This window comes from Pseudomonas sp. PDM13 (assembly GCF_025685765.1).
Classification (GTDB): Bacteria; Pseudomonadota; Gammaproteobacteria; order Pseudomonadales; family Pseudomonadaceae; genus Metapseudomonas; species Metapseudomonas solani.
In genome coordinates this window covers 1-55,901 of the sequence record NZ_JAOTQU010000032.1, presented here as the reverse complement: position 1 = coordinate 55,901, position 55,901 = coordinate 1, and the positions used below count along the sequence as shown (strand labels likewise).

Annotated in this window: 53 protein-coding genes (1 of these 53 running past the window's edge); 33 read left to right on the top strand and 20 right to left on the bottom strand. The window is 65.6% G+C overall.

The features are described 5' to 3' along the window. From mnmC to OEJ36_RS26530, 11 genes are all read left to right on the top strand, one after another. A protein-coding gene (mnmC, locus tag OEJ36_RS26580) for a bifunctional tRNA (5-methylaminomethyl-2-thiouridine)(34)-methyltransferase MnmD/FAD-dependent 5-carboxymethylaminomethyl-2-thiouridine(34) oxidoreductase MnmC (protein WP_263404063.1) crosses the window boundary here: on the top strand, window positions 1-1,491 show its 3' portion. The gene continues 486 nt to the left of window position 1, outside the view; the window shows 1,491 of its 1,977 coding nt (coding positions 487-1,977); its start codon lies off the left edge, out of view; the stop codon is at window positions 1,489-1,491. Between the two features lie 240 nt (window positions 1,492-1,731). After that, a complete protein-coding gene (locus OEJ36_RS26575; protein WP_263404062.1) occupies window positions 1,732-3,204 on the top strand; it encodes an NCS1 family nucleobase:cation symporter-1 in 1,473 nt (490 codons plus the stop codon). Between the two features lie 197 nt (window positions 3,205-3,401). Then, window positions 3,402-3,668 carry a metal-sensing transcriptional repressor gene (locus tag OEJ36_RS26570; RefSeq protein ID WP_263404061.1) on the top strand — a complete coding sequence of 89 codons (267 nt, stop codon included), beginning with the start codon at window positions 3,402-3,404 and terminating at the stop codon, window positions 3,666-3,668. A 25-nt stretch (window positions 3,669-3,693) separates the two neighbouring features. Further along, window positions 3,694-4,233: a rhodanese-like domain-containing protein gene (locus tag OEJ36_RS26565; RefSeq protein ID WP_263404060.1), complete on the top strand. Its 540-nt coding sequence runs from the start codon at window positions 3,694-3,696 to the stop codon at window positions 4,231-4,233. Further along, window positions 4,233-4,970, top strand: coding sequence for a sulfite exporter TauE/SafE family protein (locus tag OEJ36_RS26560; RefSeq protein WP_263404059.1), 738 nt, complete (start codon window positions 4,233-4,235; stop codon window positions 4,968-4,970). The genes OEJ36_RS26565 and OEJ36_RS26560 overlap by 1 nt, the downstream gene beginning before the upstream one ends. A 12-nt stretch (window positions 4,971-4,982) precedes the next feature. Continuing rightward, window positions 4,983-5,681 (top strand): MBL fold metallo-hydrolase, encoded by a 699-nt coding sequence (locus OEJ36_RS26555; protein ID WP_263404058.1) that lies wholly within the window; start codon window positions 4,983-4,985, stop codon window positions 5,679-5,681. A gap of 135 nt (window positions 5,682-5,816) precedes the next feature. Then, window positions 5,817-7,586: an N-acetylglutaminylglutamine amidotransferase gene (locus OEJ36_RS26550; protein WP_263404057.1), complete on the top strand. Its 1,770-nt coding sequence runs from the start codon at window positions 5,817-5,819 to the stop codon at window positions 7,584-7,586. Between the two features lie 13 nt (window positions 7,587-7,599). Further along, window positions 7,600-9,357 carry an N-acetylglutaminylglutamine synthetase gene (gene ngg, locus OEJ36_RS26545; RefSeq protein WP_263404056.1) on the top strand — a complete coding sequence of 586 codons (1,758 nt, stop codon included), beginning with the start codon at window positions 7,600-7,602 and terminating at the stop codon, window positions 9,355-9,357. A 41-nt stretch (window positions 9,358-9,398) separates the two neighbouring features. Beyond that, complete coding sequence (locus tag OEJ36_RS26540) at window positions 9,399-10,595, top strand: osmoprotectant NAGGN system M42 family peptidase (protein WP_021218418.1); 1,197 nt, start codon at window positions 9,399-9,401, stop codon at window positions 10,593-10,595. Window positions 10,596-10,657: 62 nt separating this feature from the next. After that, window positions 10,658-13,417, top strand: coding sequence for a hybrid sensor histidine kinase/response regulator (locus OEJ36_RS26535; RefSeq protein WP_263404055.1), 2,760 nt, complete (start codon window positions 10,658-10,660; stop codon window positions 13,415-13,417). A gap of 68 nt (window positions 13,418-13,485) precedes the next feature. After that, window positions 13,486-13,728 (top strand): YheU family protein, encoded by a 243-nt coding sequence (locus OEJ36_RS26530; RefSeq protein WP_021218416.1) that lies wholly within the window; start codon window positions 13,486-13,488, stop codon window positions 13,726-13,728. A gap of 51 nt (window positions 13,729-13,779) precedes the next feature. Here the strand turns inward: OEJ36_RS26530 and OEJ36_RS26525 are convergent, their stop codons facing one another. From OEJ36_RS26525 to OEJ36_RS26505, 5 genes are all read right to left on the bottom strand, one after another. Further along, window positions 13,780-14,190 (bottom strand): VOC family protein, encoded by a 411-nt coding sequence (locus OEJ36_RS26525; protein WP_263404054.1) that lies wholly within the window; start codon window positions 14,188-14,190, stop codon window positions 13,780-13,782. A 10-nt stretch (window positions 14,191-14,200) separates the two neighbouring features. Continuing rightward, window positions 14,201-14,632 carry a YciI family protein gene (locus OEJ36_RS26520; protein ID WP_263404053.1) on the bottom strand — a complete coding sequence of 144 codons (432 nt, stop codon included), beginning with the start codon at window positions 14,630-14,632 and terminating at the stop codon, window positions 14,201-14,203. 304 nt (window positions 14,633-14,936) lie between these two features. Then, window positions 14,937-16,253 (bottom strand): ATP-binding protein, encoded by a 1,317-nt coding sequence (locus OEJ36_RS26515; protein ID WP_263404087.1) that lies wholly within the window; start codon window positions 16,251-16,253, stop codon window positions 14,937-14,939. A 53-nt stretch (window positions 16,254-16,306) separates the two neighbouring features. Further along, entirely contained in the window at window positions 16,307-16,984 is a 678-nt protein-coding gene (locus tag OEJ36_RS26510; RefSeq protein WP_263404052.1) for a response regulator, read from the bottom strand. A 54-nt stretch (window positions 16,985-17,038) separates the two neighbouring features. Continuing rightward, on the bottom strand, window positions 17,039-17,644 hold the full coding sequence (locus OEJ36_RS26505) for an outer membrane protein (RefSeq protein WP_263404051.1): 606 nt from the start codon (window positions 17,642-17,644) through the stop codon (window positions 17,039-17,041). A gap of 392 nt (window positions 17,645-18,036) precedes the next feature. Between OEJ36_RS26505 and OEJ36_RS26500 the strand changes: the two genes are divergently transcribed. Then, window positions 18,037-18,756, top strand: a complete 720-nt coding sequence (locus OEJ36_RS26500) for a 4'-phosphopantetheinyl transferase (protein ID WP_263404050.1) — start codon at window positions 18,037-18,039, stop codon at window positions 18,754-18,756. Between the two features lie 237 nt (window positions 18,757-18,993). Here the strand turns inward: OEJ36_RS26500 and OEJ36_RS26495 are convergent, their stop codons facing one another. From OEJ36_RS26495 to OEJ36_RS26485, 3 genes are all read right to left on the bottom strand, one after another. Then, window positions 18,994-20,613: an ATP-binding protein gene (locus OEJ36_RS26495; protein WP_263404049.1), complete on the bottom strand. Its 1,620-nt coding sequence runs from the start codon at window positions 20,611-20,613 to the stop codon at window positions 18,994-18,996. Then, window positions 20,610-21,146, bottom strand: coding sequence for a GNAT family N-acetyltransferase (locus tag OEJ36_RS26490; RefSeq protein ID WP_263404048.1), 537 nt, complete (start codon window positions 21,144-21,146; stop codon window positions 20,610-20,612). The genes OEJ36_RS26495 and OEJ36_RS26490 overlap by 4 nt, the downstream gene beginning before the upstream one ends. A 63-nt stretch (window positions 21,147-21,209) precedes the next feature. Continuing rightward, a complete protein-coding gene (locus tag OEJ36_RS26485; RefSeq protein ID WP_021218407.1) occupies window positions 21,210-21,935 on the bottom strand; it encodes a response regulator in 726 nt (241 codons plus the stop codon). A gap of 714 nt (window positions 21,936-22,649) precedes the next feature. On the opposite strand from OEJ36_RS26485, the gene OEJ36_RS26480 reads away from it, so the two are divergent. From OEJ36_RS26480 to OEJ36_RS26460, 5 genes are all read left to right on the top strand, one after another. Continuing rightward, window positions 22,650-25,538, top strand: a complete 2,889-nt coding sequence (locus OEJ36_RS26480) for a ribonucleoside-diphosphate reductase subunit alpha (RefSeq protein ID WP_263404047.1) — start codon at window positions 22,650-22,652, stop codon at window positions 25,536-25,538. A gap of 454 nt (window positions 25,539-25,992) precedes the next feature. Next, entirely contained in the window at window positions 25,993-27,246 is a 1,254-nt protein-coding gene (locus tag OEJ36_RS26475) for a ribonucleotide-diphosphate reductase subunit beta (RefSeq protein ID WP_184487856.1), read from the top strand. A gap of 112 nt (window positions 27,247-27,358) precedes the next feature. Continuing rightward, complete coding sequence (locus OEJ36_RS26470; protein ID WP_263404046.1) at window positions 27,359-28,477, top strand: hypothetical protein; 1,119 nt, start codon at window positions 27,359-27,361, stop codon at window positions 28,475-28,477. Then, window positions 28,470-28,964: a hypothetical protein gene (locus OEJ36_RS26465; RefSeq protein WP_263404045.1), complete on the top strand. Its 495-nt coding sequence runs from the start codon at window positions 28,470-28,472 to the stop codon at window positions 28,962-28,964. The genes OEJ36_RS26470 and OEJ36_RS26465 overlap by 8 nt, the downstream gene beginning before the upstream one ends. A 435-nt stretch (window positions 28,965-29,399) precedes the next feature. Further along, window positions 29,400-29,897 carry a Bro-N domain-containing protein gene (locus OEJ36_RS26460; RefSeq protein ID WP_263404044.1) on the top strand — a complete coding sequence of 166 codons (498 nt, stop codon included), beginning with the start codon at window positions 29,400-29,402 and terminating at the stop codon, window positions 29,895-29,897. Between the two features lie 42 nt (window positions 29,898-29,939). On the opposite strand, the gene OEJ36_RS26455 is transcribed toward OEJ36_RS26460, so the two are convergent. Beyond that, window positions 29,940-30,344, bottom strand: coding sequence for a hypothetical protein (locus OEJ36_RS26455; RefSeq protein WP_263404043.1), 405 nt, complete (start codon window positions 30,342-30,344; stop codon window positions 29,940-29,942). 268 nt (window positions 30,345-30,612) lie between these two features. Between OEJ36_RS26455 and OEJ36_RS26450 the strand changes: the two genes are divergently transcribed. The 3 genes from OEJ36_RS26450 (at window position 30,613) to OEJ36_RS26440 (ending at window position 32,206) form a co-directional block, all read left to right on the top strand. After that, complete coding sequence (locus OEJ36_RS26450; RefSeq protein WP_317891605.1) at window positions 30,613-30,930, top strand: hypothetical protein; 318 nt, start codon at window positions 30,613-30,615, stop codon at window positions 30,928-30,930. Window positions 30,931-30,980: 50 nt separating this feature from the next. Continuing rightward, window positions 30,981-31,757: an ATP-grasp domain-containing protein gene (locus OEJ36_RS26445; protein WP_263404042.1), complete on the top strand. Its 777-nt coding sequence runs from the start codon at window positions 30,981-30,983 to the stop codon at window positions 31,755-31,757. 143 nt (window positions 31,758-31,900) lie between these two features. Continuing rightward, window positions 31,901-32,206, top strand: coding sequence for a hypothetical protein (locus tag OEJ36_RS26440; RefSeq protein ID WP_263404041.1), 306 nt, complete (start codon window positions 31,901-31,903; stop codon window positions 32,204-32,206). Between the two features lie 147 nt (window positions 32,207-32,353). Here OEJ36_RS26440 and OEJ36_RS26435 read toward each other — a convergent pair whose 3' ends face one another. Beyond that, the gene (locus tag OEJ36_RS26435) at window positions 32,354-32,836 is read right to left on the bottom strand and encodes a hypothetical protein (RefSeq protein WP_263404040.1); all 483 of its coding nucleotides are present in this window, start codon (window positions 32,834-32,836) and stop codon (window positions 32,354-32,356) included. 363 nt (window positions 32,837-33,199) lie between these two features. Between OEJ36_RS26435 and OEJ36_RS26430 the strand changes: the two genes are divergently transcribed. Next, window positions 33,200-33,877 carry a hypothetical protein gene (locus OEJ36_RS26430; RefSeq protein WP_263404039.1) on the top strand — a complete coding sequence of 226 codons (678 nt, stop codon included), beginning with the start codon at window positions 33,200-33,202 and terminating at the stop codon, window positions 33,875-33,877. Here OEJ36_RS26430 and OEJ36_RS26425 read toward each other — a convergent pair. The 3 genes from OEJ36_RS26425 to OEJ36_RS26415 all read right to left on the bottom strand — a co-directional run bounded on the left by OEJ36_RS26425 (window position 33,858) and on the right by OEJ36_RS26415 (window position 35,800). Then, entirely contained in the window at window positions 33,858-34,235 is a 378-nt protein-coding gene (locus OEJ36_RS26425; RefSeq protein ID WP_263404038.1) for a VOC family protein, read from the bottom strand. The two genes, OEJ36_RS26430 and OEJ36_RS26425, sit on opposite strands and share 20 nt — an antisense overlap. Window positions 34,236-34,238: 3 nt before the next feature. Further along, window positions 34,239-34,832 carry an RDD family protein gene (locus OEJ36_RS26420; RefSeq protein WP_263404037.1) on the bottom strand — a complete coding sequence of 198 codons (594 nt, stop codon included), beginning with the start codon at window positions 34,830-34,832 and terminating at the stop codon, window positions 34,239-34,241. Window positions 34,833-35,047: 215 nt separating this feature from the next. After that, window positions 35,048-35,800 (bottom strand): hypothetical protein, encoded by a 753-nt coding sequence (locus tag OEJ36_RS26415; RefSeq protein WP_263404036.1) that lies wholly within the window; start codon window positions 35,798-35,800, stop codon window positions 35,048-35,050. A 134-nt stretch (window positions 35,801-35,934) separates the two neighbouring features. Between OEJ36_RS26415 and OEJ36_RS26410 the strand changes: the two genes are divergently transcribed. Both OEJ36_RS26410 and OEJ36_RS26405 read left to right on the top strand, forming a co-directional pair. Continuing rightward, on the top strand, window positions 35,935-36,819 hold the full coding sequence (locus tag OEJ36_RS26410) for a LysR substrate-binding domain-containing protein (RefSeq protein ID WP_043245140.1): 885 nt from the start codon (window positions 35,935-35,937) through the stop codon (window positions 36,817-36,819). 187 nt (window positions 36,820-37,006) lie between these two features. Further along, the gene (locus OEJ36_RS26405; RefSeq protein ID WP_173172181.1) at window positions 37,007-37,843 is read left to right on the top strand and encodes a bifunctional allantoicase/(S)-ureidoglycine aminohydrolase; all 837 of its coding nucleotides are present in this window, start codon (window positions 37,007-37,009) and stop codon (window positions 37,841-37,843) included. Between the two features lie 154 nt (window positions 37,844-37,997). On the opposite strand, the gene OEJ36_RS26400 is transcribed toward OEJ36_RS26405, so the two are convergent. Further along, window positions 37,998-38,777: an NAD(P)H-dependent oxidoreductase gene (locus OEJ36_RS26400; protein WP_263404035.1), complete on the bottom strand. Its 780-nt coding sequence runs from the start codon at window positions 38,775-38,777 to the stop codon at window positions 37,998-38,000. Window positions 38,778-38,861: 84 nt separating this feature from the next. Between OEJ36_RS26400 and OEJ36_RS26395 the strand changes: the two genes are divergently transcribed. The 3 genes from OEJ36_RS26395 (at window position 38,862) to OEJ36_RS26385 (ending at window position 43,082) form a co-directional block, all read left to right on the top strand. Further along, window positions 38,862-39,755, top strand: a complete 894-nt coding sequence (locus OEJ36_RS26395) for a LysR family transcriptional regulator (RefSeq protein ID WP_263404034.1) — start codon at window positions 38,862-38,864, stop codon at window positions 39,753-39,755. 157 nt (window positions 39,756-39,912) lie between these two features. After that, a complete protein-coding gene (locus OEJ36_RS26390; protein WP_263404033.1) occupies window positions 39,913-40,959 on the top strand; it encodes a hypothetical protein in 1,047 nt (348 codons plus the stop codon). Between the two features lie 257 nt (window positions 40,960-41,216). Next, the gene (locus OEJ36_RS26385; RefSeq protein WP_263404032.1) at window positions 41,217-43,082 is read left to right on the top strand and encodes an alkaline phosphatase D family protein; all 1,866 of its coding nucleotides are present in this window, start codon (window positions 41,217-41,219) and stop codon (window positions 43,080-43,082) included. Window positions 43,083-43,090: 8 nt separating this feature from the next. Here the strand turns inward: OEJ36_RS26385 and OEJ36_RS26380 are convergent, their stop codons facing one another. After that, a complete protein-coding gene (locus OEJ36_RS26380) occupies window positions 43,091-45,976 on the bottom strand; it encodes an autotransporter domain-containing protein (RefSeq protein WP_263404031.1) in 2,886 nt (961 codons plus the stop codon). Between the two features lie 329 nt (window positions 45,977-46,305). Continuing rightward, a complete protein-coding gene (locus tag OEJ36_RS26375) occupies window positions 46,306-47,148 on the bottom strand; it encodes a CAP domain-containing protein (RefSeq protein ID WP_148304329.1) in 843 nt (280 codons plus the stop codon). A 240-nt stretch (window positions 47,149-47,388) separates the two neighbouring features. Between OEJ36_RS26375 and OEJ36_RS26370 the strand changes: the two genes are divergently transcribed. Continuing rightward, on the top strand, window positions 47,389-47,790 hold the full coding sequence (locus OEJ36_RS26370) for a hypothetical protein (protein ID WP_263404030.1): 402 nt from the start codon (window positions 47,389-47,391) through the stop codon (window positions 47,788-47,790). A gap of 94 nt (window positions 47,791-47,884) precedes the next feature. Further along, a complete protein-coding gene (locus tag OEJ36_RS26365; protein ID WP_263404029.1) occupies window positions 47,885-48,283 on the top strand; it encodes a hypothetical protein in 399 nt (132 codons plus the stop codon). Window position 48,284: 1 nt separating this feature from the next. On the opposite strand, the gene OEJ36_RS26360 is transcribed toward OEJ36_RS26365, so the two are convergent. Together OEJ36_RS26360 and OEJ36_RS26355 are read right to left on the bottom strand one after the other, a co-directional pair. Next, on the bottom strand, window positions 48,285-48,629 hold the full coding sequence (locus OEJ36_RS26360) for a hypothetical protein (protein ID WP_021222075.1): 345 nt from the start codon (window positions 48,627-48,629) through the stop codon (window positions 48,285-48,287). Window positions 48,630-48,699: 70 nt separating this feature from the next. After that, window positions 48,700-49,116: a group II truncated hemoglobin gene (locus OEJ36_RS26355; protein WP_263404028.1), complete on the bottom strand. Its 417-nt coding sequence runs from the start codon at window positions 49,114-49,116 to the stop codon at window positions 48,700-48,702. 225 nt (window positions 49,117-49,341) lie between these two features. On the opposite strand from OEJ36_RS26355, the gene OEJ36_RS26350 reads away from it, so the two are divergent. The 5 genes from OEJ36_RS26350 to OEJ36_RS26330 all read left to right on the top strand — a co-directional run bounded on the left by OEJ36_RS26350 (window position 49,342) and on the right by OEJ36_RS26330 (window position 52,401). After that, a complete protein-coding gene (locus OEJ36_RS26350; RefSeq protein ID WP_263404027.1) occupies window positions 49,342-49,758 on the top strand; it encodes a MerR family transcriptional regulator in 417 nt (138 codons plus the stop codon). A 58-nt stretch (window positions 49,759-49,816) separates the two neighbouring features. Further along, window positions 49,817-50,398, top strand: a complete 582-nt coding sequence (locus OEJ36_RS26345) for an NAD(P)H-dependent oxidoreductase (protein WP_263404026.1) — start codon at window positions 49,817-49,819, stop codon at window positions 50,396-50,398. A gap of 121 nt (window positions 50,399-50,519) precedes the next feature. After that, window positions 50,520-51,308: an SDR family NAD(P)-dependent oxidoreductase gene (locus tag OEJ36_RS26340; RefSeq protein WP_263404025.1), complete on the top strand. Its 789-nt coding sequence runs from the start codon at window positions 50,520-50,522 to the stop codon at window positions 51,306-51,308. Window positions 51,309-51,470: 162 nt separating this feature from the next. Next, window positions 51,471-52,172 (top strand): YebC/PmpR family DNA-binding transcriptional regulator, encoded by a 702-nt coding sequence (locus tag OEJ36_RS26335; RefSeq protein ID WP_021222080.1) that lies wholly within the window; start codon window positions 51,471-51,473, stop codon window positions 52,170-52,172. A gap of 4 nt (window positions 52,173-52,176) precedes the next feature. Beyond that, window positions 52,177-52,401 (top strand): hypothetical protein, encoded by a 225-nt coding sequence (locus tag OEJ36_RS26330; RefSeq protein ID WP_021222081.1) that lies wholly within the window; start codon window positions 52,177-52,179, stop codon window positions 52,399-52,401. Window positions 52,402-52,603: 202 nt separating this feature from the next. Here OEJ36_RS26330 and OEJ36_RS26325 read toward each other — a convergent pair whose 3' ends face one another. Beyond that, window positions 52,604-54,100, bottom strand: a complete 1,497-nt coding sequence (locus OEJ36_RS26325; RefSeq protein WP_263404024.1) for a TolC family protein — start codon at window positions 54,098-54,100, stop codon at window positions 52,604-52,606. 50 nt (window positions 54,101-54,150) lie between these two features. Then, on the bottom strand, window positions 54,151-55,901 hold a 1,751-nt coding region (locus tag OEJ36_RS26320), incomplete at its 5' end, for an Ig-like domain-containing protein (protein WP_263404023.1).

Here is a 55,901-nt window from a genome sequence, read left to right as displayed (position 1 = left end):
GACGCCTGGTTCCTCGACGGCTTCGCCCCGGCGAAGAACCCGCAGATGTGGTCCCCCGAACTCTTCGCCCAACTGGCGCGGCTCAGTGCGCCGGGCGCCACCCTGGCCACCTTCACCAGCGCCGGCTTCGTACGCCGCGCGCTCAAGGAGGCCGGCTTCCAGATCCGCCGCGCCCAGGGCTTCGGCAGCAAGTGGCACATGAGCAAGGGCCGCTTCCTGGGCGAGCCCACCAGCGCCGGCAAACCCTGGTTCGCCCGCCCCTCCCCCTTCGCGGGCGAGCGCCAGGTCCTGGTGATAGGCGCCGGCCTGGCCGGTTGCGCCAGCGCCGCCAGCCTCGCCGCCCGTGGCTGGCAGGTGACCCTGCTGGAGCGCCATGCCGGCGTTGCCGAGGAGGCCTCCGGCAACCCCCAGGGGGTGCTCTACCTCAAGCTTTCCGCCCATGGCACGGCACTGTCGCGCCTGATCGTCAGCGGCTTCGGCCACACCCGCCGGTTGCTCCAGCACCTGCAGCCGAACCAGGACTGGCAAGGCTGCGGCGTGCTGCAGCTGGCCTTCGAAGCCAAGGAAGCCGAGCGCCAGGTGAGCCTGGCCGCCGCCTTCCCCGCCGGCCTGCTGCGTCGGCTCGACCGTGAAGAGGCCGAAGCCATCGCCGGCGTCGCCCTGCCTGCTGGCGGGCTGTTCTACCCCGAAGCCGGCTGGGTCCACCCACCCGCCCTGTGCCGCTGGCTGGCCGGGCAACCCGGCATCCGCCTACTGCCCCACAGCGAGGCCTTGCAGCTGCGCCGCGAGAATGGCCGCTGGCAGGCGCTGGACGGTGAGCAGGTGCTGGCCGAAGCACCGATCGCGGTGCTGGCCGGCGCCGCCGAAATCCTCCGTTTCCCCCAGGCCACCGGCATGTTGCTCAAGCGCATCCGTGGGCAGATCAGTCGCCTGCCGGCCACCGCCAGCAGCCGCGCGCTGGCCACCGTGGTCTGCGCCGAAGGCTATGTCGCACCGGTGCGCAACGACGAGCACACCCTGGGCGCCAGCTTCGATTTCCACAGCCAGGACCTGGCGCCGACCACCGCCGAGCACGCCGGCAACCTCGAGTTGCTGCAGGAGATCTCCCCGGACCTCGCCGAACGCCTACAGGCCGAGCAGCTCGACCCGGCGCTGCTGGAAGGCCGCGCCGCCTTCCGCTGCACCACGCCGGACTACCTGCCACTGGTAGGCCCGCTGTGCGACGCCGCCGCCTTCGCCGAAACCTATGCCGTGCTGGGCCGCGACGCACGCCAGGTGCCGGATGCACCGGCGCCCTGGCTCGACGGCCTCTACGTCAACAGCGGCCATGGCTCGCGGGGCCTGATCACCGCACCGTTGGCCGCCGAGTTGCTGGCCGCCTGGCTGGACGACGAACCCCTGCCGGTGCCCCGCGATGTGGCCGAAGCCTGCCACCCGAACCGTTTTCCCCTGCGCCAGCTGATTCGCGGCAAGAACGCCAGCCGTACCTGACAGGTACGGCTGGCTTCGCCGCCTCGGCCAGCCAGAAAGCGCCAGCAGGGCTGAGCGCCATCTTCCTTAAATCCTATAACTTCATATAAATCATGAAGTTATAAAACATATCCACACCGCCCTGCGCGAATCCCGCCCTGCTGCGATCCGCCACGGACCTCCGCACAATCCGCCGGCTGGAGCCTGTGCTCCCGCCGCCCCGCCCGGGGCGACCGACCCCGAGGATGCGAGGAACCGCGGATGCCCCTCTCCCAGAACCAGGAGCCGATACGGCTGCCACTCGACCCCAGCCCCAGCCTCTATAACGACGACCTCGCCCCCAACAGCCCCGACGCGCGGCACTGGGGCAGCTACAGCCTGTTCGCGCTGTGGACCAACGACGTGCACAACGTCGCCAACTACAGCTTCGCCATCGGCCTTTTCGCACTCGGCATGAGTGGCGGCCAGATCGTCGCCGCCATGGGCCTCGGCGCGCTGCTGATCTACGGGTTGATGAACATTTCCGGCTACATCGGCCAACGCACCGGCCTGCCCTACCCGGTGATCTGCCGGGTCGCCTTCGGCACCCGTGGCGCGCAGTTTCCGGCGCTGATCCGCGCGGTGATCGCCGTAGTCTGGTTCGGCATCCAGACCTACCTCGCCTCCCTGGTGCTCGGCGTCCTGCTGCTGACCCTGGCACCGGGGCTGGCCGCCTGGAGCGACGGCGATGTGCTCGGCCTCTCACCCTTCGGCTGGGCCTGCTTCATCGGGGTGTGGCTGCTGCAACTGGCGATCATGGCCTACGGCATGGAGATGATCCGCCGCTACGAAGCCTTCGCCGGCCCGGTGATCCTGCTCACCCTCGCGGTGCTCGCCGCCTGGATGTACTGGAAGGCCGGCCTGCGCATCGCCTGGGCCAGCAGCGAACCCGCCAGCGGTGCCGCCGGCTGGTTCCGCGTGTGCTCCGGCGCGGCCCTGTGGATCAGCCTCTACGGCACCATGCTGCTGAACTTCAGCGACTTCTCGCGCCATTGCCCCGATGCGCGCACCATCCGCCGTGGCAACTTCTGGGGGCTGCCGGTGAACATGCTGCTGTTCGGCTGCATCGCCGTGGTGCTCGCCGGCAGCCAGTTCGCCATCGACGGCCAGGTCATCACCAGCCCCACCGACATAGTCGCGGCCATCCCCGCCAAGCCCTTCCTGGTGCTCGGCTGCCTGGCGCTGCTGATCGTCACCGTGGCGGTGAACATCATGGCCAACTTCGTCGCCCCGGCCCTGGTGCTCTGCAACCTGGCGCCACGGCAGCTGAACTTCCACCGCGCCGGGTTGCTGGCCGCCGCCCTCGGTGCGCTCATCCTGCCGTGGCACCTGTACAACAGCCCGGAGGTGATCCTGTATTTCCTCGGCGCCCTGGGGGCACTGCTGGGGCCGCTGTACGGGGTGATCATGGTCGACTACTGGCTGGTACGCCGGGGCCGGCTGGATATCCCCGCGCTCTACAGCGCCGCGCCCGACGCCGCCTACCACTACCGCCACGGCGTCAACCCACGCGCCCTGGCCGCCCTGCTGCCAGCCGCCATCATCGCCATCGCCCTGGTGCTGCTGCCCAGCCTGGAGGCCCTCTCCAGCTTCAGCTGGTTCATCGGTGCCGGCCTGGCGGCGGTCTTCTACCTGCTGGTGGGCAACCGTCGCTACCGCTTCGATGTCTGGAAGGAAGCCTTCAAGCGCCACTGACGACGCAGCCGGGCCCCCATCCGCCCGGCGGCAACGCGTCGCAGCTGACAGCCACACAGGGCGAACCTATACTCCCCAGGGTATGAACCCCATGGAGTATCCGCCATGCCCCTCAGCCTCTCTTCGCACCGCCGCGCCCGTGGCCACGTCGCCAGCGAAGCGCGCGAGCCTTCCCCCTTTGCGCGCGCGGTGACGCCATGAGCGGCCCCACCCCGGAGCATCAGGACGCCATGCTCAAGCGCCTGGCCCGGGTCGAGGGGCAGGTGCGCGGCATCCAGGCGATGATCCGCCGCGGCGAGCCCTGCGAGGCCATCGCCCAGCAGTTCTCCGCCGCCCGCAAGGCGCTCGACAAGGCCTACCAGGAGATGCTCGCCTGCCTGGTCGAGGAAACCGTGCTCGACCCGGATCGTGACGCCGCCGAAACCCTGGCGCGGGTGCGCGCGATCTTCACCAAGTACACCTGACACATACCCCAGGGGAGTACCCGACATGGACGACACCATCCGCCTGATCGACGCACCGCGCTTCGCCGAGCTGCACCAGCGGGGAGCGGTCCGCTTCCTTGTCGACGTGCGCAGCCCGGCGGAATACCGCGCCGGGCACATCGCCGGTGCCCGCAACCAACCCCTGGGCAGCCTGGACCCCGCGCGCCTGGCCGAGCGCCTACGCGGCGAAGGCCTCAACGGCGGCGACGAGCTCTACCTGATCTGCCAGAAGGGCCAGCGCGCGCGCCAGGCGGCCGAGCGCTTGAGCGCCCTGCTGCCGGGCGTGCAGGTGATCGAAGGTGGCACCGAGGCCTGCCTGGCCTGCGGCATGCCCCGCCAAGGCAGCGGCGGCGGCCTGGAGCTGCAGCGCCAGGTGCAGATCAGCGCCGGCAGCCTGGTGCTGCTGGGCGTGGTCCTCGGCACCTGGCTGCATCCCGGCTGGTACCTGCTGAGCGGCTTCGTCGGCGCCGGCCTGACCTTCGCCGGCCTCAGCGGGACCTGTGGCCTGGCCCTGGTGCTCGCCCGCATGCCCTGGAACCGCTGATGCTCCTCGAAGCCCTCGCCATCGGCACCTTGCTCGGCCTGCTGCTGGGGCTGACCGGCGCAGGCGGCTCGCTGGTGGCCCTGCCCTTGCTGCTCAGCCTGCACCTGCCGCTGCGCGACGCGGTGGGCGTCAGCCTCGGCGCAGTGGCCCTCACCGCCCTGGTCGGCACCCTGCTGCGCCTGCGCCAGGGCCTGGTGGCCTGGCGACCGGTGCTGTTGCTCGCGGCCAGTGGCCTGCCCGGCAGCGCCCTGGGCCAACGGCTCGGCCAGTGGGTGCCGGAGGGCCTGCTGATCACCGGCTTCTGCTTGCTGGTGCTGTGGTCGGCCTGGCGCCTGTGGCGCGGCGCCAAACAGCCGCGCGCCGGCAGCGGCCCCGTGCGCTATCTGCCCTTGCTGGCCATAGGGCTGGGCGTGGGCGTGCTGTCGGGGCTGATGGGGGTCGGCGGCGGCTTCCTGGTGGTTCCAGCGCTACTCTGGTTCACGCCACTCTCGGTCATGGCCGCCACCGCCACCTCCCTGGCGGTGGTCGTGGTGGTGTCCGGCGGCGGCTTCCTGCTCTACCTGGGGCAGGCCCAGCCCCCCGCGCTGCTGCTCGGCGCCCTGGCCTTCGGCGGCGCGCTCGGCATGCTGGTCGGCAACCGCCTGGCGTACCGCCTGGGCGGCCCGGCGCTGCAACGCCTGTTCGCGGTGCTGCTGGTGATCACCAGCCTGTCGGTGGCCCTGCAGAAACTGATCTGAGGAGATTGCACCATGCTGCTGCGCCAGCTCTTCGATGCCGAAAGCTCCACCTACACCTACCTGCTCGCCGACGCCGGCGAGGCGGTGCTGATCGACCCGGTGAAGGAACAGCTCGACGCCTACCTGCGCCTGCTCGACGAACTTGGCCTGCGCCTGGTGCTGGCCCTGGACACCCACACCCACGCCGACCACATCACCGCCCTGGGCGACCTGCGCGAGGCCACCGGCTGCCACAGCGGCTTCGGTGTCGAAAGCGGCAGCGCCTGCGCCAGCTTCACCTTCGCCGAGGGCTCGCGCCTGCGCTTCGGCGCCCGCGAGCTGATCGCCTGGTACACCCCCGGGCACACCTCCGACTCCTATTGCTTCCTGCTGCCCGGCAGCACAGCCGACGGAGCTCCAGCGCGGGTGTTCACCGGCGACACCCTGCTGATCCGCGGCACCGGCCGCACCGACTTCCAGAACGGCGACGCCCGCGCCCAGTGGGCCAGCCTGGGGCGCCTGCTGGCGCTGGCGGACGACACCGAGGTGTGCCCCGGCCATGACTATCGCGGCTGGACCCGTTCGAGCATCGCCGAGGAACGCGCCCACAACCCGCGCCTGCAGGTGGCGGACGCCGAGGCCTATGCGGCGCTGATGGCCAGCCTGCGCCTGCCGAACCCGCGTCTGATGGACATCGCCGTGCCCGCCAACCGTGCCTGCGGCCGCCTCTGAAACGCGCTCCCGGGCCGCAAAGCGGCTCTTTCTCTAATAACTATTTGATCTAAACCATCCGCAAAAATACCGGTCGGACTCTTACCGCCTGCTTGAAAGCAGGGGTATCCCCAACGGCAGAACCGGTAAGGACTTATGTGCGGCATTTCTGGAGAGTTACGCTTCGACAAGCGACCCGCCGACCTGGCTGCGGTCGAACGAATCACCCATCACCTCGCCCCTCGCGGCCCCGATGCCTGGGGCTTCCATAGCCAGGGCCCCATCGCCCTGGGCCATCGCCGGCTGAAGATCATGGACCTGTCCGACGGCTCTGCGCAGCCGATGGTCGAACCCGACCTGGGCCTGGCGATGAGCTTCAACGGCGCCATCTACAACTTCCCCGAACTGCGCGAAGAGCTGCAGGGCCTCGGCTACCGCTTCCGCTCCGGCGGCGACACCGAGGTGCTGGCCAAGGCCTGGCACGCCTGGGGCAAGGACATGCTGCCCAAGCTCAACGGCATGTTCGCCCTGGGCATCTGGGAGCCGGGCAGCCAACGCCTGTTCCTGGCCCGCGACCGCCTCGGCATCAAACCGCTGTACCTGTCGCGCACGGCCAGCCGCCTGCGCTTCGCCTCCAGCCTGCCGGCGCTGCTCAAGGGTGGCGATATCGACGGCACCCTGGACGCCGAGGCGCTCAACCACTACCTCAACTTCCACGCCGTGGTGCCGGCACCGCGCACCCTGGTCAAGGGCATCGAGAAGCTGCCGCCGGCCAGCTGGATGATGGTCGACGCCGACGGCAACATCGACCAGGGCACCTGGTGGAACCTCGACTACGGCCATCGCGCCGACGAGGCCGGGCTGCAACTGGCTGACTGGCGCGACCTGCTGCTGGGCAGCCTGCGCGATGCCGTCGCCGTGCGTCAGCGCGCGGCCCGCGAAGTGGGCGTGCTGCTCTCCGGCGGCGTCGACTCCAGCCTGCTGGTGGGCCTGCTGGCCGAGGCCGGCGTCGAGGACCTGCTGACCTTCTCCATCGGCTTCCAGGATGCCGGCGGCGAGCGCGGCGACGAGTTCGAGTACTCCGACCTCATCGCCCGCCGCTACGGCACCCGCCACCACCAATTGCGGGTCGGCGAGCACGAGATCATCGAGCAGTTGCCGGCGGCCTTCCGCGCCATGAGCGAGCCGATGGTCAGCCACGACTGCATCGCCTTCTACCTGCTCTCCCGCGAGGTCTCCAAGCACTGCAAGGTGGTGCAGAGCGGCCAGGGCGCCGACGAGCTGTTCGCGGGCTACCACTGGTACCCGCCGCTGGCCGACACGGCCGACCCCTTCGCCACCTACCGCGCGGCCTTCTTCGACCGCAGCCACGCCGACTACCGCGACACCGTGCAGCCGGCCTGGCTCACCGGGGACGTGGCCGGCGACTTCGTCCGCGAGCACTTCGCCCGCTCCGGCGCCGAAGACCCGGTGGACAAGGCCCTGCGCCTGGACAGCACCATCATGCTGGTGGACGACCCGGTCAAACGCGTCGACAACATGACCATGGCCTGGGGCCTGGAAGCCCGCGTGCCCTTCCTCGACTACCGCGTGGTGGAGCTCTCCGCGCGCATCCCTTCGCGCTTCAAGCTGGGCGATGGCGGCAAGCAGGTGCTCAAGGAAGTCGCCCGCCAGGTCATTCCCCACGAGGTGATCGACCGGCCCAAGGGCTACTTCCCCGTGCCCGGCCTCAAGCACCTGCAGGGCAAGACCCGCGACTGGGTGCGCGAACTGTTGCTGGACCCGAGCCAGGATCGCGGCCTGTTCAACGCCGCCACCCTCGAACGCCTGCTGGCCAACCCCGCTGAAGACCTGACCCCGCTGCGCGGCTCCAAGCTGTGGCAGATGGCGGCGCTCAACCTCTGGCTCAACGAGCAGGGGCTCTAAGGAGAGATTCGCGATGAAATTCTTTACCAGCCAGGAATACGTGCAAAGCCAGCGCCTGATGCGCGGCCAGGCGCCCTCTTACGAGCGCCTGCAGGCACGCCTGGCGGAAGAGCACAAGGATGAACAGCCGGAGCAGGTCCAGGTGTTGCACTGCGGCTGGGGCCGCCTGCTGCTGGGCCACACCTACCCGGACCCGGCCAGCCTCGCCCGCGAGCTGCTGGCCGAGAGCCCCGGCGAACGCGATATCGCCCTGTATGTGGCGGCGCCCCAGCAGGTGCTGGCCCAGGCGCCGCAGCAGCTGTTCCTCGACCCTTCCGACACCCTGCGCCTGTGGTTCACCGACTACCGCCCGGCACGCCGGGCCTTCCGTGGCTTCCGCATCCGCCGCGCCCATAGCGAGGACGACTGGCAGGCCATCAGCCAGCTCTACCGCAGCCGCGGCATGCTGCCGGTGGACCAGGACGCCATCACCCCGCGCCACCAGGGCGGCCCGGTGTACTGGCTGGCCGAGGATTCGGCCAGCAACCAGGTGGTGGGCAGCGTGATGGGCCTCAACCACCGCAAGGCCTTCCATGACCCGGAGGCCGGCTCCAGCCTCTGGTGCCTGGCGGTGGACCCGCAATGCAACCGCCCCGGCGTCGGCGAGGCGCTGGTGCGCCACCTCATCGAACACTTCATGAGCCGTGGCCTGGCCTACCTGGACCTGTCGGTGCTGCACGACAACCGCCAGGCCAAGGCGCTGTATTCCAAGCTCGGCTTCCGTGACCTGCCGACCTTCGCCATCAAGCGCAAGAACGGCATCAACCAGACCCTGTTCCTCGGCCCCGGCCCGGAGCAGGACCTCAACCCCTACGCGCGGATCATCGTCGACGAGGCCCACCGCCGTGGCATCGAAGTCCGCGTCGACGACGCCCACGCGGGGCTTTTCAGCCTCAGCCAGGGCGGGCGCAGCGTGCGTTGCCGCGAGTCGCTGTCGGACATGACCAGCGCCGTGAGCATGACCCTGTGCCAGGACAAGACCCTCACCCACAGCACCCTGGCCCGCGCCGGCCTCAGCCTGCCGGCCCAGCGCCTGGCGGGCACCGAGGAAGAGAACGCCGCCTTCCTCGCCGAGCACGGCGCCGTGGTGGTCAAGCCGGTGGACGGCGAACAGGGCAATGGCGTGGCGGTGGACCTGCGCAGCATCGAGGACGTGCAGGCGGCCATCGACAACGCCCGGCGCTTCGACAGCCGCGTGCTGCTGGAAAGCTTCCACCAGGGCCACGACCTGCGCATCGTGGTGATCGGCTACGAAGTGGTCGCGGCGGCGATCCGTCGCCCGGCCGAGATCGTCGGCGACGGCCAGCGCAGCATCCGCTCGCTGATCGAGGCGCAGAGCCGCCGGCGCCAGGCCGCCACCAGTGGTGAAAGCCGCATCCCTCTCGACGACGAGACCGAACGCACCCTCAGGGACGCCGGCTACGGCTACGACGATGTGCTGCCCGAGGGCACCCACCTCGCCGTGCGCCGCACCGCCAACCTGCACACCGGCGGCACCCTGGAGGACGTCACCGGCATCCTCCACCCGCGCCTGGACGAGGCGGCCGTCCGCGCCGCCCGCGCCCTCGGCATCCCGGTGGTGGGCCTGGACCTGCTGGTGCCCGCCGCCGACCAGCCGGACTACGTATTCATCGAGGCCAACGAGCGGGTCGGCCTGGCCAACCACCAGCCGCAACCCACGGCAGAGCGCTTCATCGACCTGCTGTTCCCGCTCAGCCAGCCGCTGTCCTGAGTCCCGGGCCTGCGGGCCCGGCACTTCGCAAAGGAGACGCCATGACTGCCAGAAAGCTCCCCGAACCCGATATCAACTACCTGCGCCAGGTGCTCCTGGAGATGCTCGCCATCCCCAGCCCCACCGGCTTCACCGACACCATCGTGCGCTACGTCGCCGAGCGCCTTGAGGAGATGGGCATCCCCTTCGAGCTGACCCGTCGCGGCACCATCCGCGCCACCCTGCTGGGCCGGCAGAAGAGCCCGGACCGCGCGGTGGCGGCGCACCTGGACACCATTGGCGGCATCGTCCGCCAGATCAAGGACAACGGCCGCCTGGCCCTGGCGCCGGTGGGCTGCTGGTCCAGCCGCTTCGCCGAAGGCAGCCGCGTCAGCGTGTTCACCGACACCGGGGTGATCCGTGGCAGCGTGCTGCCGCTGCTGGCCTCCGGGCACGCCTTCAACACCGAAGTGGACAGCATGCCCATCAGCTGGGATCACATCGAACTGCGCCTGGATGCCTACAGCTCGACCCGTGCCGATTGCGAATCCCTGGGCGTATGCATCGGCGACTTCGTCGCCTTCGACCCGCTGCCCGAGTTCACCGAGAGCGGCCATATCAGCGCCCGCCACCTGGACGACAAGGCCGGTGTCGCCGCCCTGCTCACCGCGCTCAAGGGCATCACCGAAGCCAAGCTGGTGCCGCCCATCGACTGCCACCCGCTGTTCACCATCACCGAGGAGATCGGCTCCGGTTCCGCCGGTGCGCTGCCCTGGGACGTCAGCGAGTTCGTCGGCATCGACATCGCCCCGGTCGCCCCCGGGCAGCACTCCAGCGAGCACGCCGTCAGCGTCGCCCTGCAGGACTCGGCAGGCCCCTACGACTACCACCTCTCGCGGCACCTGCTGAAGCTGGCGGAGAAGAACGTCATCCCCGTTCGTCGCGACCTGTTCCGCTACTACCACAGCGATGCCCAGTCGGCGATCGCCGCCGGCCACGACACCCGCGCCGCCCTGCTGGCCTTCGGCTGCGACGCCACCCACGGCTACGAGCGCACCCACATCGACAGCCTGGAAGCCATGGCCCGGCTGCTGGGCGCCTACATGATGAGCCCGCCGGTATTCGCCAGCGACGCCGACAATGCGCAGAACTCCCTGGAGCCATTCAGCCACCAGCTGGAACACACCGCGCAGATGGAAAACGACACGCGCGTACCGACTGTCGGAAGTCTCGTAGGCAAGGGCGAAAGCGACGCTTGATGGCCACCTCACATAAAGGCAAAGTGCCAGGCCACAGGTAATAAAAACCACGGGGTGAAAGGATGCCTCGCCTCTGTCTGGCGCTCCTGTTGTTCTGCCTTGCCGGCCAGGCCTGGGCGCTTCCGAGCGCCCCCCTCGACCGTGATGACCTGCGCCTGTCGCTGAGCCCCTTCATGGGTTACCTCGAGGATCGGGACGGCACGCTGCAGGTCGGCGATCTGCGCAAGCTCCCTGACGAAGCCTTCACCCCGGTCCGTGGCGAGCACGCCAACCTGGGCAAGAACAGCTCGGTCTGGTGGTTCAAGGTGCGCATGGTCAACAGCCGCCAGCACCCGCTCTCGGGTTACCTGGAAGCCAACTACCCGCTGCTGGACCACATCAAGGTCTTCCTCTTCGAACCCGACGGTCACCTGCAGGAACAGGAAAGCGGCGACAGCTTCGCCTTCGCCCAGCGCCCGGTGCAGGTGCGCAACTTCTGGTTCCCCCTCGACCTGCAGCCCGGCAGCAACACCCTGCTGTTGCGGGTGGAAAGCACCAGCACCATCTTCGTGCCGCTGTTCTTCAGCACCTACGGCGCCAGCGCCGCGGCCCAGGAAAACCTCATGGGGTTCAACGGCGCCTTCTACGGCGTGCTGTTCGCCATGTTCTTCTACAACCTGTTCCTCTATATCTCGCTGCGCGAGTCGGCCTACCTCTGGTACCTGGCCTACAACCTCAACGTCGGCCTGCTGGCCGCCTGCTTCGACGGCATGCTGTTCAAGCTGCTGCCCGAGCACGTGGCCTTCCAGTCGGTGAGCATCTACATCCTCATGTACCTGCACTGCCTCACCGCCGTACAGTTCAGCCGCCACTTCCTCCACGCCAAGCAATACTTCCCGCGCCTCGATACGGCGCTGCGGGTGGCGATGCTGGTGACGATGGCGATCTTCCTCTCGGCGCCGCTGATCGGCCTGCAGGCCTGGAACATCCTCGCCAGCATCACCGTCTCCGCCGTCTCGCTGCTGCTCCTGCTGGCCGGCATCTACGTCTGGCGCCGCGGCGTGCGCTACGGCTCCTACTACACCCTGGCCTGGGGCATCCTGCTGTTCGCCTTCATCCAGGCCACCACCGGCTCGCTGGGGGTGGAGGTGTTCGGCATCTTCGGTGCCACGGTGGTGAAGATCGGCGTGACCATCGAGCTGATCACCCTGTCCATCGGCCTCGCCGACCGCATCAACACCCTCAAGGAAGAAGGCTTCCGCTCGCGCCAGGCGGCCGAGCAGGCCCATGTCGAAAGCCGCGCCAAGAGCCGCTTCCTGGCCAAGATGAGCCACGAGATCCGCACGCCCCTCAACGGCGTGCTGGGCATGCTGCAACTGCTCAAGGAAACCCCGCTGGACCGCAGCCAGCGCTTCTACGTCGACACCATCTCCAGCTCCGGCAGCGCGCTGATGTCGGTGATCAACGACATCCTCGACTACGCCCGCATCGAGTCCGGCAAGCTGACCCTGGAACACATCGAGTTCGACCTGGAGCAATTGCTCTCCGACACCCTCAGCCTGTTCACCGCCCAGGCCCTGGACAAGCGCCTGCGCCTCTACATCAGCCTGGAAAGCGGCGTGCCCCGGCGCATCAAGGGTGACCCCACGCGCCTCAAGCAGGTGCTGATGAACCTGCTGAGCAACGCCCTCAAGTTCACCGCCGAAGGCCATGTGGCGGTGAACGTCTGCCGCCGCTCCAACTCCCTCGGCGACCCGCACCTGATCTTCGCCATCAGCGACAGCGGCATCGGCATCCGCAACGAGGCGCTGTCGCAGCTGTTCGATTCCTTCGCCCAGGGCGACTCCAGCACCACCCGCCGCTACGGCGGCAGCGGCCTGGGCCTGGCCATCAGCAAGGAGCTGGTGGAAATGATGGGCGGCCGCATCGAGGTGCAGAGCACGCCCGGCCAGGGCACGCGCTTCGCCTTCGACACGCCGCTGCAGGAAGGCACCGAGGAAGACGACGAGCTGCTGCGCCTGCTCAAGGGCAAGACCGCCCTGCTCACCTCCCTCGACGGCCTCGGCCTCGACGCCCTGAGCCGCCTGCTGGGCCGCTGGGGCATGCGCACCGAGCGCTGCCAGACGCCCGAACGCCTGAACGAATACCTCGACGACTTCGCCGTGCCGCCGCTGCTGGTGCTGGTGGCGCCCTGGCCGGGCAGCGCCGCGCACTGGCTCGACTCCCTGCGCCCGCGCCTGGAACCGGGGCAGCGCATCCTCCTGCTGTGCCCACCCGAGCAGTGCCAGAACCTGCCCCAGAGCAACGGCCTGCGCCTGATCGCCATGGCCCAGCCGCTGGCCGTGGTACCCCTGCGCGAAGCCCTCGGCGACCTCTATCAGGAGCGCCGCCAGGAGCCGCGCCCCAGCATCGGCGAAGCCTTCAGCGACTCCAGCTCCGCCCCCTGCATCCTGGTGGCCGAGGACAACGCGGTGAATCAGCTGGTGGTGCAGGGCTTCCTGCGCAAGCGCGGCTACCGGGTGCGCACCGTCGCCAACGGCGTAGCCGCAGTGAATGAATACGAGCGCGACCCGGCAGGCGTGCAACTGATCCTGATGGATTGCGAGATGCCGGAGATGGACGGCTTCGAGGCGACCAAGCGCATCCGCCAGTTCGAACGCAACCGCCAACTGGTGGCCGTGCCCATCGTCGCGCTGACCGCGCACATCCTCGATGAGCACCGCGATGCCGGGTCCGAGGCGGGCATGGACGACTTCCTCGGCAAACCCCTGGACAGTGCCCTGCTCTTCGCCACCCTCGACCGCCTGCTGATGCGCCAGGACCTGCGCGAGGACTCCGCCTGAGCCGACGCCCGCGCATGGCGTCGCGGCGGTCATCGCGCTAGGATCGCCGCCTGCCCCTGAGGTCCGCCATGCTGATTCCCCACCACCTGCTCGAAGCCGACACCCTCACCCGCCTGATCGAAGACTTCGTCACCCGCGACGGCACCGACAACGGCGACGAAACCCCGCTGGAAACCCGGGTCGCCCGGGTGCGCCGTGCCCTGGAGAAAAAGCAGGCGGTGATCGTCTTCGACCCCGACAGCCAGCAGTGCCAGCTGATGCTGCGCAGCGAAGTGCCGAAGGAACTGCTCGAGTCCGCCGAGGACGAGTGACAGCCCCCGACGGAATCGATGCCCGGCACAGTCGCTGCGCGTTTGCGCGGCTTACTGATCCCTCTCGCAGTTGACCATCCACGGCACCCCGAAGCGGTCTTCGAGCATGCCGAAGCGCGCGGCCCAGAAGGTCGCCTCCAGCGGCATCTGCACCTTGCCACCGGCGGAGAGCGCGGCGAACACCCGCTCGGCTTCCTTGATGGAGTCGACGTTGAGCGACACCGAGCAACCACGGATGCCGTCATAGGGGTGTTCCGGCGTGGTGTCGGACGCCATCAGCGACTGGTCGCCAATGGTCAGGCAGGCATGCATGGCGCGGTCGTGGAACTGCGCGGGCACATGCTCGGCGGCCGGTGATGCACCGAAGGTCATCACCTGCAGCTCGCCACCCAGGGTCGCGTTGTAGAACTCGAAGGCCTCGCGGCAGTTGCCGGCGAAGATCAGGTAGGCATTGATTCTCATGGTGCTCTCCTTATTGTTGTTGGCCGGCTTCGAGCTGGACACGCTGTTGCTCTTCCTGCTCGCGCAGCTCGGGAGTCAGCTCGGCGCCGAAGTCCTCCATCGTGAAGATCTGGCGGATCTCGATGTCCGACTCGCCGCTCATCGGATTGGGGCAGCGCTTGACCCACTCGATGGCCTTCTCCAGGGATTCCACTTCCCAGATCCAGTAGCCGGCCACCAGCTCGCGGGTTTCCGCGAAGGGACCGTCGGTCACCGTGCGGCTGCTGCCGGAGAAGGTCACCCGCGCCCCACGGGAACTGGGGTGCAGCCCCTCGCCCGCCTGCATGATGCCGGCGTCGATCAGCTCCTGGTTGTAGGCGCCCATCGCCGCGAGCAGCGCCTCGCTGGGCATCGCGCCGGCTTCCGATTCCTTCGTTGCCTTGACCATCACCATGAATCGCATCGTGTCGCTCCTTCTTGTTCGGGGTTCATGCCCGCCAGGCTGGCGGTTCTGTCCATTAGTCGAACGGGCTGCGCAGGTTTCGACAGCCCTTCGAAAAAAATTTCACGCGCATCGACTCCAGGGAGGAAATGCGCGCGGGCACGGAGGCGAATCACAGCTTAGTGGGTCTTCGAAATCACGCCGGTGACAGGAGGGATGGAACGCCGAACGGCGTTCCCTGGATGCGAATCTGCAGCCTCCTGCCACCTCGCGAACATCCGCCGCCAGGAAGGAAGCCGGATGAGCGGGGAAAACCCGCCAACCCTCAATGCAGGGGCAGGCGGATGCGGAACTCGGCACCGCCCAGGCTGGAGTCATCCAGGGCCAGTTCGCCGTCGAAGCTTTCGACGATGTCGCGGACCACGGCGGTGCCGATGCCCTGGCCCGGGTGCTGGGCATCGAGGCGCTCGCCGCGCTTGAGGATGCGCGCACGCTGGTCCACCGGCACGCCGGGGCCGTCGTCCTCCACCCGCAGCTCGCAGAAATCGGCACCCTGCAGGGCGCTGACGCGGATGCGGCCGAGACACAGGCGGTAGGCGTTTTCCAGCAGGTTGCCGAGCAGCTCCAGCAAGGCGCCCTGTTCGACGGGCACGTCGAGGGCGGGGTCGAAGGCGCGCTCGACCTGCACCTTCTTGTCGCGGTAGACCTTGTCCAGCGCCTCGCAGAGCAGGTCGAGCAGCGGCGCCAGGCGCACGCGGTGGCGCACCAGGCCGCTCTTGCGCAGGGTGGCGCGCTGCAACTGGTAGTCCACCTGCTGGCTCATGCGCTCGATCTGGCTGCGCAGCACATGGGCCTGCTCGGGGTTGGCGGATTTGTTGATGGTCTCGCTGACGCCCTGCAGCACCGAGAGCGGGGTCTTCAGGCTGTGGGCCAGGTCATCGAGGGAGTTGCGGTAGCGCTCGCGCTGCAGGCGCTCGCTCTCCAACAAGCGGTTGAGGGAACCGGTGAGGCGCAGCAGCTCGCGCGGGTGCTCCTCGCTGAGGGAGTCACGGGCGCCGGCTTCCACCTGGTCCAGTTCCTCGCTGAGCCGGCGCAGGCTGCGAAAGCCCCAGGTGAGGCCGAACCAGAGCAGCGTCAACAGCAGCAACAGCGCGGCGCCAAGCCACAGGTAGAGCTGGTGGACGAAGCCGTCGTGCATCACCTGGTAGTCGCTCATCGGCTGCATGGTGACCACGCTGAAGGCAGCAGCTTGGCCGCGCAGCAGGTCGATCTCCACGTCGTAGACGAAGAACTCGCGGCCACGCACGTCGTGCACTCGGGTGAACTCGTGGCCACGGCCGTCATAGCGGGGCTCGTAGTGCACGGATTCGTCGGTGGAGGAACGCGACTGCCAAACCAGCTTGCCGTCGCTGTCGTAGATGTAGCCGAGCTGGGTGGCGTCGAGGTTGTCGAATTCTTCGTCGGGCAGCTTGTCCGGCATGTCCAGGCGGCCGTCGACGATGCGCGCGGCGGCGATCAGCGCACTGGCGTCGGCGGCCAGGCGCTTCTCGATGGCCTGGTCCAGGGCGTAGTCGAAGGCACTGCGCAGCAGGGGCAGCAGCACCAGCATGAACAGCACCGCGAGCGCCGTGGCGCCCAGCATCAGGCGCAGGCGCAGGGAGAACCCGGCGCGACGGCGGGGGCTGGCGGCGTGGCTCAACGGCAGCGCTCGGTGAACAGGTAGCCCTGGCCGCGCACCGTCTCGATGGGCTTGAAGCCGTGCTCGCCTTCCAGCTTGCGGCGGATGCGCCCGACCAGCACTTCGATGACGTTGGGGTCGCGCTCTTCGTCGCCGGGGTAGAGCTGCTCCATCAGCCGCTCCTTGGCCACCACCTGCTGATGGTGGCGCATGAGGTATTCGAGGATGCGGTATTCGTAAGCGGTCAGCGCCATGGGCGCACCGTCGATCTGCGCCTGCTTGCGGTTGAGGTCGAGCAGCAAGGGGCCGGCCTCGATGGTGGACTGGACGAAGCCCGAGGAGCGTCGCAACAGGGCATTGAGGCGCGCCTCCAGCTCTTCGAACTGGAACGGCTTGACCACGTAATCGTCGGCACCGGCGGCCAGGCCTTCGACCTTGTCCTGCCAGTTGCCGCGGGCGGTGAGTATGAGGATGGGGAAGGCCTTGCCGCCGCTGCGCAACTGGCGGATGAGGTCGAGGCCGCTCATGCCGGGCAGGCCGAGATCGATCACCGCGAGGTCGTGGTGGTATTCCTCGGCGCGGTACAGCGCCTCCTCGGCGTTGGGCACCGCGTCGACCACATGGCCCTGCTCGCCGAGGCGCGTATGGAGGTGATGGCGCAGCAGCGCCTCGTCTTCCACAACCAGCAATTTCATTGGCATTTCCTCAAGCAAAGGCCGGGCACTTGGCCCGGCCGTGCATGGCACTGGTCAGAACTTGTAGCTGGCGCCCAGGTAGGCCTGCGAGCTGCTGTGCAGGTCCAGCGAGCCAAGCTTGTCACCGCCGTGGGGCGCGACTTCGGTGCTGGCATTGGTGCGCAGGTAACGATAGCCGGCCTCGATGGAGGTGTTCTTGTTCAGCTGCTGGAGGATACCGGCCTGCAGGCCCGCTGCGTAGCCGATGTCGCTGTCGCGGCGCATGCCGGTGCCGTCCTGCTCCAGCTTCACCAGGCCGAGGGTGGCACCACCGAACAGCTTGGTGTTGTTGTCACCCAGGGGCAGGAAGACGTCGTAGCTGCCGAGCAGGTTCTGCTGGCGCAGCTTGTTGCCACGGTCGGTGTCCGAGAAGTTTTCGTAGGTGGCGTAGTAGCGGCTGCTGTCATCCATCATGCCGGCACGTACACCCCAGGTTCCGGTCTTGTGGATCACCTTGTCCAGGCTCGGGTCACCGAGGTTGGCATTCAGCGCCGAGGAGTTCTGGATGTTGTTGTTGGTCTGGCCCCAGGTCAGGCTGACGAAAGGATCGGCTGCCTGGGCGGAAGTGGCGGCGAAGGCCAGGCCGGCGGCGAGAGCGATAGGAGTCAGGATGGTTTTCATGAGGAGTTCCTCTGATGGATTTCGATTCGTGCTTGAACACGGAAGCCATCCTGCCTGGCGGGCACTGAACCGCCCCTGAACCCTCACTGAACCTCGGCTGAACGATCGGGAACGGGCATCGGAACACCGTCCTGAAGCGGGCAGCCATGACCACGGCACGAAAAAAAACGGGAGCCCCAAAAGGGCTCCCGTTCTCGATTCAGAGAAAACGCCCGGAGTCGACCAGTGGCCAGGACTCCAAGCTACAACCTCACCTGCGTTCCAGAAGAAACGCAGCGCTAGTCTGGCAAATAGCCCGCGAGGCATCCGTTTAGCTTTGGTAACCCGATTGCAAACATATGTAACCGGCGCAGACGCTGGCTCCCATCGAGCCGGCACGGCAGAATGCGCCCATGACGCCCGCCCTCCCCGCCTTCTGTACCCCCCTGGAATCCGCCTGGCCCTTCGCCACGCCGCTGCCCGGCATCGCCTTGCGCGGTTGCCGCTTCGACCCGACGCAGCTGGCCGAGCAGGACTTCGCCCGCTGCGCCATCGTCGCGCCCGCCAACATCCAGCGCTCGGTGGCCAAGCGCCGTGGCGAGTACCTGGCGGGCCGCCTCTGTGCCCGGGCGGCGTTGCTGGCCCTTACCGGCCGGGGCGAGGTCCCGGGAACCGGCGAGGACCGCGCGCCGATCTGGCCGGCGGGCGTCAGCGGCTCCATCACCCACGGCGCCGGCTGGGCGATGGCCCTGGTGGCACGCAAGGGGGACTGGCGTGGCCTGGGCCTGGACATGGAGCAGCGCCTGGAACCTGAACGCGCCCTGCGCCTGGCCGAAGAGATCCTCACCCCCGCCGAACTGCAACGCCTCGCCCTGCTCCCCCCCGAAGCACAGGCCGAGCGCGTGACCCTGACCTTCTCCCTCAAGGAAAGCCTGTTCAAGGCGCTCTACCCGCTGGTGGGCCAGCGCTTCTACTTCCACGATGCCGAGCTGCTCTCTGTGGATAACATCGCGCAGACGGCACGCCTCGCGCTGCTGATCGACCTGGCTGGTGAGTGGGTGACGGGCTGTGAGCTGGAGGGGCATTTCCAGCTGTATGACGACCGGCTGCTGAGCCTGGTGGCAGTGCGCTGAGCCGTCTGGATCAGGTCTCGACGTAGGATGGGGCGGGCGGCGTTCCGCGAGGTACGAAACCCATCGCTTCGAGGTGATGGGTTTCGCGGAGCTCTACCCATCCTACGTATTGAACACCCGTAGGTTGGCGCCGAGCGCAGCGAGGCCCAACCTACGTGGGAATTCATTCGCGATCGGTCTTTTCGCGGTTGAAACCGCCCCCACAAAAGCCCGGGCACGACCGCAGGCCGGGGCACGTTACGGCGGCAAATCCCCATCGCCCTGGCGGCGGGGCCAGACCAGGCTGAAGCGTGCGCCGCCGAGGCCATCGCTGCGGCCGATCTGGGCGCGGCCGGCGTGCCAGTAGATGATCCGTCGCACGATGGATAGTCCCAGGCCGTGGCCGCCGGAGGCGCGGGTGCGGCTGTCGTCGAGGCGCAGGAAGGGGGTGAAGATGCGCTCCCAATGGCTTTCCGGCACGCCGGGGCCGTCGTCCTCGACATCGATACGGCAGCGCTTGTGGCCGATCTGGTAGCTCAGCCGCACCCGCGATTCGGCGTGGCGCATGGCATTGCTCACCAGGTTCTGCAGGGCGCGGTGCAGGTAGCGCGGCTCGGCCTCGACCCAAGCACCCTCGCCGCTGGCGGTCAGGCACTGGCCGCGCTCGACACGCACGGCGACACGCAGCGGAGCGAGCTCGGCGATCACCTGGTCGAACAGCGCATCCAGGTCCACACGCTGGAAGTTCAGCGCCGGGGTGCCCTGCTCCAGACGGGCGTAGGTCAGCATCTCGTCCACCAGCTTGTCCAGCTCCTGGATATCGCCGTCCATGCCTTCCATGTACTTGCGCCGGGCGGTTTCGGTCTCGGCGTCGGCGATCATCTCCAGGCCGAAACGCAGGCGCGCCACCGGCGTGCGCAGCTCATGGGAAACCGCCCGCACCAGCTCGCGCTGCACCGAGAGCAATTGCTGCAGTTGCTCGGCCATGCCGTTGAAGGCCGCAGCCAGGCGCCCCACCGAGTCGGCGCCCTTGGCCGGCACGCGGGCATCCAGCTTGCCGTGGGCGATACGTGAGGCGGCGCTTTCCAGGCCCAGCAGGCGGCGCTCCAACTGGCGCACCAGCAGGTAGATGGTCAGGCCGATGAAGCTCAGGCCGAGCAGGCCGATCAGCACCAGCAGCTCCGGCGGGTAGGGGTTCATCAGGTACAGCGGGCCGATCTCCAGCACCCAGGGCGTGTCGACGATGCCGGCGAAGATGCGCACCGAATCACCGCCCTTGCCCAGGGCCATCACCGTGTCGCCTTCATCCACCCGGCGACGCTGGTCTTCGTCGAGGTCGGCGTCCTTGAGGGTCACCAGGTGCAGGTCGAAGCCGAACTGCTTGCCCTCCTTGAGCGCGGCGAGGCGCTGGGGCTGCTCGCGCACCGGGAAGCGCACCAGCTCGTCGATCAGCAGGTAGACGGTGGCGCGGGCCAGTTGCTCGCTGATCTGCTGCACCTCGCCTGTGAGCACCAGGTGCTCCTGCTCGCTCACCAGGCTGTAGACCTTGGCGGCGTGGGGGCCGGTCTGTTCCACCAGCACCTGCTTGCGCAACACCCGGCTGCGCACGCCGCTGTCGAGGCGGTCTTCGTCCAGGTCCTGCAGCGCCAGGGGGATGCCCATCAACCGGCTCCACAGCACCAGGGCGCGGCGCCGCTCGATGGCGGTCATGGGTTCGAGGTTGTCGGACATCAGGCGGAAGGTGCCGCGCGCCAGGCTCTCGCGGTACTGGTCGGCACGCACCTCGTTGACCTGGTGGAAGGTGAGCACGCCCAGCAGCGCCACCAGCACCAGCGTCACCAGCAGGCCGCCGTAGATGCGCAGGAAGATCGAGTTCACCGTGCCTCCCCCGCCAGCAGGCCGAAGCAATCGAGGCTGAGGTAGCGGCCATCCTTGTACTCGCACTCGCGGCGCACGCCCTCATGGGTGAAGCCGAGCCGGCGCAGCAGGCCGCTGCTGGCTGGGTTCTCCAGGTCCACCACCGCCTCGATGCGGTGCAGGCGCATGGCGGCGAAGGCATGGGCGATTACCGCTTCCAGGCATTCGCGCATCACCCCGCCGCCCCAGTAATCGGGCAGCAGCCAGTAGCCCAGCTCGGCGCAGCGGTGGCCATGGTCCCATTCGTGGTAGCCGCAGGCGCCTATAAGGTGCGCGGGATTGTCGGGCGTGCAGATGCCCCACCAGATGCCGGTGCGCTCGCGCAGCAGCGAGCGGTACCAGTCCATCTGCACCCGGGTGGCCTCCAGCGTGGCGTAGGACACGCCGTAGTAACGGATCACCTGCGGGTGGGACAGCCCGGCGAAGATGGCGCGGGTGTCGGCCAGGGTGATTTCCCGCAGGCGGAAGCGTGGGGTTTCGAGGGTGGGGAACATGCGGCTCTCGGGTTGGCGGTGCGGCGACCGGGTCGTTGCGGGCGACGCCTCCTTATATAAGGCTCAAAGCAGGCCTTCGGCCGCCTCCCTGACAAAAAGATAGCCCTTGCTGCGCACCGTCTTGATCAGGCGCGGGTGCATGGGGTCGTCACCGATCTTCGGGCGGATGCGCGAGATGCGCACATCGATGGAGCGGTCCTGGCCGTCGTACTCGATGCCGCGCAGGGCGTTGAAGATCTCCTCGCGGGAGAGGATGCGCCCGGCATTGGCCGCCAGCAGCCAGAGCAGGTCGAACTCGGCGCTGGTCAGCTCGATGCTGCGCTCGTTGAGCCAGGCCTCGCGCATGGCGTTGTCGATCACCAGCGGGCCGAACTCCAGGCGCCGCACGTTCTCTTCCACCGCCTCCGACAGGCCGCCCTCGCTGCGCCGCAGCAGCGCACGGATGCGCGCCAGCAGCACGCGCGGGCGCACCGGCTTGCACACGTAATCGTCCGCGCCCATCTCAAGGCCCAGCACTTGGTCCATGTCATCAGTGCGAGCGGTGAGCATGAGGATGGGGCCGTCGTAGCGCCCGCGCACCTTGCGGCAGATGGACAGGCCATCCTCGCCGGGCAGCATCAGGTCGAGCACCACCAGGTCGGGCTGCTCCTTGAGGATGCGCGCCACCGCCTGGCCGCCGTCGGACTCGATGGCCACCCGCAGGCCATTGCCCTCGAGGTACTCCCGGGTCAGCTCGGCCAGTCGTTGGTCGTCCTCGACGATGAGGATGCGCCAGGATTCTTGCTCCACCACGTACTCCTAATGAACTGCATCAAGGCCGTGAAACCGGCCGGCATTGTAGCAACGCCGGCCGTTCTGCACAGTGCATGCCAAAAACCCCACAAAACACTAGATATTGTGTTAGCTTGCGCACGGCCCGACATCCTCGAAACAGCCCGTTCCAGAGTGTCGCAGCCGCGACGAACGGTGTATCCCAGGCTCCACAAGGGCTGCCGCAATCCCTCCCCGCCTCACCCACAAATCACCCACAAGTTATCCACAGCTTGTTCAATACCCATCGCCTTGCAATACCCCCAATAGCGCATTATCTTGTACCCCCATCACGCGAGACCCCTACATATTGGGTTTTGCTAGATCACGGGACACAATCAGAATCAAGCACGAAATGCCTTTTTCACAGGCTTCGAACCCCGTGATCCTTTAGGAGTCCAACCCGCTGCCCGGCCCCAACCGGCAGTGTCGACCCAGGACACGAACGAAGTGACTGGAATCGGTAGAACGGTGTATCGCCCAAGGGCCAGCACCACTAGGTATTGTGTTTGTCGCTGAGGCTTAACACAGCGACCTTAGACTTGTAGTGCCAGGGAGGCGTCAGTGTCCCTTGCCCTTCCTGCCTTGTAGTAAGCGCCAGCAGCCCGGCCCCGGCCGAGCCACTGGCGTTTGAAAACGGAATGACGGGTGCTCACGCACCCGACTCAACAAATAGAGAACATGGAGACCCCCATGCAGACCGAAACCACTCGCGAGAACCCGCAGGCCAACGCGCCTCAGGCAGCCGATTCCAACCAGGATCTGGCCGCCACTGCGCCTGGCCAGCTGCGCGTGATCAAACGCAACGGTACCGTCGTCGCCTACACCGATGACAAGATCACCGTTGCCATCACCAAGGCGTTCCTCGCCGTGGAAGGCGGTACTGCCGCTGCCTCTTCGCGTATCCATGAAACCGTCGCGCGCCTGACCGAACAGGTCACCGCCACCTTCAAGCGCCGCATGCCCTCGGGCGGCACCATCCACATCGAAGAAATCCAGGACCAGGTCGAACTGAGCCTGATGCGCGCCGGCGAGCAGAAGGTCGCCCGTGACTACGTCCTGTACCGCGAATCCCGCGCCCAGGCCCGCAAGAGCGGCACCAGCGAGATCGCCCAGCCGCACCCGAGCATCCGCGTGACCCGTGCCGACGGCAGCGTCACCCCGCTCGACCTGGGCCGCCTCAACACCATCATCAGCGAAGCCTGCGAAGGCCTGGCCGAAGTCGATGGCGCCCTGATCCAGCGCGAAACCCTGAAGAACCTCTACGACGGCGTGGCCGAGAAAGACGTCAACACCGCCCTGGTGATGACCGCCCGCACCTTGGTAGAGCGCGAGCCGAACTACTCCTACGTCACCGCCCGCCTGCTGATGGACACCCTGCGTGCCGAAGGCCTGGGCTTCCTCGGCGTGGCCGAGAGCGCCACTCACCACGAGATGGCCGACCTCTACGCCAAGGCCCTGCCGGCCTATGTCGAGAAAGGTGCCGAGTTCGAGCTGCTCGACCCGCAACTGAAAACCTACGACCTGGAGAAACTGGGCCGCGCGCTGAACCACGAGCGTGACCAGCAGTTCACCTACCTGGGCCTGCAGACCCTGTACGACCGCTACTTCATCCACAAGGACGGCATCCGCTTCGAACTGCCGCAGATCTTCTTCATGCGCGTGGCCATGGGCCTGGCCATCGAAGAGAAGAAGGATCGTGAAGACCGCGCCATCGAGTTCTACAACCTGCTGTCGTCCTTCGACTACATGAGCTCGACCCCGACCCTGTTCAACGCCGGTACCCTGCGTCCGCAGCTCTCCAGCTGCTACCTGACCACCGTGCCGGATGACCTCTCGGGCATCTACAGCGCCATCCACGACAACGCCATGCTGTCCAAATTCGCTGGCGGCCTCGGTAACGACTGGACTCCGGTCCGCGCGCTGGGCTCCTACATCAAGGGCACCAACGGCAAATCCCAGGGCGTCGTGCCCTTCCTGAAAGTGGTCAACGACACCGCCGTTGCCGTGAACCAGGGTGGCAAGCGCAAGGGCGCCGTCTGCGCGTACCTCGAAACCTGGCACATGGACATCGAAGAGTTCATCGAGCTGCGCAAGAACACCGGTGACGACCGCCGCCGCACCCACGACATGAACACCGCGAACTGGATTCCGGACCTGTTCATGAAGCGCGTGTTCGACGACGGCCCCTGGACCCTGTTCTCCCCGTCCGACGTGCCCGACCTGCACGACCTGACCGGCAAGGCCTTCGAAGAGCGCTACGAGTACTACGAAGCCATGGCCGGCTACGGCAAGATCAAGCTGCACAAGACCATCGCCGCCAAGGACCTCTGGCGCAAGATGCTCTCCATGCTCTTCGAGACCGGCCACCCGTGGCTGACCTTCAAAGACCCGTGCAACCTGCGCAGCCCGCAGCAGCACGTGGGCGTGGTTCACAGCTCGAACCTGTGCACCGAGATCACCCTGAACACCAACAAAGACGAAATCGCCGTGTGCAACCTGGGTTCCGTGAACCTGGTGAACCACATCGTCGACGGCAAGCTGGACACCGCCAAGCTCGCCAAGACCGTCAAGACCGCCGTACGCATGCTCGATAACGTTATCGACATCAACTACTACTCGGTCCCGCAGGCTCGCAACTCCAACCTCAAGCACCGCCCGGTTGGCCTCGGCATCATGGGCTTCCAGGACGCGCTGTACCTGCAGCACATCCCCTACGGTTCCGACGCCGCCATCGACTTCGCCGACAAGTCCATGGAAGCCATCAGCTACTACGCCATCCAGGCGTCGTGCGACCTGGCCGACGAGCGCGGTTCCTACGAGACCTTCGACGGCTCGCTGTGGAGCAAGGGCATCCTGCCGCTGGACTCCCAGCAGATCCTCATCGAGGCCCGTGGCCAGAAGTACATCGACGTCGACCTGACCGAGTCCCTGGACTGGGCCCCGGTACGTGCTCGCGTACAGAAAGGCATCCGCAACTCCAACATCATGGCCATCGCACCGACCGCCACCATCGCCAACATCACCGGCGTATCGCAGTCGATCGAACCGACCTACCAGAACCTGTACGTGAAATCGAACCTCTCCGGCGAATTCACCGTGATCAACCCCTACCTGGTTCGCGACCTCAAGGCCCGCGGCCTGTGGGACCCGGTCATGGTCAACGACCTGAAGTACTACGACGGCTCCGTACAGCAGATCGAACGCATCCCGCAGGACCTCAAGGACCTGTACGCCACCGCGTTCGAAGTGGACACCAAGTGGATCGTCGACGCCGCCAGCCGTCGCCAGAAGTGGATCGATCAGGCCCAGTCCCTGAACCTCTACATCGCCGGCGCCTCGGGCAAGAAACTCGACGTCACCTACCGCATGGCTTGGTACCGTGGCCTGAAAACCACCTACTACCTCCGTGCCCTGGCCGCCACCAGCACCGAGAAGTCCACCATCAACACCGGCAAGCTCAACGCGGTTTCCTCCGGTAGCGATGAAGGCTTCAGCGCAGCGCCCGCCGCCGCGCCGGTACCGGCACCCGTGCCGCAAGCCTGCTCAATCGACAACCCCGACTGCGAAGCCTGCCAGTAACGGTCCGCGGAGCGGCCATCGCGTTGTTGGCCACCAGGCCGGCCCCCATCACGTACAGCCGTACGCTCAGGGGCTCCGGCCTGGCAGCCGCCTAGCGCTGACTCGCACCGAGAACCGTTAAAGCCAGCTCGCAGTAGCCCTCCTCTCCCCTCCGGGGAGGAGGAGTCGGCAAAGGGCAACAGCCCAAAGCTCCACCGGCACTACCCAAATTTTCATGGCCGCTCCCTTATAGAGAGAAGCCACAAGCGCAGGCCCAGGCCGCGCCGCAAGACCGAACACCGTCAACCGCGAACGCGGCATCCATCGGGCAGCTGACACAGACGCCCGTGACCAGGCCCCGGCACGACCGGGAGCGGACAAGCAGTTCGGCAGTAAAAGCTTCAGCGTGCACACACCCACGCACCATTTACCCAGGCCGGCAGAGAACGGCCGAACCAACCAGGAGAGAGGACAGATGCTCAGCTGGGACGAATTCGACAAAGAAGACGCCGCCGCACCCGCCGCCCAACCCGCCGCCGCGAACAACGCCGCAGCCGCTGCCGGCGCCGACAAGCTCGATGACGAGGCCGCCGGCTCCGTACAGGAAGCCCGCGCCGTATCCGCCGCTGACTCCGACGCCGTCGCTCGCGCCAAGAAGGCCCTCGACGCCCTCGACATCCAGGAAGGCCTGGACGACCTCGAAGGCGCCTCCGCGCGCGTACAGGTCGGCGACAAGCAGATGATCAACGCCCGCGCCGACCTCAACCAGCTCGTACCCTTCAAGTACGACTGGGCCTGGCAAAAGTATCTGGATGGTTGCGCCAACCACTGGATGCCGCAGGAAGTGAACATGAACGCCGACATCGCTCTATGGAAGAGCAAGGACGGCCTCAGCGAAGACGAGCGCCGCATCGTCATGCGCAACCTCGGCTTCTTCTCCACCGCCGACTCCCTGGTTGCCAACAACCTGGTGCTCGCCGTCTACCGCCTGATCACCAACCCCGAATGCCGCCAGTACATCCTGCGCCAGGCCTTCGAGGAAGCGATCCACACCCACGCCTACCAGTACTGCATCGAATCGCTGGGCATGGACGAGGGCGAAATCTTCAACATGTACCACGAGATCCCGAGCGTCGCTAAGAAGGCGTCCTGGGGCCTCAAGTACACCCGCTCGATCTCCGATCCCAAGTTCGAAACCGGCACCCCGGAGACCGACCGCCAGTTCCTGCGCAACCTCATCGCCTACTACTGCGTACTGGAAGGCATCTTCTTCTACTGCGGCTTCACCCAGATCCTCTCCATGGGCCGCCGCAACAAGATGACCGGCACCGCCGAGCAGTTCCAATACATCCTGCGCGACGAATCCATGCACCTGAACTTCGGCATCGACGTGATCAACCAGATCAAGATCGAAAACCCGCACCTGTGGGATGCCGCCATGAAGGACGAAGCCACCCAGATGATCCTCCAGGGCACCCAACTGGAAATCGAATACGCACGCGACACCATGCCGCGCGGCGTACTGGGCATGAACGCCGCGATGATGGAGGACTACCTCAAGTTCATCGCCAACCGCCGCCTCACCCAGATCGGCCTGAAAGAGGAATACCCGGGCACCACCAACCCGTTCCCCTGGATGAGCGAGATCATGGACCTGAAGAAAGAGAAGAACTTCTTCGAAACTCGAGTGATCGAGTACCAGACCGGCGGTGCGCTGAGCTGGGATTGATTCCGGGTCGAACCATTAGGAACACATAAACGCTTCAACCTGATACGGATTTTCGGGGTAGCGATAGAAAGACGAAACCCCGCCTTTGTGCGGGGTTTTTTTTGGAGAAATCATGCAAATCACCGGTCACCTTACGTTCTTTAACATCAACTCTTGCGGCACTTACCGTTACGCTGGAAAAGAACCTATCGCTTGCCTGCCAAAAGAGCTTTTTTCTCTAATCAAAAACTGGCGAGCCACAGTCGACTTCGAAAACTCTCTTCCTTGGTCCCCCAAAAAGAATAAGCCGCAATGCAGGCTTCGGGAGATATACAAAAGCCCGACCAATGGCGACTACGTCTTAACCCTCTGGAAAAGCGACTCAGACTCAACTGGCCAATCTGTCGGCGTGGTAGAAGGTGAAGGCACGGTAATTACCAGATCAGACAAACATCTGGGAAAAACAGTAATTTGGGGGAAACCCTGTTACTACTGGGTGATCCCAGAATACAACTTAATTGCATCAATAAAATTCGAGCACTCGCGAACTGACTCAGAGCTATTTCAAGACTGGGTAGCTAGTGCCATTAACAATCGTATTGAGATCCCTGGGTCTACGAAGAAAACAAGTGATAATGGCTATGTTCAATTTATAAGAACTGACGATTCCAAGGAGGAGGACGACGCTACTATAAAGACCATATTCCGATTTGACATGAGCATAAAAAGCATCAAGACAAATGATGCTCGACTACAAGAGCTTTCACAAAACACTACGCATATTATCCGCAAAGAGCGAATTGAACTCACCGAGATTGACGATCGCCCGGAAATTCTAAAGCTTCTCGGCCGCATCCCCCAAGCTCTTTCTACTGTGCCAAATGATAAGAATAAGCTGCAGCGAAAAGTCGAAATCAAAATTGAAGCGCAGCCAACACCTGAAGAGATCAAGAACATCATTGAAAGTTGCTCGTTAGAAATAACACCCGACGACAGAGAGTTCACTAACGTTGGCTTTGTCACTAAGCGCGGCGGCGTGAAGTGGGCCGATGAATTCAGAATGACCGAAAGCATTTTCATGGATGACCTTGGTCATAAAATCCTGCCAGGCGATGTTCTGTATGCAAAGCTCGCACTTGAGCGAGAAAAATACCTGAATCCGATCATCACCGAGATTGCGAGAGAAGCCTCACTCACACCGAACACTACGCAAGACGTAGAAAATGGAGCGACGGAGGCCCAAAGTGCTTAAGCTTATACTTTCCTTAATCCTGCCAACGATAGTAGGGTTTATTATTTACAAGTTCGGAATAGACTTTTCGACCGTAGGAATACAGAAGACATCTGACATAACTCTAGCCATCTCCGGAATGATATTCACCATAATGGGAGTATGGATTGCCTTTATATATCCAAATGCAATACTTAGGTTAAAAAGCCATAAGCTGGAACCTGCAGACTTCACTGAAAACGAAGAAGAAAAGGAACGATTAGGACGGATTGTTGGAGCAATCGTTCAGTCTTCGCTTGTAGCAACAGCAATCCTAATTGCAAACTTGGTGAGTGCTGCCATTGACAACCCGCAACAACAAACCACAACACCTATAATAGCGGCCATAATAATTTCCGCGGCAATATTGCAAATTGAGGGGATTTTTCAAGTAATTCGCTCAAACATAGAATTTCTGAGTGACCTACATAGCAAATCAACAAGAAAAAAAACTGAGCAGCAACTTTAAAATCCGACCTAGATCAGCACCGTGCCAAGAAAGAATATAAGGCTCACACTTGTACCTGAGGCTGAAGTACCTCCGCCTACAACGCACTTAGAAATCGTCTTGTCCACTATCGGACAAGGCGATGCCCGCGCCGCCTTCACGTTTCTGCTTGCCGATCAGCCATTTCCCACGCGGTAACTGCATTGCCACTTTCCGGGTGCGCCCATAGCCTCCGTACCCGGCGCCTAAGAAACGTCCTTACCAGAGCGGTCATCCGCACCCGATAGTTATGCGGCTTTTTTGTGCTCGCGGCATAATCGCGCACGCAAAAACCTCTGCTCTGTCGGGAGCGGACTAATACAAGACCCGCAAGGGGAATACGTCCGGCCCGTCTCTGGTGGGTTTCTTAGCTCCCGACACCAACCACGCCCTAAGAAGCGATCAGAGGTAATGGATATGCCTGACTCCCTCCACCCCCAACCCGATCAAGAAATCCTCATCCCCACCCTCTTCACCCGCCACAAGCGCCTGCTGCGCGCCGTGCTGCTGGAAGACCAACCCTGGTTCGCCGTCACCGACCTGGCCCGGCTGATGAACCACCCGCCCTTGGCTGAGCGCCTGCCGCACAACCTGGATGACGACCAGATGCAGATCGCCTGGATGCGCAACGGCCACGGCGACTTCAAGTGCGAATGGCTGGTCAGCGAATCCGGCGCCTACGCCGCGCTCATCCACTACTACCACCCGGAAAACCGCTGCATCCGCCAATGGCTCACCCAGCAGGTGATCCCCTGCCTGCGTGCCGAACAGCCCCAGGTCGGCCACTGGCCCGTCCGTTCGGTGGCGCAATGGATGGGGCAGGAGTTGCAGGTGCTGCATTGGCAGGACGTGGTCTGGCTGCCCCTCGAAGACTGCCCGCGCCTGCTGCCCAGGCCGCCCCATGTGATCGGCTAGCACGACCGAGGGCTGGAGATTCCAGCCCTCATCCACCGCCCCTCAGAGCGTGATGGTCGTGGCCGGATAGAACAGCACATTGAGCCCGAAGAGGATCATCCAGAAGCCGATCTCCAGCGTTTCGGTGATCGGCTGGATGCGCCGGATCGCGCCATACACATGCACCACGAACATCAGCGTGAATACCAGAAACAGCAGGTCGAAGGCATAGCTGTACCCGGTCCCCGTGGTGACGGAACGCAGCATGGCCAGCTCGATGATCAGGATGAACGCCCCCAGGCAGCGGCCGAAATAGATCGCCAGGTGCTGGTGCTCGGGAATGGTCCAGCGCATCAGCCGGGCCCAGGCGATGGGGGCCACGAAGATGGGCAGTGCGAAGAACAGCGTCGTCACGGTCATCAGCGTGGTGAGGTATTCACGGCTGTATTGCGCGTAGTAACCAAGCATCACAGAACTCCTTGTTCCGTCGCCGCACAGGGCATCGTTATTGTTTTTCAGGCGGGTCTTGCCGGCTGAAGAATCGGGATGCGCGGAGCGGCGGGTCAAGCAAATCGCGGGATGGCAGTACCAAGGAAGGTGGCAGGGGCAATAAGGATCGGGACCTAAGTCGCAACGCGCCACAGGCACCTTCGAACCTGTCGCATGCCCTGGCTGATGACTTGCGGATCGCCGCTTCGTACTATCCCGCTCCCCGATTCATCGCCAAGGAAAGCATGTGGAAAGCAGGACCAGGGATTGGCGAAAGGCACTCGTCCTCAGCCTGCTGACAGCCACGTTCCTGGCTGCCTGGCTCAGCACCGGCTTCTACAAAACGCGCTTCGCCGAAGACAACCGGCTGGTCTTCTTCATCAAGAAACAGCCCTCGTTCCAGGTGAGGTTCATCAACCCGTTCGCCACCGACGCCGACAGCAAGAAGCTCAGTCAACTGAGCGAGGAAGAGCGGCAAGAGGTGATCGATTACTGCAGGTACCGCCTGGGTATCGAAACGGAGTTGAAGACGCAGGAAGAACTGGATAGCTGCGAGCAACGCTGACCCTGTACCTTGCCGAACAAGCACCTCGACTCGCTTACGGAATGGAAGCCATGCACCTGCTCTACCCCTCATCACCCGATAACCCGAACATCCCGGACGAGACCTTTGCCGAAGAATTCGCAGCGGCCAAGGCTGCCGGTTTCGGTTGCTCGCTGTTCTCCTGCGAGGAGCTGGAGCTGCAACGCTTCAAACCGAAGCCGGCACTCGAAGAAGGGTGCCGCGTCCTGTACCGCGGCTGGATGCTGACGCCGGACGGCTACAGCTACCTGCATGCGTCCATCGCCAGCAAAGGCGCCATTCCCGTAACCAACCCTGAGCAGTACCGGCATTGCCACCACCTGCCCGAGTGGTATCCGCAATGCCGGGACTTGACCCCCGCCACCCTGGTTCTTCCCCGTGACGCCGACTTCGCCGCCGCGCTGGCCGAGGCGGGCTGGTCCGCCTGCTTCGTGAAGGACTACGTGAAATCGCTGACCACCCAGCGTGGCTCCGTCGCCCGCAACGCGGACGAAGTGGTCGAGATCATTGCCCTTATCGAACGCTATCGCGGCGAGCTGGAAGGCGGCATCTGCCTGAGGGAATTCGAGCCGCTGATCCCGGAAACGGAAGAGCGCTATTTCGTCCTCGACGGTCGCGCCCATGGCCGGAGCGACGAGGTGCCGGCACTCGTCCACGACATCGCCCAACGCGTGCCCTGCCCCTTCTTCTCGGTCGACCTGGTGGCCTCGGAAACCGGCGCCCTGCGCCTGGTGGAGCTAGGCGACGGGCAGGTCTCCGACCGCAAGCAATGGCCGGCAGAACGCTTCGTGGCCATGTTGTGTTCATAGGCTTCAACTTAACCGGCAGAAGGCCAGGAAGGCTCCAGATAGAGCCTCCATCCAGGAAGCGATGACCAAGGAACCTGCATGAACACTCGATCGATCTACCTGCTGACCCTGCTGTCTTTGAACCCCGTCGTGGCCAACGCCGAATGCATCACGGCATTCTGGATACCGCGGAGCTCTATTCGCCGGAAAAGGAGACCACCATCGAAGAGCGTGCGTTCAAACGAACCTCTATCCCGCGGGCAGTGGCCAACACGCTGAGCCCCAGTGACGCCTCACTGAATAGCCACCACGCATACGATCCGGGAAACACCCGGGCCCTGGTGAAGGTCCGCGATGAGCCGATCTTCATCGACCGTTATGGGTGGACTCGCCAAGGAGATCGATACGGCAAGGTGTCCATCGACCAGATCGGAGAAGTACTGGATTCTGGTTGCTCTGAAACACCCTAACCGCGTGGATAGTCCGACTTGCTCGCCAGAAACACCGCCAACGCCGCAAAACGCCTGTGTGCCTCCCAAGCGAATACGCGGTTTGCCAGTGGGTCGAGCAACACGCCCAGCCAGCGTGGTCGCAACAGGCGTCGCTTCCGTGGGCAGTCAGGAAGCAAGTGCTTTCAAGGAGGCGGCGACATCGCTGTCCACGCAGAGAACTGCAGCGCCCTTTTGCTGTATGCAGGCCTTCCGTTCGCCTGTGGTCAGGAAGAAAACCTTGCGCCCTTCAAGCCTGAACCAGCCCGCGCGAAAGCCATAAGTCGCGATGCCATTCAGCCGAACACTGCTCTCCAACGCCTCCCTGTCTGCCGGTAGAACCTTGAGCCCCTCAACTGGCCACGAAGCGCTGTAGAACCCCGACCGCACATGAAGTGCTCCCTCATCCACATACACCTTGCCCCCGGCCTGGAAGACCAGGTACCCCTGCAGCAACGCGTAGAGAACGCCCCCCACCAGAACACTCTTCAAGCTGATGCTCTTGCTGATCAACAGATCTGCACCGAGCATCACCGCCACTGGCAATACGGCGATCAGTAGGCTGTTCAACAGCATTGATTTGAAACCGAGAGAAACCGTCACCACGTCCATTCAGAACATCCACCCCGAGAAATACTGAATGGCAATCATTGTCATCCCCAAAACGAAAGTCCATTGAGGGAAAAGGCGGCTTTTTGCTCGCTTGAAGAACCAGGAGCAGCTCTGGGCTGCAGTGGGATGGGGCTTGAAGCAGGCGCCAAAAGAAAAGGCTTACGCCAGAATCGACGCCATCCAAGAACCTGAAAAAGAATTCGTCATTGATCCAGGCATCCCGCTTATTGGAGATTTCCCCCAGGGCTGGATTCGCCAACGAAAACACGCGAAAAGGCATGAGCCATTTCACGCTCCGCATCAGACAAGGCCCTGTCGTACCTGCGACATATCACTTGCCCCTGCACTCAAGGTAGGTCCCCCATGCTGAACCTGGACAAGCCCATCGAAAGAGGTACCTGGCGATACGCGGGTCAACGCGTGCAGGGCCTGCAAATCCAGACCATTCCTATCGCGGGCAAGTCCATTGAACTCATCGCGAAGGAACTGGGCGGTGCCGCCTACCAGATAGGCCGTATCCATACCGAGAATGCCTTCGTGGTGAAGAAAGGGGTCCTGTTACTGCTGTATGTGAGGCCGGACTACAGGGGATACCGCCGAACGGCCGGCCTGGTTTTCGCTCCCTGTTCCTGGAAGGTCGACTACGACCATGCGCTGAGCAGGAACCTCGCCTGCAAGCTGGGCTACACCTACGTGCTGATGCTGCGGGTGGTACCAAGAATCAACCGCTCGCATGGCCACCTCGAACGAAACCTGAAGGAGAGCGATGAGGTGCCAGGCATCTGCTTCGCCGATGAACGAATCCGGGGCAAATGGATAGGTCGTTCAGCAAGCAGGCTGCTGACGCCTCCGAGCGCCTTCTCACCTCATCAGACGACCCAGTACGGGCTGACGTTGCGTCAGGCCGGCCAATGGGGCTTCGCGATGGGGGTGGAGGATGACGACAGGGAAATTCCCGGCCTCAAGCTGATTGCCGATTTCAGTGCCCCTGCGCTCCTATCAGCCCAGACTCCAATCGCTCTTAGTGAGAACCGCGACTAAGCCCCCGCTGCCGCAAGCCAATGCAATTGCCCCAGGGGTCGCGCACCTGGCAGATGCGGTCGCCGTCCTCCAGCGCCAACGGCCCTCGGTACAGCAGCGCGCCCAGTTGGCCAAGGCGCAGCACTTCGGCATCCAGATCATCCACCGCCCAATAGACGATGGTGCCCGCCGCGCCACTGGCGACCTTGTCGTCGGCGTTGACGATCTCCAGCACCACGCCGCCCATCTCCAAGTGCCCGTAGTCATCCGTCGATGGCAGCACAGGCTTCGCCTCGGGGAAGGCACGCTGGTACCAGTCGGTGGCTGCACGCCAGTCACCGACGTGCAGGAGAATCGAGAGGATGCGGGGCTCGGGCATGGATCAGGCCCTGACCACAAGGGTCCTCGCCGCATGGTCGCCAAGACGCTGGCGGCGCTGCCCGAAGATGAAGATCACATCGAAGATGCCGAGCATGCTCACCAGCCCGCGCAGGCAGGACTTGTGCAGCTCGCCTGGGGCGCCGGTCTCGCTGTCGACGACGCGGATTTTCATCAGGCGCTTGCCGAGCCCCTGCCCGTTGAACCCGTCCTTGAACAGCAGGTAGGCGAACAGCAGCAGGACGCTGATAGTGCCAATAGATTCAGGGGTGCCGGCCTGCCGGAAGATTACGACATCGACAAAGACGCTAAACACGCCCAGCGCCAGCAAGGCCGCCCAGAAGTCGACCTGCGATGCCACGAAGCGTGCCCAGAGCGGGGCGAGCCGTTGGTCGAGCTGCTCGCGCCGAACCGCGGCGGATACCTGGGCCTGTTGCGGCACCACGCGTTCGCCCAGGCTCGATTCGCGCTCGATAAGCACCTCGCGAACGACCCGCTCGGCGACGTCCGTCAGGCCGCCCTGCGCGAGCAGGTCGATCAGGATTTCAGTCCGCCGTCCGCTGTAGGTTTCGCGTAGCCGCGCTTCGGTTGCTTCCATGACTTCCTCCTTGAAATCGGTTGTTCAATCCATTGAGCCCGCGTCAGATGCGCTCGTGACCGACGGGGGATGGCGGATTCTGCTGCGGCCCAACTCGGGCCGTCAATCAGCGCTGCACCGTAGGTTGGCGCCGAGCGCAGCGAGGCCCAACACCACCCTGGCCAGGCCTGAGCGCCCTGCAGGTCAAGGGGCGGCGCAGTGCCTCGTCGTTCCGTTCAGGCGCCCCAACGCTTGGTCATGTTCTTCTTCCACGGCATATAGCGGACCTCGACGGTGTAGTTGGGCCCCGCCTCCGGCGACGGATAGAACGGCAAGTCGTGAGGCTTGAGCGCCGCGCAGCGTTGTTCGAGGCGCTGGCGGAGCGCTTCATCGGGATGGAAGGCGTTGGGCTGGTTTGGGTGAGGCCCCAGCGTGACTCGGCACGTCTGCCGCTGGCCTTCCGCATCCGGGGTGATGAGAAAGAACGCACGCCCGACAGCATCGATCGCCTCATCCTTGAACACCGCGTGCCACAGGTAGTTGTCCTGCGCGAAGCGCTCGGTATAGCGCATCTGCGCCTTGAGCAGTTCCAGCGACGGCACTGGGAAGACCAAAGGAGCGAGAATGGCTCGCCCTTCATCATCACCGAGTATCGAGCTTGGAATGGGCGGCAGGACCATATCCCAGCACATTGCAGACAACTGCTTTTCCAGCCTGGGGTTGAATGGCGGCGCGTCCACTCTCGGCTTCGAGAACGGCCTGGCTTGGCAACTTTCGATTCCGCCATCCCGGTCTATCTGCAGCAGTATTTCGACACTCCCCACCAGCATCCCGTCCCCAGCGGCCAACCCGAGCTTGCGCAGGCTTTCCTGCATCTGCCAGATGTAACGCTGTTCCTCGGTTTCAAAAGGTGGGGGCGTACCTGGAGCGGGACTCTGGCAGGCCGACAGGCAGCACAGGGCAATGAAGGCAAGCACCGCTTTACGCATGGGAACCATCCTTGAATTCCAGAGAGTGCGCGAGACTAGAGAGTGCCCAGGGGTGGCGTCAATCCGAACCATATTGCCCCTTCTCCCCCTTGCTGCTAAAAGCCCTCATCCCCATTCGAAAGATGAATACCGCCATGGACCACAGTGACCGATCGAATAGCCGCGTGTTCGAGCTCGACCTGCTCCGCGCCATGGTCGCGGTGGCCGATTGCGGCAGCTTCACCACGGCGGCCAGTCGGCTGAATTCCACCCAGTCCACCGTCAGCCAGAAGATCCGCCGCCTGGAAGAGATGGCCGGGCACCGCCTGCTGGAGCGCGGCAACCGCGACGTGCTGCCCACCGACGCCGGCGAAACGCTGCTCGGCTATGCGCGGCGCATGCTGGCGCTGAACGACGAGCTGCAGGAGGCGCTGTCCGGGGCGACGGTGGCGCTGACGGTGCGCATCGGCGTGCCCGACGACTTCGCCACCGGGCGCACCACCGAGCAGCTGGCGGCGTTCAATCGGCATTACCCCCAGGTGAAGCTGGAGGTGACCAGCGGGCTGAGCCGTGACCTCTCCGCCAGCTACGACCGCGGCGAGCTGGACCTGGTGCTGCTCAAGCAGCGGCAGAACGCCCGCGAGGCGCTGGCCTGCTGGCCGGAGAAAACACGCTGGGTGGATAGCGCGAAGAACCCCTGCATCGACCTCGACCCGCTGCCCATCGTCACCTTCCCGCCGCGCGGCGTGTACCGCGACGAGATGATCGCGGCACTGGAGGCAGTAGGCCGGCGCTGGCACATCAGCTTCACCAGTTCGAGCCTGTCCGGCATCCAGTCGGCCATCGCCGATGGCATGGGCATTGGCCTGCTGCCGCAGCGGGCGGTGACGGCGGACCACGCCGTGCTGGCGAAGAAAGCTGGGCTACCCTCGGTGGATGCCTTCGAAGTGGCGCTGCTGCACCGCCCGGCGGCGGACCCGATGGTGAAGGAACTGGCCCAAGTACTTTCACGGGTTCTGGCGCAGGATACGAAAGGCTGACAGGACTCCGCCTTGCATTCGAAAACCGAATACAGCGGATTCCAACATTTAATTTGTGCATGGACATATCGCTGGATATCGTGCTCTCCAGCGACGGCCAGCGCTCCAACGGGCGCGCCGCTCCGCACCATTGCTCACCACGGCGCCGCACGCGCCGGGCAGCAAGACAACAATGAGGAAATACCCCATGGCCAAATCCACCTATTACGCGCCGCACGGCGGGCACCCGGCACAGACCGAGCTGCTCACCGACCGCGCCATGTTCACCGAAGCCTATGCCGTGATCCCCAAGGGCGTGATGCGTGACATCGTCACCAGCCACCTGCCCTTCTGGGACAACATGCGCATGTGGGTCATCGCCCGCCCGCTGTCCGGCTTCGCCGAGACCTTCTCCCAGTACATCGTCGAGCTGGCCCCCCAGGGCGGCAGCGACAAGCCCGAGCAGGACGTCAACGCCGAAGCGGTGCTGTTCATCGTCGAAGGCGAGCTGACCCTGACCCTGCAAGGCCAGGTGCACACCATGCAACCGGGCGGCTATGCCTTCATTCCGCCGGGCGCCGACTACAAGGTGCGCAACACCAGCGGCCAGCACACCCGCTTCCACTGGATCCGCAAGCACTACCAGAAGGTCGACGGCGTACCGCTGCCGGAAGCCTTCGTCACCAACGAGCAGGACATCGAGCCGCGCGTGATGCCGGACACCGAAGGCCGTTGGAGCACCACCCGCTTCGTCGACATGGCCGACATGCGCCATGACATGCACGTGAACATCGTCAACTTCGAGCCGGGCGGCGTGATCCCCTTCGCCGAAACCCACGTGATGGAGCACGGCCTGTACGTGCTGGAAGGCAAGGCCGTCTACCGCCTGAACCAGGACTGGGTCGAAGTGGAAGCCGGTGACTTCATGTGGCTGCGCGCCTTCTGCCCGCAGGCCTGCTACTCCGGTGGCCCGGGTCGCTTCCGCTACCTGCTGTACAAGGATGTGAACCGCCACATGCGCCTGACTCTGAACCAGGCCCATTGATCCAAACGACGGGAGCCCAGTGCTCCCGTCGTCGTTTCTGCTGGGTCGCGAAAGGCACTGTAGCCTGGGCTTCAGCCCAGGGATGCTGGATCGATCCCGGCCCCGGGCTGAAGCCCGGGCTACCGTTGCTGCCGACCCCGCCCTCGGCACCTTGCTACCGCTTCACATGCGCCGCGAACCCGGCCTCCCCCGGCGCCACCTCGGGCTTGAGGGTCAGCGCGGGAATCTCGTAATCCCCTGCATTCTGCTGGCGATAGGCGATGGGCTCGGTGGTCCACAGCGCGTCCAGGCGCTGCCCCAGTTCCTGCTGGATGCTGGCGAAGCGGGCCGCGTCGACCCGGCTGGTGCGGTGCACCACGAAGGGCGGCAGCACATCGAAGCCGGGGTAATGCAGGATGCCGTGCTGGATGGGGAACAGCAGGTCGTCCATCGGGCCGTTGATGCCGCGCTCGCTGTAGTGGGAATCCCAGCCGCCGGTGGTCACCAGCAGCATCGCCCGCTTGCCCGCCATCGAACCCTCGCCGTAGCGGTTGCCCCAGCGCACATCCGAATGCTCGCCCACGCCATAGGCGAAGCCGTAGGCATACACGCGGTCGACCCAGCCCTTGAGGATCGCCGGCATCGAGAACCACCAGAGCGGGAATTGCAGGATCAGCGCATCCGCCCAACGCAGCTTGTCCTGCTCGGCGGCGATGTCCGCACTCTGCCGGCCGCTGGCGAAAGCACGCTTGGAATCCAGCGAGGCATCGAAGCGCGCCTCGGGGTCGCGGTCCAGGCTGTCGCCGGCATCGATGGGCGACTTCCAGCCCATCGCATACAGGTCGGACACCTGCACGGCATGGCCGGCGGCCTGCAGGCGCTGCACGGTGAAATCCTTCAGCGCGCCATTCAGCGAGCGGGGTTCAGGGTGGGCGAAGACGATCAGAACATTCATGGCAAACCTCCATAACGGGATGAGCGCAGGATGGTGTTCCGCCAGGTATATTGGAAATGAATAACCCATATTCCAGGTATGTGAATGAATAATCTCAGGCGTCTGGACCTCAACCTGCTGGTGACCCTCGACGTGCTGCTCGCCGAGCACAACGTCACCCGCGCCGCCGAGCGCCTGAATTTCTCCCAACCCTCGGTGAGCGTGCACCTGGCCAAGCTGCGGGGGATCTTCGACGACCCGCTGCTGCTACCCGGCCCGCGCGGCATGCGCCCCACCGCCCGCGCCGAGGAGCTGCGCGAGCCCCTGCGCCAGGCCCTGGAATCCCTGGAGCGCGCCGTGGCCCCGGCGAGCCCCTTCGACCCCGCCCAGGCCCGGGACACCTGGCGCGTCGCCGCCACCGACTACGGCGAATCGGCGATCCTCCTGCCCGCCCTCGCCGGCCTGCGCGCCGCCGCGCCGGGCACCCGCATCGCCGTGGTCGAGATGGTGCCCTCGCGCATCGCCAAGCAGGCGGAGCTGGGCGATATCGACCTGGCCTTCCACACCGCCGAAGGCTCGCCCCTCAACCTGCGCCGGCGCACCCTGTTCGCCGAGCGCTACGTGCTCGCCGGCCGCGCCGGCCACCCGCGCCTGAAGCGACGCCCGACGCTGAAGCAGTTCTGCACCCTCGACCAGGTGATCGTCTCCCCCGATGGCGGCGGCTTCTCCGGCGTCACCGACGACGCCCTCGCCCAGCACGGCCTGGCGCGCCGCGTGGTGCTCTCGGTGCCGCACTTCCTGTTCCTGCGCTCGGTATTGGAAAGCACCGACCTGGTGGCCATGCTCCCCGAACGCCTGGTGGGCAACAGCGGCACCCTGCAGGTGGTCGACGCTCCGCTGGAAGTCCCCGGCTACGAGATGGCCATGCTCTGGCACGAACGCTCCCACCGCGACCCCGCGCACCAGTGGCTGCGGGAGCAGATCGTCAAGGCGGTTTGAACAAGGAGTGGCTCCCGTGGGGCATGTAGGTCGGGTGCAACCCGACATCTGCGATGCATGGCCTCGCGGGTTTCACCCGCCCTACGGGCTGGGATGACAGTGCCGGAACAGCTCCGTACCATGCCGGGCACCCCATTCCCCAGCTCAAGGAAGACTCATGGAAAAGTGGAGCGATCGCCCTGTATCGGACAATCATTTAGAAGATCTTCTGAAACGTTCGGCAGTCATCCTCAAGCGGTATGCCCCGCAACTTGCAAAGTTCGCCCCGCCTGTAGTTGGCTTCGCACTCTTCCTGCTCTACTTCCAAGCCAATCATTTCTACCCCAGCTTCGACCTGCTGCAATTCTCGTCGCTGCTACTCAGCGCCAGCGGCGTTGGCTTCGCGATCATCGGCTTTGTCTTCCTTGCGTTACTGCTACCTGGGCAATGGATCTTTCATGGCTTCATGAACGTGTCGGATATCCGCAAGGGGCTTAGAGGGTGGCTACCGGAGAACCCTTCGGACTCCGATATCTTCTGGACGCTAGGATTGATCTTCCTAGCGCCCTACTGCCTAACCTCACTCCTGCTCTCGTTCGTTCTGATTCAGTTCCCAGGTCTGTTCTTTGCCAGCTTCATGGGCGGCAGTTTGCTCATCACGTTGCTGTGCGGGATCGTTATCCAACTGAAGTTCAAACTGCCCACGTTTGCGTTCATACGCTATGTCTTCCACTCCTGGGTGCCAGTAGCAGCAGTCAATGGTTTGGCTCTCTCTTTGATAGTCGATACCCAAGACCTGATAAATAAACTCGACGGGGATGTTCTTAAGGTTTTGGCGATCTGCTTGATCCCTTTAGCGTGCTGTTTCATCGCGGCTGTCACTTCTGCAATGAGCATTGGCAGCATCAAATACGCTGCTCCGTTCTCGTTATTTTTCGCCCTGCTGATAACCACCCTGAGCGGCGTCCTCTCGGGCCTCCCCGACCGCGTCATGCAACAACTCGGCCTGGGCAACTACCAAGCACAGAGCGTGCTGTTCAAACCGGACTACTGCAAAGGCGAGATGCCCGCCTGGCTGGGGTTGGGATCAAGTTGCAGCCTGAACGACGTGCATGTGATCTGGGGCTTGGGCGAGACCTACAGCTTTCTCATCGAACAGGACGGCAAGCAGCGCCAGGTGCAGGTCCCATCAAAGGAAATCAAAGCCATCGTGCGCGAGCGCTGATACGGGCCCCTGTAGGGGCGAATTCATTCGCCCAAGGCGCGCGAAGCGCGCCCCTCCCCGTGGAATTCATTCGCGATGGGCGCATCCGGCTGAACTGAACCCTGTCACGCCCGCTAACAGAACAGTCGCCCTTGCTGTTCAGCCGCCCTGGCCAGTCGCGTTATTCTTCCGCGCTTGTCCGCCCGATACCCTTTGCCCCGATGCCCTCACCCCAACTCGCCACGTCCGATCACCTTCCGCCCGTTCTTGCCGGCCCGATGCTGCGGCGGCTGGAGGCGCAGCGCGTGGTGCTGTGGCTGGTGGCCAGCCGCGAGCTGGCGCTGAACCTGCGGTTGAGCATCGAGGGTGAAGCCCGCGATCACCGCCTCGATGGCGAGGCCTGCCAGGTGGTGCAGCTGGGGCGGCACGCTTTCCTGCACCTGATCGACCTGCACCTGGATGCACCCCTGCCCTGCGACCGGCAGATCGACTACGACCTGCGTTTCGACGACCAGGGCATCGCCCAATGGGCGCCGCACCTGCTCTATGGCGAGGCGCAGCAGCCGGGCTTCGTGCTGCGCTCGAGTATCGACCAGTTGCTCCATGGCTCCTGCCGCAAGCCCCACCACCCGGCGGCGGAGGGCCTGCTTTGCGCGGACCGCCTGCTGGCCGCGCAACCCGCGCCGGAACAGCGCCCGGCGCTGCTGATGCTCAGTGGCGACCAGGTCTACGCCGACGATGTGGCCGGGCCGATGCTGCGCGCCATCCACCAGCTGATCGCCCGCCTCGGGCTGTTCGACGAGCGCCTGGACGGTGCCGTGGTCGACGACAGCCAGGCCCTGTACCAGCACCCGGCCAGCTACTACCGGCGCGCCGACCTGTTGCCGGCGCTGGAGAGCAACGAAACCCTGCGCGAGCGCTTCTTCGGGGGCGCGAAGAAGCCCATCTTCACCAGCAGCAACGCCGACAACCACCTGGCGACCCTGGCCGAGGTGCTGGCCATGTACCTGCTGGTGTGGTCGCCGGTGCCCTGGACGCTGCTGGAAACCGAGATGCCGTCACTGCCGGTGGACAAGGTCGAGCGCTACCAGCTGGAACGCCAGCGCCTGGAGGCCTTCCGCGAGAGCCTGCCGGGCGCGGCGCGGGTGTTCGCCCACCTGCCGACGCTGATGATCTTCGACGACCACGACATCACCGACGACTGGAACCTCTCCGCCCAGTGGGAACAGACCGCCTACGGCCATCCCTTCTCCAAGCGCATCATCGGCAACGCCCTGCTCGCCTACCTGCTCTGCCAGGGCTGGGGCAATGACCCGGACGCCTTCACCGCGCTGCTGGAGAAGATCCAGGCGCTTACCGCCAGCGCGCAGGCCGACAACCACTTCGACAGCCCGGCGCTGGATGACCTGATCGACGAGTTGCTGGCCTTCAACCACTGGCAGTACAGCCTGCCCACCACGCCCGCCCTGCTGGTGCTGGACACCCGCACCCGCCGTTGGCGCAGCGAGGTGAATCTCAAGCGCCCCTCCGGCCTGCTGGACTGGGAAGCCCTGAGCGAGCTGCAGCATGAGCTGCTCGACCACCCTTCGGCCATCATCGTCTCGCCCGCGCCGGTGTTCGGCGTGAAGCTGATCGAGGCGGTGCAGAAGGTCTTCAGCTGGTTCGGCCACCCCTTGCTGGTGGACGCGGAGAACTGGATGGCCCATCGCGGCGCGGCCCAGGTGATCCTCAACATCTTCCGCCACTCGCGCACGCCGGGCAGCTACGTGATCCTCTCCGGGGACGTGCACTACTCCTTCGTCTACGAGGTGCTGATCCGCCATCGCAAGCAGGGCCCGCGCATCTGGCAGATCACCAGCAGCGGCGTGAAGAACGAATTCCCCCGGCGCCTGCTGGATGTCTTCGACCGCCTCAACCGCTGGCTCTACTCGCCCCACTCGCCGCTCAACTGGTTCACCAAGCGCCGGCGCATGCAGGTGGTGCCGCGCACCCCGGCCCACAGCAAGGCGGGCGAGCGCCTGTGGAATTCGGCCGGCCTCGGCCAGGTGTTCTTCGACGAGCGGGGGCGCCCGGCGCGCATCTTCCAGCTCAACGCCGACGGCAGCGACGCCACCGAGTTCCTCGACGAGCCGGACCGATCCTGACCGCGCCGCTAAAAGGGCATGTTCACCCGCAGTGACGCCGCCTGGTCGTCATAGTCGCCACGCGCCTGGGCGCTATAGTCCAGGGACAGCTCGGCGCCGTTGTCGAACTGCCGGGCGATGCCGAAGCCGCTGCGCAGCAGCCAGGGGCTGGGCGCCTCGCCCGTGGTGGTGAAGCGCTGGCCCGGCGCACCGGCGAAGGCCGCGGTGAGGGCGCCGTCCTCGTTGATCAGGTCGTAGCCCACGCCCAGGCTGGCGTTGAGTCGCAGGTTGGGGGCGATGGCGTGTTCCAGCTTGCCGTCGAAGCCGGCGATCAACTGATCGGTGTCCCGCGCATCCACCTCCAGCAGCAGCGGCGCCAGGCTGCCAGGGCCGCGCTCGCGGTAGGCGTCCTCGTGGATGTGGTTGTAGTCCAGGCGCAGCGAGGGCAGCAGCCGCGAATACTCGCCGAGCTGGAAGGCCTTGCCGAGGCTGGTGCCGACCGTGGTCACCAGGCTGTCGTAGTCGGCCTTGGCGGTGCCACGCAGCCCGGAGATGGCCATGCCGCGCTCACCCTCCACGCGGTTCTGCCCGGCGCCGGCGTAGAGCATCAGCTCGGTGTCCGGGGCCAGGGTGTGGCTGCTGTAGCCGAGGAACTGCCACATGCCCAGGCGGTTGCTCTGCTGGCCGCCCTGCTCGCTGCGGCCGGTGCCGCCATCGGCATAGGCGAAGGCCACGCCCGCCCGCGAGCTGGCAGAGGTGCGGGTGTCGAAGCCGAACACCGTACCGCTGGCGGCATCGAGGGCGCTGCCGTCGTCGCGGCCGGTGCGGTAGCTGAAGGGTTGGCTCCAGATCGAATCGCCGGGTGCGGCCAGCCCGCCCGCCGCCAGCTGCCCGGTGGCGGACTGCAGGCGCCCCTGCACCGCGTCACCGATGGCGGCCAGGGCGAACTGGCTGCTGCGCAGGGCGTCGCTGTTCATCGGCAGGGTCTGCGCCAGGCTGCTGGCCACCTCGGCCGTGCTGGTGGCGCTGACGAAGTAGGGGGTGAAGGCGCTGGCGCTGCCCTGGGCGAGTTGCTGGTCGATCACCTGGGCGGCACCGCCGGCATCCAGCCCGGCGCTACGAGCGGCCGTGGCGACGCCATCGGCGGACTTGGCGGCGAGGGTCAGGTCGACCGTGTTGCCATCCTTCACCGCGCCGAAGCCGAACAGCGCCGAGTTGCTGGTGACGTTGAAGGTGCCGTCGGACTGCAGCGTGCCGGCGCTGAGCACGTCCTGCAGGCGGTCGACGTCGAAGGCCTGGCCGGGGTTGGCCACGTCCACGTCGAAGCGCGCCTGGCTCGGCAACGTGGCGGTGCCGGTGACCACCAGTTGCCCGTAGTGGGCGGCGTCCTGCACCTGGGGGCGCAGCACGGCGCCGGCCGCCTGGCGGTAGTCGCCATCGATGGTGGCCTTGGCCGAGGCGCCGGCGGCGTTGACGGCGGCCACCGAGAGCACGCCGCGGTTGACGAACTCATCGACCGTGAACAGGTTGCCGTCCTGCAGGGTGTAGCCAGCGTCGCTGAACAGCGTCACCCGGGTACGCGGCGCGAACACTTCGCCGATGAACTGGGCGCTGTTCGCCCCGGCGATGTAGAGGCCGTCGAGGGTCGCCTCGTCGCCCACCCGCAACGCGTAGTCGTCGCCTTGGAGCACCCCGCTGTTGATCAGCCCGCCGCCGATCACGGTGTTGCCGTCGAGCACCAGGCCCGTGGCGCCTTCGATGCGCCCGCGGTTGTAGAAGCCGCCGTCCAGTTGCACGTCGTCGAAGTTCACCGCTGTGGTCGCCGCCTTGACCGTACCGCTGTTGACCACCTTGCCGTGGACGGTGGTGCCGGTGGAGTTCCAGCCGAAGCCGCCGCCATCCGGGTTGAAGCGGCCCTCGATGGTGCCGCTGTTGCGGATGTCGCCGCCGATGGTGGCGAAGTTGACGCTCATGCCGTTGTTGCCGGCGATGCGCTCGCGGTTGTTCAGGTCGTGGCCGATGCTGCCGCGCAGCATCACCAGGCCGGTGCCGAGGGAGCCGGTGTCGATATCGCCGGCGTTGGTCAGGTAGCCGACGATATCGGTGTCGGCCAGGCGCACGCCACCGAAGGGGAAGGACCCCGCGCCGATGCTGCCGGTGTTCACCACATCGAGGCCGATGCGCGTGTCGGTGACATACAGGCCCCAGCCGTCGGTGCCTTCCAGGGTGCCGTAGTTGCGGATGCTGCCGAGGATGTCGCTGCCGGCGATGTCCATGCCGTTGGCCTGGCCGGTGATGGTGCCGCTGTTGCGGATATCGCCACCGAGACTGCTGTCGACCAGGCTCACGCCGGTGGAACCGAGGATGGTCCCGCTGTTGCGCAGCGCGCCGTCGACCCGGCTGCCGCTGAGGTAGATACCATCGGCCGGGTCCTGCCCGTCGATCAGCCCGGAATTGACGATGGCGCCATGCAGGGTGCTGTCGTCCAGGCGCAGGGCGGCGTCGCCACCGTTCACCGTGAGCCCTTCGAAGCGGATCACCCCGCTGGCGTTGTTGAGCAGGCTGCCGGTCACCTCGGTGCCTTGCAGGCGCAAAGTCGCTCCGTCGCCGTCCAGGCCGCCGATGGCCGAGAGCGTGCCGTTGTTGCGCAGGGTGCTGGCGCCGTCACCGGCGTGGTCGATGAGCACCGCCGGGCCCTCCGTCACCTCGATGGCCCCGCTGGCGGTGACCTGCAGGTCGCTGCCGGCCGCCACCGTGCAGGGGCTTTCCAGGCGCCCGCTGAGCCGCGTCGGGCAGTCGTCGGCGAAGGCCTCGGGGACCACCAGCCCGCCAAGGGCCAGGGTGACCGCGCAGGCCAGCCGCGCACGGGGAAAGGCGCCTGCCTTGAGGCAGACCGGTTTCGGGGAAGGGGTCATCGGTGCGTCCTTACCAGGACTCCATGGGAAGGTTCTGGGTATAGGAAGCGAGGCATGGCCTGTCAAAGAATCGATACAGAAACCGACGAAGGGCGGAGATGCCCGCCGCTTCGCTTGTTTTCATGGAACTTAATGGAAGTTGCCGCTGTCGCGACTGGCTGCCACCGTAGCCTAGGCTTCAGCCCGGGGATATCGATGCCTCATTGGAGCCACTCATGGGCGGCGAGCATCGATGGGTTTCGCCAGGCTCTACCCATCCTACGGACCGGCCCTCGTAGGATGGGAAGAGCGCAGCGAATCCCATCAAGCGGAGCCCCAAACCAACCTCGTCACTGCGTCCCGAACATCGCCGTCCAATAGATGCCGGCATCGCTTTTCGGGTCCACCGCGTAGCCGGCGCCCAGCTCGCGGTACTGCGGGTTCATCAGGTTGGCGCAATGGCCGGGGCTGGCGAGCCAGCCGTCGAGCACCTTGCGCGCGCTGTCCTGGCCGGCGGCGATGTTCTCGCCGATCTGCTGGCCGACATAGCCCGCCAGTTCGGCGCGGTCGCCCGGGGTGCGGCCATCACGGCCCTTGTGGTCGAAGTAGTTCTGGTTGGCCATGGAACGTGCATGGCCTTCGGCAGCGGTGCCCAGGGTGGCGTTCCAGGCCAGTGGCGTGGTGGCGGCGAAGGCCTGCCCGCCGCATTGGCGGGGCTGGGCGCGCACGGCGTTGATCTGCTCCAGCAGCGTCTGTCCCTCCTTCTCCCATTTGCCCAGGGCGGCGGCCAGCAGCGGCCGGGCGAGGACGATGCGCCAGTCGCGGTCCTCACGGCTCACGCCGACGTCGACGAACTGCGGGTCCAGCAGCACATGGCAGAAGCTCTCCTGCAACGCGCCCATAGCGGACTTGGCATCACGGGGGCCGGACAGGCTGATGGCCTGCACGTTGACCATGGGGTAGGAGGACTGCGCCAGCGCCTGCTGCAGGTCGCCGATGCTGCTGGCCGACAGCACCAGGCGCGGGTCCGCGGCCAGCGGCGGCAGCTCCAGGGATGCCTCGCCGGCGCAGCTCTGCACCGAGCTGCGGTACAGGTTGATCGATTCGACCAGCTGCGATTCCTCGCTGGCCATGGCGCCAGCCGCCAGTGCCATTCCCAGCGTCAACGCCGCAAGCCGCGACACGCGATGCATGCCCCCCATGGAAACCTCCCTTAGCTGATAGCGCTCATGATGCGCGATTCCAATCCGTCCAGCGCAATGCGATATCACCCCTGGCGCGGCCCAGCCTGCTTGATCCACAGGCACGGGCGCAAGGCCCGGCGGGCCCGATCATGGGATTTGGACAGCCGAAGCGGGAAAATGTGCAGCACGGGGCCATCAGGCGCTGGTCGGCCCTACGCAAGCGCGCCGGGCTGCCGCTATGATCGATGCATGACGGCCACCCTCCCCCTGCGCAACCCCTGCCCGCCCGGCACCTGCATTTGCGAGCGCGACCAGCTGCTGGACGCGCCCGGCGCCGACCTGCGCATCCTGCGCCTGACGCGCCAGGAAGAGCTGCGCCTGCTCGACCGGCTGGAGAACATCACCAGCCTCGACGACCTCGGGCGTATGCAGCAGAAGATGTTCGAGCAGCTCGGCATCCGCCTGGCCATCGCCCCCGGCTTCAACGAGGTGCGCAGCGGGCGCGGCATCGAAATCGACATCGCCGAGCAGGCCGGCCTCTGCCGCAAGACCCGCCAGTCCATCCCCAGCGCCATCCGCCGCGGCCTGGAGAGACACCCGGAAATCCTCTACGCCCTGCTCAACGCCCACGATCTGTTGCGGGATGCTTGAGGCGCATTGCGAGCTCTGATCGGCCCTGCCAAGATTGCCCGCCGCTTTTTGCACAAACAGGGCGACGGACGCCCCGACCCAACAAGGATGTGAAGTGCGCTACCCACTGACGCCCTATGTACTGAGCTTTGCCGCCTGCGCCTGTGCCCTGATCCTGCTGGGCATGGCCGGCGTGATAGGCATCGCCCGCAGAAACCCGCAATACAAGGCCCTGTGGCTGTCCCTGTTCAGCGTCGGTGCCGCCTACCTGGTGGCCATCGCGCTACTGGTGGTCAGCGGCCTGCTGCTGGAGGACATGAACCCGCGACTGGACCATCCCTTCGCATTTGCCTGCGCCACGCTCACCACCGTATTCGCGGCCGGTACGCTGTTCTGGCGAATCAGCCCACTCAAGGCCCTGCTGCACCTGTTGCCGAGCCTGTTGTCCTTCGCCATCGCCTACGTGCCGGCGCTGTTCATCTACGGCTGCGCCACCACTCCCGTCTGCCTGTGAATCACGCCGGCACGAACGGCTCCACCGAAACCACCTGGTAGTCGTAGCGCTCGCCGCGCTCGTTGCGGATCAGCGCTTCGCCGGGGACGATGCGGCGGCCGTAGAGGTCGATCAGGGTGCGGGTGTCGTCCAGGGCGCCCCAGTCCATCAGTGCTTCGGTGTCGGAGTACTCCTCCAGCACGAAGGGGTAGCGCACGTACATGCGGTCTTCGTCGTCGTAGTCCTTCACATAGCCGAAGGCTTCCACGGTTTTCTCGATGCTCATGTCGTCGGCCTGCAGGGCGACGATCACCAGGGTCTGTCTTTCGTCTTCAGCCCATTGGGCGACGATGCGTACGGGTTTCATGGGGACCTCGATAGGGAGTTGGCCGGAGCCGGCCCGGCAAGTATGGATGGCGGAGGATGACGGGCAAGCGTCAGCCGTGGCGGTTGCGACTGGCCTGCACCACCCGCTCGGCGGGGATGCGCAACTGGGCCAGCAGGTAGTCGGCGAATTCGCTGGAGTAGCCCTGCAGCGCGATCGCCCGCTCCATGCACAGCAGCCAGGCGGCGCTGCGGGCTTCGTCGATCGGCCATTGGGCGTGGAAGGCGGGAATGGCGATGGAGCCGTATTTCTCGCTGAACAGGCGCGGGCCGCCGAGCCAGCCGCTGAGGAAGCTGGCGAGCTTGTCCCGCGACAGCTCCAGGCTCTCCGGGTGCATGCCGCGCAGGTCACGAGCCTCCGGCAGTTCGTCCATCAGGCGGTAGAAGTCATCGACCAGGCGACGCAGGCCGTCGATCTCGCCAGCGGCCTGGTAGGAGGCATCGCCGACGCCAAAGGATGGGGTGCTCAAGGCTCGAACTCCTCGAAAAAGGCGGCATTGTAGCGACCGCCCCCGTCACTGCCGAGCCCCGCCCCACGTGCCGCAAGGTCGCAGGCAAAGGCTGGGCGGGTGGGCGTGGGGTGGGCGTAGGGTGGGCTTCAGCCCACCGTTTTCATCCCCGCATCAAACCGCCATTGAACGACTCGCGGCCAGCCATTACCGTCATCCCCTCTCTCACCCCCAGGGACGCCCACCATGCACATCGGCGAACTCGCCAGCCGCACAGGCGCCAGCGCCAAGGCCATCCGCCTGTATGAAGAGCAGGGCCTGCTCGGCCCGGTGCCGCGCCAGGGCGTCTACCGCGTTTATGGCGAGCGCCACCTGCAGCAGGTGCTGCTGATCCGCCAGGCGCAATCGGTGGGTTTCCGCCTGGCCGAACTGCACCCGCTGCTGGCCGGTGGCGAAGAACCCGACTGGCCCGAGCTGTACCAGCGCCTGCAGGACAAGCGTGCTGCCCTGCGTGCGGAAATCCGCCGGCTGCAACGCCTGGACGCACAGCTGGGGCGTATCGGCGCAGAAATCCATGCCTGCATCGGCGGCCAGCCCCAGGCCGACCAGGCCCTTTGCGCCACCGAACCCGCCCAGCGCGGCGCCCTGCTGCACGAGGCTTGACTCTGCCCCTAGGGGCAGACGCCAGACTGCCGCCTTTCCTTCAATGGGCAGGTGGCACATGGCAACGAAACGCGTCCTGGTGGTACTCGGGCATCCCTCGGGCGAGAGCTACTGCGCGGCACTGGCGCAGGGTTATGCACAGGCGGCTCAGGCGGCAGGCCACGAGGTGCGCACGCTGTGCCTGCACCAGCTGGATTTCGACCCCATCCTCCACGAGGGCTACCGGCGCATCCAGCCACTGGAGCCGGACCTGCTCCGCGCCCAGGAGGCGATCACCTGGGCCGAGCACCTGTGCTTCGTCTACCCCATCTGGTGGGGCGGTGTGCCGGCGCTGTTCAAGGGCTTTCTCGACCGCATACTGCTGCCGGGCTTCGCCTTCGCCTACCGCAAGGGCAACCCCTTCCCCGCGCGGCTGCTCAAGGGCCGCTCGGCGCACCAACTGGTCCCCCTCGATACGCCGCCCTGGTACTTCCGCTGGGTCTACCGCGCCCCGGGCCTGAACCAGATGGAACGCACCACCCTGAAATTTTGCGGCATCACCCCGGTGCGCACGCTACCGCTGGGGCCGATACGCGGCGCCAGCGAGGCACGCCTGGCCGGCTGGCTGGAGGATGCGCGCAAGCTGGCGGGGCGGATCTGACCGGCAACCGTACCCGGCGCACACCCTGATTCTCCCGGGCTGAAGCCCGGGCTACGGCACGGGGCGGATAAAGCGTCTATACCCAATCTCCGGTACCGCTCCCCAACCCCCCGGAGGAAACATGAATTTCAACCTGACCAACAAACGCGCCCTGGTCTCGGGCTCCACCAAGGGCATCGGCTTCGCCATCGCCGCCGGCCTGGCCCGCGAGGGTGCACGGGTGATCCTCAACGGCCGCAGCCAGGGTTCGGTGGACGAGGCCCTCGCCCGCCTGCGCGCCCAGCAGCCCGATGCCAAAGTCGAAGGCTTCGCCGGTGACCTGACCCAGCCCGAAGAGATCGCCCGGCTGGTGCAGCACCACCCGGAAGTGGACGTGCTGGTGAACAACCTGGGCATCTTCGATCCCAAGCCCTTCGACGACATTCCCGACGAGGACTGGCAGCGCTTCTTCGACACCAACGTCATGTCCGGCGTGCGCCTGACCCGCGCTTACCTGGCCGGCATGAAGACGCGCAACTGGGGCCGCGTGGTGTTCATCAGCAGCGAGAGCGGCGTGCAGATTCCGACGGAGATGATCCACTACGGCGTAACCAAAACCGCTCAACTGGGCCTCTCCCGCGGGCTGGCCGAAACCTGCGCCGGCACCGGGGTCACGGTCAACGCCGTGCTGCCGGGCCCGACCCACTCCGAAGGCGTGGGCGAGTTCGTCGACAAGCTCTCCGGCGGCCAAAGCTTCGAATCCTTCGAGAAGGAGTTCTTCACTAGCGCCCGCCCTACCTCGCTGCTCAAGCGCTTCGCCCGCCCGGAGGAAGTGGCCAACCTGGTGGTCTATGTCTGCTCCGAGGCCTCCTCCGCCACCAATGGTGCCGCTCTTCGCGTAGACGGCGGCGTAGTGCGCTCGGCCTTTTAACCTGCGCTCCACGACTTTCCGCCTAGTTTGGTTGCGGCGTCGGGGTGCGACTCCACCAACCGGCGCCGCAACTGGCAGGCGCCCCCGCCTGCCCGGTAGAATCGCCCACCTGTCATGAGCGGGCAGCGCCCCGCTCCCCGTGCAACCTGCGAGAGAAACGCCATGGGCGCCCAGTGGAAAGCCAAACCTAAAGAAGCCGCCGCCAACGCCCGAGGGAAGATCTTCGGCAAGCTGGTGAAGGAAATCATGATCGCCGCCCGTAACGGCGCCGACCCGGACATGAACCCCAAGCTGCGCCTTGCCGTGCACCAGGCCAAGAAGGCCTCGATGCCCAAGGACACCCTGGAGCGCGCCATCAAGAAAGGCGCCGGCCTCACCGGTGAAGTGGTCAACTACGAGCGCACCCTCTACGAAGGTTTCGCCCCGCACCGCGTGCCGGTGATCGTCGAATGCCTGACCGACAACCTCAACCGCACTGTCGCCGAGATCCGCGTGCTGTTCCGCAAGGGCCAGCTGGGCACCTCCGGATCGGTGTCCTGGGACTTCGACCACCTGGGCATGATCGAGGCCGAGCCGGCCAGCGCCGATGCCGACCCGGAACTGGCCGCCATCGAAGCCGGCGCCCAGGACTTCGAAACCGGTGACGAAGGCGCCACCTTCTACACCGACCCCACCGACCTGGACGCCGTGTGCAAGGCGCTGCCGGAATTCGGCTTCACCGTGGCGTCGGCCAACCTGGGCTACAAGGCGAAGAACCCGGTCGCGCTTTCCGGCGCCGAGCTGGAAGAGGTCGAGGCCTTCCTCGACGCCCTCGACAACCACGACGATGTGCAGAACATCTACGTCGGCCTGCAGGCCAACTGACCCCGTGGGCCGCGAACGCTTCCACCAGGACAACGCCGAGCGCGCCCTCGCCGACGCGCTGCGCCTGCTGGACCAGCGCGCGGCCCTTGGCCCGCGCTGGCTGGCCTGGGTCGCCACCGAGCTCTACCAGCTCAAGCCGCCGGAATACGCCGCCATGGTGCGCCGCGAGCTGGAACGCCTGAGCACCGCCCAGCGGCTGTTCGAAGAGCAGGCGCAGAGCGTTCACTGAGCCCTCGGGTTGGCGCCGAGGCACAAGCCCCCTCCCCTCATGCGTCAAGGGTCGCCAGCATGCACACCGCCCCGTAGGGCGGGTGCAACCCGCGAGGGCACGCTGCCGACCCCGTCGGGTTTCACCTGCCCCACGCGCAGCCGATCCGGTTTTTTGCCCATGAAAAAGGGGCCGAAGCCCCTTTCCCATCGAACCGCGAGGGTTACTTCGCAGTGCCGATATCGCCGTTTTCCCAACGCGATTCGCTGTTGGCCAGGGCCCCGGCGATGGTGGAGAGGTTGGCGTCCGGCAGCGCGTCCGGCAGCGGGTCTACACCGGCGCTGATGAACAGCTGGCTGTAGGCGTTGCGCAGGTCGGCATAGGACAGGTCACGCTTGAGCTGCGCCTGCAGGGTGTTCAGCTCGCCCTGGATCAGTTCCAGCTCGCCGATGCTCTGAGTGCTGTAGCGGTTGCGCAGTTGCTCGGCGATCTGCCCGTCCAGGTCGGCCAGTTGCTGGCTGGTCTGGAACTGGCGCTGGGCCTCATGGAAGTTGGCGTTGGCCACGTACAGCTGAGCCAGCACCGCCATGGACATGGCCTGGCGACGCGCGTCGGCGACTTTCTGCCCGGCCTTGGCAACATCGATGGCTGCCGGTGCCGAGAGCACGTTGAACAGGTTCCAGGTCACCTTCACGCCGTAGTCGGCCCAGCTCTGGTTCACCAGGAAGCTGTTGCTGTCGTAGTGGCCGCCGGCGGAGAACTCCAGGCCGGGCAGCAGACGCAGCATGGCCTTGCGGGTTTCGGCGGCACTGATGCGCGCCTGGTAGTCCTGCTCGCGCAGCTCGGGGCGGCTGGCCAGGGCCTGCTGCTCCAGGCTGGCGAAGTCGACCTTCAGCTCGGGCACGCTGTAGCCCTCGGTGGAGGCCAGCTGGTAGCTGGTGCTCAGCGGCAGGTTGATCAGCGCGGCCAGTTCGGTCTTGGCCAGGGTCAGGGCGCGGCGCTGGTCTTCCAACTGGCGCGTGGCTTCGATCAGGGCGCGCTGATAAGCCAGCACCTGCACGGCATCGCCGATGCGCTGGTTGCTCATGTGACGGCTGTTCTCGCGGGCCTGCTCCACGCGGCCCATGAGGCTGTCGATCTGCTTGAGCAGGCGCTCGGCCGCCACGGCACGCCAGTAGGCGGAGCGCACGTCCTGGGTGATGGTGTGGATGACCTTGCGACGGCGCTCTTCGACGATCAGGCGCTGGTCGGCCTGCTGCTTGGCGCTGACGTAGGCGACGCCGAAGTCGAGCACGTTCCATACCATGGTCAGGTCCGCCACGCCGCGATCGCGGTCTTGCGAGGTGGACGGTTCCAGGGACTGGGTGCCGGTCTCGATGCTCTGGCTGCTGGAGGCGCTGACGTTGTTGCGCCCGGCGTAGCCGGCAGACAGCGCCATGCGCGGCAGCATGTCGAAGCTGGCGAGGTCGAGCTGGCGCTCGGCCATGGCCTGCTCCATCACCTTCAGGCGCGCTTCGAGGTTGTACTTCACCGCACGGGCCATGGCCTGGTGCAGGGTCAGCGGGCCGGAGAGCGGCTCCTGGCCCTGGAACATGGTCTGCAGGTCGGTGCGTGCACGTTCCTCGCTGACACTCTTGTCGATAGGCTGGCTGGTCACGGCGCAGCCACTGATTGCCAAGGCCAGCAAACTGGCCGCAAACGCTTTGTAATTGTTGGTCATCCTTGTGCCGCCCCCTGGTACGGCTGGTTATTGGATATCCCCAAATCGTTTCAACCCTGGGCGGCCGTCCCCGCGACCTGACCCAGGGCCTGTGCCAGCTGACGCACCTGGCGCTGCTCGGCTTCCTTCATCTCATGCAGCTGCTGGCCCAGGGTCGGCGCGCCGAAGCTGCGCCCGCCCTGCCCATTGCCACGTTGCTTGTCGAAGATCTTCTCGTTGCTCTCCTGGGGCTTGTCCTTGCTGAACAGGCCGGAGAAGGTGCTGGCACCGAACACGCCGCCATCACCGCCACCGAAGCCGAGGAAGCCCGCGCCGGAACCGTCGCCGCTGCTGTCGCTGCTGGCGAACACCTGGGCGATGAAGCTGGGCGCCAGGGCACCGTTGTTGATGAAGATGTTGCCCACGGTGGGAATACCGCTGCCCAGCGTCGGCTGTTCGAACAGCGGCGGCGGGATCAGCGGCGAGGTGGTGGTCGAGGGCGGCGGCGCGCTGGGCACGGTGGGCTGCAGCGGCACCGGGGTCTCGGTCGGCGTGGTCACCGGCGGGTTGGCGCGGAATTCCGGGTCGCCGTTGTCCAGGGAGCCGATCTGGTAGCCGATGGTGGAATAGGAGTCGACCATGGCGTTGCCCTGACCGTCGGCGACACCGCTGGCAATGGCCGGCAGCGACAGGCCCAGGCTGCCCTGGCCGGTGATGCCGCTGACCGTGACACGCCAGGTGTTGCCGGTCAGTTGCACGAGGGATTGCAGGGTGCCACTGACGCTGCCACCGGTGAGCAGGTTGAAGTCGGCCAGGTCGAGCCCGGTAACGTCTTCGCTGAAGGTGACGGTGAAGCTAACCGAGCTGTTGGTGGTGGGCGAGGTGCCGTCCAGAACGATATCGGTAACCCGGGGAGCCACTGCATCCACCAGCACGGCGCTGGTATCACCGACGCTGTTGAGGGTGGTCACCGCGTCGTTGCCAGCGGCATCGCGCAGGGTGCCGCCGTTGGCCTGGATCGCGCCGCCGACGCTGATGCCGTTGGCATCGGCCTGGCCGCTGGTGACCACCAGGCGGAACACCAGTGCGGTGGTGCCGCTGCCACTCAGGTACTGGGCGTAGGCGGTACCGCCGGTGTCCAGGGTGATGACCAGGCGCGGTGTGCCGCCGAGGGTGTCGACGGTGACGGCCTCGCCGAAGTTGACGGTGAAGTCGAGGTTCTGGCCAGGGCCGTAGGTGCCGTTGGCCGGGACCGTGACCGAAGTCACCGCCGGCGCCAGGCTGTCGATGGCGTAGTTGTTGGAATCGGTGCTGCCGGTGCCGGTGTTGCCCGCCGCGTCCTGCACGCCCGTGTTGTCGAGGCTGATCAGGTTGGTCGGGTCGGTGATGTTGGCATCGGGCGTCAGGGTCGCGGTCCAGGTGAGGCCGCCATCGATGCTGGACAGCCCGCTGAGGCTGCCGTTGGCCACGGTGAAGTCGCCCGTGGTCAGCCCGCTCACCGCTTCGCTGAAGGTGATGGTGACGGTGGTGCCCTGCCCGGCCTTCAGCGCGGTGTCGGCGACCAGGATGGTGGCCGTCGGCCGCTCGGTGTCGATGGCGTAGTTGTTGGAGTCGGTGGAGCCGGTGCCGGCGTTGCCGGCCCCATCCTGAACCCCGGCGTTGTTGAGGCTGATCAGGTTGCTCGGGTCGGTGACGTTGGCATCGGGCGTCAGGGTCGCGGTCCAGGTGATGCCGCCATCGGTGCTGACCAGCGCACTGAGGGAACCATTGGCCACGGTGAAGTCGCCCGTGGTCAGCCCGCTCACCGCTTCGCTGAAGGTGA

What these genes read in the sequence shown, in the direction of transcription:
- OEJ36_RS26480 (WP_263404047.1), top strand. Translation starts at nt 22,650, where the DNA reads ATGCAGACCGAAACCACTCGCGAGAACCCGCAGGCCAACGCGCCTCAG.
- OEJ36_RS26565 (WP_263404060.1), top strand. Translation starts at nt 3,694, where the DNA reads ATGGACGACACCATCCGCCTGATCGACGCACCGCGCTTCGCCGAGCTG.
- OEJ36_RS26380 (WP_263404031.1), bottom strand. Translation starts at nt 45,976, where the DNA reads ATGACCCCTTCCCCGAAACCGGTCTGCCTCAAGGCAGGCGCCTTTCCC.
- OEJ36_RS26395 (WP_263404034.1), top strand. Translation starts at nt 38,862, where the DNA reads ATGAATAATCTCAGGCGTCTGGACCTCAACCTGCTGGTGACCCTCGAC.
- OEJ36_RS26520 (WP_263404053.1), bottom strand. Translation starts at nt 14,632, where the DNA reads ATGCGATTCATGGTGATGGTCAAGGCAACGAAGGAATCGGAAGCCGGC.
- OEJ36_RS26460 (WP_263404044.1), top strand. Translation starts at nt 29,400, where the DNA reads ATGCCTGACTCCCTCCACCCCCAACCCGATCAAGAAATCCTCATCCCC.
- OEJ36_RS26335 (WP_021222080.1), top strand. Translation starts at nt 51,471, where the DNA reads ATGGGCGCCCAGTGGAAAGCCAAACCTAAAGAAGCCGCCGCCAACGCC.
- OEJ36_RS26510 (WP_263404052.1), bottom strand. Translation starts at nt 16,984, where the DNA reads ATGAAATTGCTGGTTGTGGAAGACGAGGCGCTGCTGCGCCATCACCTC.
- OEJ36_RS26340 (WP_263404025.1), top strand. Translation starts at nt 50,520, where the DNA reads ATGAATTTCAACCTGACCAACAAACGCGCCCTGGTCTCGGGCTCCACC.
- OEJ36_RS26475 (WP_184487856.1), top strand. Translation starts at nt 25,993, where the DNA reads ATGCTCAGCTGGGACGAATTCGACAAAGAAGACGCCGCCGCACCCGCC.
- OEJ36_RS26435 (WP_263404040.1), bottom strand. Translation starts at nt 32,836, where the DNA reads ATGGACGTGGTGACGGTTTCTCTCGGTTTCAAATCAATGCTGTTGAAC.
- OEJ36_RS26560 (WP_263404059.1), top strand. Translation starts at nt 4,233, where the DNA reads ATGCTCCTCGAAGCCCTCGCCATCGGCACCTTGCTCGGCCTGCTGCTG.
- OEJ36_RS26385 (WP_263404032.1), top strand. Translation starts at nt 41,217, where the DNA reads ATGCTGCGGCGGCTGGAGGCGCAGCGCGTGGTGCTGTGGCTGGTGGCC.
- OEJ36_RS26345 (WP_263404026.1), top strand. Translation starts at nt 49,817, where the DNA reads ATGGCAACGAAACGCGTCCTGGTGGTACTCGGGCATCCCTCGGGCGAG.
- OEJ36_RS26405 (WP_173172181.1), top strand. Translation starts at nt 37,007, where the DNA reads ATGGCCAAATCCACCTATTACGCGCCGCACGGCGGGCACCCGGCACAG.
- OEJ36_RS26350 (WP_263404027.1), top strand. Translation starts at nt 49,342, where the DNA reads ATGCACATCGGCGAACTCGCCAGCCGCACAGGCGCCAGCGCCAAGGCC.
- OEJ36_RS26445 (WP_263404042.1), top strand. Translation starts at nt 30,981, where the DNA reads ATGCACCTGCTCTACCCCTCATCACCCGATAACCCGAACATCCCGGAC.
- OEJ36_RS26390 (WP_263404033.1), top strand. Translation starts at nt 39,913, where the DNA reads ATGGAAAAGTGGAGCGATCGCCCTGTATCGGACAATCATTTAGAAGAT.
- OEJ36_RS26505 (WP_263404051.1), bottom strand. Translation starts at nt 17,644, where the DNA reads ATGAAAACCATCCTGACTCCTATCGCTCTCGCCGCCGGCCTGGCCTTC.
- OEJ36_RS26515 (WP_263404087.1), bottom strand. Translation starts at nt 16,253, where the DNA reads ATGCTGGGCGCCACGGCGCTCGCGGTGCTGTTCATGCTGGTGCTGCTG.
- OEJ36_RS26550 (WP_263404057.1), top strand. Translation starts at nt 5,817, where the DNA reads ATGTGCGGCATTTCTGGAGAGTTACGCTTCGACAAGCGACCCGCCGAC.
- OEJ36_RS26525 (WP_263404054.1), bottom strand. Translation starts at nt 14,190, where the DNA reads ATGAGAATCAATGCCTACCTGATCTTCGCCGGCAACTGCCGCGAGGCC.
- OEJ36_RS26575 (WP_263404062.1), top strand. Translation starts at nt 1,732, where the DNA reads ATGCCCCTCTCCCAGAACCAGGAGCCGATACGGCTGCCACTCGACCCC.
- OEJ36_RS26535 (WP_263404055.1), top strand. Translation starts at nt 10,658, where the DNA reads ATGCCTCGCCTCTGTCTGGCGCTCCTGTTGTTCTGCCTTGCCGGCCAG.
- OEJ36_RS26430 (WP_263404039.1), top strand. Translation starts at nt 33,200, where the DNA reads ATGCTGAACCTGGACAAGCCCATCGAAAGAGGTACCTGGCGATACGCG.
- OEJ36_RS26375 (WP_148304329.1), bottom strand. Translation starts at nt 47,148, where the DNA reads ATGCATCGCGTGTCGCGGCTTGCGGCGTTGACGCTGGGAATGGCACTG.
- OEJ36_RS26555 (WP_263404058.1), top strand. Translation starts at nt 4,983, where the DNA reads ATGCTGCTGCGCCAGCTCTTCGATGCCGAAAGCTCCACCTACACCTAC.
- OEJ36_RS26420 (WP_263404037.1), bottom strand. Translation starts at nt 34,832, where the DNA reads ATGGAAGCAACCGAAGCGCGGCTACGCGAAACCTACAGCGGACGGCGG.
- OEJ36_RS26425 (WP_263404038.1), bottom strand. Translation starts at nt 34,235, where the DNA reads ATGCCCGAGCCCCGCATCCTCTCGATTCTCCTGCACGTCGGTGACTGG.
- OEJ36_RS26325 (WP_263404024.1), bottom strand. Translation starts at nt 54,100, where the DNA reads ATGACCAACAATTACAAAGCGTTTGCGGCCAGTTTGCTGGCCTTGGCA.
- OEJ36_RS26410 (WP_043245140.1), top strand. Translation starts at nt 35,935, where the DNA reads ATGGACCACAGTGACCGATCGAATAGCCGCGTGTTCGAGCTCGACCTG.
- OEJ36_RS26500 (WP_263404050.1), top strand. Translation starts at nt 18,037, where the DNA reads ATGACGCCCGCCCTCCCCGCCTTCTGTACCCCCCTGGAATCCGCCTGG.
- OEJ36_RS26400 (WP_263404035.1), bottom strand. Translation starts at nt 38,777, where the DNA reads ATGAATGTTCTGATCGTCTTCGCCCACCCTGAACCCCGCTCGCTGAAT.
- OEJ36_RS26490 (WP_263404048.1), bottom strand. Translation starts at nt 21,146, where the DNA reads ATGTTCCCCACCCTCGAAACCCCACGCTTCCGCCTGCGGGAAATCACC.
- OEJ36_RS26455 (WP_263404043.1), bottom strand. Translation starts at nt 30,344, where the DNA reads ATGCTTGGTTACTACGCGCAATACAGCCGTGAATACCTCACCACGCTG.
- OEJ36_RS26530 (WP_021218416.1), top strand. Translation starts at nt 13,486, where the DNA reads ATGCTGATTCCCCACCACCTGCTCGAAGCCGACACCCTCACCCGCCTG.
- OEJ36_RS26360 (WP_021222075.1), bottom strand. Translation starts at nt 48,629, where the DNA reads ATGAAACCCGTACGCATCGTCGCCCAATGGGCTGAAGACGAAAGACAG.
- OEJ36_RS26440 (WP_263404041.1), top strand. Translation starts at nt 31,901, where the DNA reads ATGCATCACGGCATTCTGGATACCGCGGAGCTCTATTCGCCGGAAAAG.
- ngg (WP_263404056.1), top strand. Translation starts at nt 7,600, where the DNA reads ATGAAATTCTTTACCAGCCAGGAATACGTGCAAAGCCAGCGCCTGATG.
- OEJ36_RS26415 (WP_263404036.1), bottom strand. Translation starts at nt 35,800, where the DNA reads ATGCGTAAAGCGGTGCTTGCCTTCATTGCCCTGTGCTGCCTGTCGGCC.
- OEJ36_RS26370 (WP_263404030.1), top strand. Translation starts at nt 47,389, where the DNA reads ATGACGGCCACCCTCCCCCTGCGCAACCCCTGCCCGCCCGGCACCTGC.
- OEJ36_RS26570 (WP_263404061.1), top strand. Translation starts at nt 3,402, where the DNA reads ATGAGCGGCCCCACCCCGGAGCATCAGGACGCCATGCTCAAGCGCCTG.
- OEJ36_RS26540 (WP_021218418.1), top strand. Translation starts at nt 9,399, where the DNA reads ATGACTGCCAGAAAGCTCCCCGAACCCGATATCAACTACCTGCGCCAG.
- OEJ36_RS26470 (WP_263404046.1), top strand. Translation starts at nt 27,359, where the DNA reads ATGCAAATCACCGGTCACCTTACGTTCTTTAACATCAACTCTTGCGGC.